General features: G+C 73.3%; 46 protein-coding genes (1 of these 46 running past the window's edge). 29 read left to right on the top strand and 17 right to left on the bottom strand.

Annotated features, from left to right (window positions below; translation table 11 throughout):
- From hisG to ACZ5FU_RS17545, 4 genes are all read left to right on the top strand, one after another.
- Positions 1–160: the 3' end of an ATP phosphoribosyltransferase gene (gene hisG, locus ACZ5FU_RS17560; protein WP_468645595.1), read on the top strand. 689 nt of this gene lie to the left of the window's left edge; the window shows 160 of its 849 coding nt (coding positions 690–849); its start codon lies off the left edge, out of view; its stop codon occupies positions 158–160.
- A 13-nt stretch (positions 161–173) separates the two neighbouring features.
- Entirely contained in the window at positions 174–626 is a 453-nt protein-coding gene (locus tag ACZ5FU_RS17555; RefSeq protein WP_451528947.1) for a PH domain-containing protein, read from the top strand.
- 222 nt (positions 627–848) lie between these two features.
- Entirely contained in the window at positions 849–2,174 is a 1,326-nt protein-coding gene (locus tag ACZ5FU_RS17550; RefSeq protein ID WP_451528948.1) for a hemolysin family protein, read from the top strand.
- The gene (locus tag ACZ5FU_RS17545; protein ID WP_451528949.1) at positions 2,171–3,217 is read left to right on the top strand and encodes a hemolysin family protein; all 1,047 of its coding nucleotides are present in this window, start codon (positions 2,171–2,173) and stop codon (positions 3,215–3,217) included. The genes ACZ5FU_RS17550 and ACZ5FU_RS17545 overlap by 4 nt, the downstream gene beginning before the upstream one ends.
- Positions 3,218–3,272: 55 nt before the next feature.
- Here the strand turns inward: ACZ5FU_RS17545 and ACZ5FU_RS17540 are convergent, their stop codons facing one another.
- Both ACZ5FU_RS17540 and ACZ5FU_RS17535 read right to left on the bottom strand, forming a co-directional pair.
- Complete coding sequence (locus ACZ5FU_RS17540) at positions 3,273–5,132, bottom strand: AAA family ATPase (protein ID WP_451528950.1); 1,860 nt, start codon at positions 5,130–5,132, stop codon at positions 3,273–3,275.
- Between the two features lie 490 nt (positions 5,133–5,622).
- Complete coding sequence (locus ACZ5FU_RS17535; protein ID WP_451528951.1) at positions 5,623–6,267, bottom strand: uridine kinase family protein; 645 nt, start codon at positions 6,265–6,267, stop codon at positions 5,623–5,625.
- Positions 6,268–6,444: 177 nt separating this feature from the next.
- Here ACZ5FU_RS17535 and ACZ5FU_RS17530 point away from each other — a divergent pair, with 177 nt between their 5' ends.
- The 3 genes from ACZ5FU_RS17530 (at position 6,445) to ACZ5FU_RS17520 (ending at position 8,970) form a co-directional block, all read left to right on the top strand.
- Positions 6,445–7,890, top strand: coding sequence for a peptidase C39 family protein (locus ACZ5FU_RS17530; protein WP_451528952.1), 1,446 nt, complete (start codon positions 6,445–6,447; stop codon positions 7,888–7,890).
- A 168-nt stretch (positions 7,891–8,058) separates the two neighbouring features.
- A complete protein-coding gene (locus tag ACZ5FU_RS17525; RefSeq protein ID WP_451528953.1) occupies positions 8,059–8,205 on the top strand; it encodes an SCO1431 family membrane protein in 147 nt (48 codons plus the stop codon).
- Positions 8,206–8,310: 105 nt separating this feature from the next.
- On the top strand, positions 8,311–8,970 hold the full coding sequence (locus ACZ5FU_RS17520; RefSeq protein WP_451528954.1) for a TetR/AcrR family transcriptional regulator: 660 nt from the start codon (positions 8,311–8,313) through the stop codon (positions 8,968–8,970).
- Positions 8,971–9,667: 697 nt separating this feature from the next.
- Here the strand turns inward: ACZ5FU_RS17520 and ACZ5FU_RS17515 are convergent.
- Entirely contained in the window at positions 9,668–10,129 is a 462-nt protein-coding gene (locus tag ACZ5FU_RS17515; RefSeq protein WP_451528955.1) for a hypothetical protein, read from the bottom strand.
- Between the two features lie 240 nt (positions 10,130–10,369).
- On the opposite strand from ACZ5FU_RS17515, the gene ACZ5FU_RS17510 reads away from it, so the two are divergent.
- The 4 genes from ACZ5FU_RS17510 (at position 10,370) to fxsA (ending at position 14,646) form a co-directional block, all read left to right on the top strand.
- Positions 10,370–10,810 (top strand): Lrp/AsnC family transcriptional regulator, encoded by a 441-nt coding sequence (locus ACZ5FU_RS17510; RefSeq protein WP_363091426.1) that lies wholly within the window; start codon positions 10,370–10,372, stop codon positions 10,808–10,810.
- A 105-nt stretch (positions 10,811–10,915) separates the two neighbouring features.
- Positions 10,916–12,529, top strand: a complete 1,614-nt coding sequence (locus ACZ5FU_RS17505) for an amidohydrolase (RefSeq protein ID WP_451781274.1) — start codon at positions 10,916–10,918, stop codon at positions 12,527–12,529.
- A gap of 578 nt (positions 12,530–13,107) precedes the next feature.
- Positions 13,108–13,983, top strand: coding sequence for a polyprenol monophosphomannose synthase (locus ACZ5FU_RS17500; RefSeq protein ID WP_451528957.1), 876 nt, complete (start codon positions 13,108–13,110; stop codon positions 13,981–13,983).
- A 102-nt stretch (positions 13,984–14,085) separates the two neighbouring features.
- Positions 14,086–14,646, top strand: coding sequence for an FxsA family membrane protein (gene fxsA, locus ACZ5FU_RS17495; protein ID WP_451528958.1), 561 nt, complete (start codon positions 14,086–14,088; stop codon positions 14,644–14,646).
- Positions 14,647–14,740: 94 nt separating this feature from the next.
- Here fxsA and ACZ5FU_RS17490 read toward each other — a convergent pair whose 3' ends face one another.
- The 4 genes from ACZ5FU_RS17490 to yczE all read right to left on the bottom strand — a co-directional run bounded on the left by ACZ5FU_RS17490 (position 14,741) and on the right by yczE (position 18,235).
- A complete protein-coding gene (locus ACZ5FU_RS17490; RefSeq protein ID WP_356567412.1) occupies positions 14,741–15,115 on the bottom strand; it encodes an RNA polymerase-binding protein RbpA in 375 nt (124 codons plus the stop codon).
- A gap of 278 nt (positions 15,116–15,393) precedes the next feature.
- Entirely contained in the window at positions 15,394–16,749 is a 1,356-nt protein-coding gene (locus tag ACZ5FU_RS17485) for an MFS transporter (RefSeq protein ID WP_469045522.1), read from the bottom strand.
- A 56-nt stretch (positions 16,750–16,805) separates the two neighbouring features.
- Complete coding sequence (locus ACZ5FU_RS17480; protein ID WP_451528960.1) at positions 16,806–17,573, bottom strand: glycerophosphodiester phosphodiesterase family protein; 768 nt, start codon at positions 17,571–17,573, stop codon at positions 16,806–16,808.
- A complete protein-coding gene (gene yczE / locus ACZ5FU_RS17475) occupies positions 17,570–18,235 on the bottom strand; it encodes a membrane protein YczE (protein WP_451528961.1) in 666 nt (221 codons plus the stop codon). The genes ACZ5FU_RS17480 and yczE overlap by 4 nt, the downstream gene beginning before the upstream one ends.
- A 98-nt stretch (positions 18,236–18,333) precedes the next feature.
- Between yczE and ACZ5FU_RS17470 the strand changes: the two genes are divergently transcribed.
- Complete coding sequence (locus ACZ5FU_RS17470; protein ID WP_451528962.1) at positions 18,334–19,833, top strand: SCO1417 family PLP biosynthesis transcription factor; 1,500 nt, start codon at positions 18,334–18,336, stop codon at positions 19,831–19,833.
- A gap of 60 nt (positions 19,834–19,893) precedes the next feature.
- Here ACZ5FU_RS17470 and ACZ5FU_RS17465 read toward each other — a convergent pair whose 3' ends face one another.
- A complete protein-coding gene (locus tag ACZ5FU_RS17465) occupies positions 19,894–21,462 on the bottom strand; it encodes a P-loop NTPase family protein (RefSeq protein ID WP_451528963.1) in 1,569 nt (522 codons plus the stop codon).
- A gap of 48 nt (positions 21,463–21,510) precedes the next feature.
- Positions 21,511–21,705: a hypothetical protein gene (locus tag ACZ5FU_RS17460; RefSeq protein ID WP_451528964.1), complete on the bottom strand. Its 195-nt coding sequence runs from the start codon at positions 21,703–21,705 to the stop codon at positions 21,511–21,513.
- 263 nt (positions 21,706–21,968) lie between these two features.
- Between ACZ5FU_RS17460 and ACZ5FU_RS17455 the strand changes: the two genes are divergently transcribed.
- From ACZ5FU_RS17455 to ACZ5FU_RS17440, 4 genes are all read left to right on the top strand, one after another.
- Positions 21,969–22,361, top strand: a complete 393-nt coding sequence (locus ACZ5FU_RS17455; RefSeq protein WP_451528965.1) for an ankyrin repeat domain-containing protein — start codon at positions 21,969–21,971, stop codon at positions 22,359–22,361.
- Between the two features lie 324 nt (positions 22,362–22,685).
- Positions 22,686–24,107, top strand: a complete 1,422-nt coding sequence (locus ACZ5FU_RS17450; protein ID WP_469045521.1) for a HEAT repeat domain-containing protein — start codon at positions 22,686–22,688, stop codon at positions 24,105–24,107.
- Positions 24,108–24,275: 168 nt separating this feature from the next.
- Positions 24,276–25,403, top strand: coding sequence for a glycosyltransferase family 4 protein (locus tag ACZ5FU_RS17445; RefSeq protein ID WP_469045520.1), 1,128 nt, complete (start codon positions 24,276–24,278; stop codon positions 25,401–25,403).
- A complete protein-coding gene (locus tag ACZ5FU_RS17440) occupies positions 25,400–26,674 on the top strand; it encodes a glycosyltransferase (protein WP_469045519.1) in 1,275 nt (424 codons plus the stop codon). The genes ACZ5FU_RS17445 and ACZ5FU_RS17440 overlap by 4 nt, the downstream gene beginning before the upstream one ends.
- Before the next feature lie 16 nt (positions 26,675–26,690).
- Here the strand turns inward: ACZ5FU_RS17440 and ACZ5FU_RS17435 are convergent, their stop codons facing one another.
- The 4 genes from ACZ5FU_RS17435 to ACZ5FU_RS17420 all read right to left on the bottom strand — a co-directional run bounded on the left by ACZ5FU_RS17435 (position 26,691) and on the right by ACZ5FU_RS17420 (position 30,062).
- Entirely contained in the window at positions 26,691–27,560 is an 870-nt protein-coding gene (locus ACZ5FU_RS17435) for a 5-oxoprolinase subunit C family protein (protein ID WP_469045518.1), read from the bottom strand.
- 349 nt (positions 27,561–27,909) lie between these two features.
- Positions 27,910–28,536 carry a 5-oxoprolinase subunit B family protein gene (locus ACZ5FU_RS17430; RefSeq protein ID WP_469045517.1) on the bottom strand — a complete coding sequence of 209 codons (627 nt, stop codon included), beginning with the start codon at positions 28,534–28,536 and terminating at the stop codon, positions 27,910–27,912.
- On the bottom strand, positions 28,533–29,285 hold the full coding sequence (locus tag ACZ5FU_RS17425; protein WP_451528971.1) for a LamB/YcsF family protein: 753 nt from the start codon (positions 29,283–29,285) through the stop codon (positions 28,533–28,535). The genes ACZ5FU_RS17430 and ACZ5FU_RS17425 overlap by 4 nt, the downstream gene beginning before the upstream one ends.
- Positions 29,286–29,297: 12 nt before the next feature.
- The gene (locus tag ACZ5FU_RS17420) at positions 29,298–30,062 is read right to left on the bottom strand and encodes a D-glutamate cyclase family protein (RefSeq protein WP_469045516.1); all 765 of its coding nucleotides are present in this window, start codon (positions 30,060–30,062) and stop codon (positions 29,298–29,300) included.
- A gap of 186 nt (positions 30,063–30,248) precedes the next feature.
- Between ACZ5FU_RS17420 and ACZ5FU_RS17415 the strand changes: the two genes are divergently transcribed.
- From ACZ5FU_RS17415 to ACZ5FU_RS17400, 4 genes are all read left to right on the top strand, one after another.
- A complete protein-coding gene (locus ACZ5FU_RS17415; RefSeq protein ID WP_451528973.1) occupies positions 30,249–30,953 on the top strand; it encodes a GntR family transcriptional regulator in 705 nt (234 codons plus the stop codon).
- A 317-nt stretch (positions 30,954–31,270) separates the two neighbouring features.
- Positions 31,271–32,797: a hypothetical protein gene (locus tag ACZ5FU_RS17410; RefSeq protein WP_451528974.1), complete on the top strand. Its 1,527-nt coding sequence runs from the start codon at positions 31,271–31,273 to the stop codon at positions 32,795–32,797.
- Positions 32,798–32,931: 134 nt separating this feature from the next.
- Complete coding sequence (locus ACZ5FU_RS17405; protein ID WP_451528975.1) at positions 32,932–33,807, top strand: hypothetical protein; 876 nt, start codon at positions 32,932–32,934, stop codon at positions 33,805–33,807.
- 133 nt (positions 33,808–33,940) lie between these two features.
- Complete coding sequence (locus tag ACZ5FU_RS17400) at positions 33,941–38,557, top strand: hypothetical protein (RefSeq protein WP_451528976.1); 4,617 nt, start codon at positions 33,941–33,943, stop codon at positions 38,555–38,557.
- Between the two features lie 206 nt (positions 38,558–38,763).
- Here the strand turns inward: ACZ5FU_RS17400 and ACZ5FU_RS17395 are convergent, their stop codons facing one another.
- Positions 38,764–39,402, bottom strand: a complete 639-nt coding sequence (locus ACZ5FU_RS17395) for a hypothetical protein (RefSeq protein WP_451528977.1) — start codon at positions 39,400–39,402, stop codon at positions 38,764–38,766.
- Between the two features lie 420 nt (positions 39,403–39,822).
- Between ACZ5FU_RS17395 and ACZ5FU_RS17390 the strand changes: the two genes are divergently transcribed.
- The 7 genes from ACZ5FU_RS17390 (at position 39,823) to ACZ5FU_RS17360 (ending at position 49,397) form a co-directional block, all read left to right on the top strand.
- On the top strand, positions 39,823–42,717 hold the full coding sequence (locus ACZ5FU_RS17390) for a sensor histidine kinase (protein ID WP_469045592.1): 2,895 nt from the start codon (positions 39,823–39,825) through the stop codon (positions 42,715–42,717).
- The gene (locus ACZ5FU_RS17385) at positions 42,714–43,148 is read left to right on the top strand and encodes a roadblock/LC7 domain-containing protein (RefSeq protein ID WP_451528978.1); all 435 of its coding nucleotides are present in this window, start codon (positions 42,714–42,716) and stop codon (positions 43,146–43,148) included. Before ACZ5FU_RS17390 ends, ACZ5FU_RS17385 begins: the two co-directional genes overlap by 4 nt.
- 9 nt (positions 43,149–43,157) lie before the next feature.
- Positions 43,158–43,553 (top strand): DUF742 domain-containing protein, encoded by a 396-nt coding sequence (locus ACZ5FU_RS17380; protein WP_451528979.1) that lies wholly within the window; start codon positions 43,158–43,160, stop codon positions 43,551–43,553.
- Between the two features lie 24 nt (positions 43,554–43,577).
- The gene (locus ACZ5FU_RS17375; protein ID WP_451528980.1) at positions 43,578–47,234 is read left to right on the top strand and encodes a hydantoinase B/oxoprolinase family protein; all 3,657 of its coding nucleotides are present in this window, start codon (positions 43,578–43,580) and stop codon (positions 47,232–47,234) included.
- Complete coding sequence (locus tag ACZ5FU_RS17370; protein ID WP_451528981.1) at positions 47,215–47,820, top strand: GTP-binding protein; 606 nt, start codon at positions 47,215–47,217, stop codon at positions 47,818–47,820. The genes ACZ5FU_RS17375 and ACZ5FU_RS17370 overlap by 20 nt, the downstream gene beginning before the upstream one ends.
- 170 nt (positions 47,821–47,990) lie before the next feature.
- Positions 47,991–48,815, top strand: a complete 825-nt coding sequence (locus ACZ5FU_RS17365) for a M15 family metallopeptidase (RefSeq protein ID WP_451781281.1) — start codon at positions 47,991–47,993, stop codon at positions 48,813–48,815.
- A 45-nt stretch (positions 48,816–48,860) separates the two neighbouring features.
- Positions 48,861–49,397, top strand: coding sequence for an NUDIX domain-containing protein (locus ACZ5FU_RS17360; RefSeq protein ID WP_451781283.1), 537 nt, complete (start codon positions 48,861–48,863; stop codon positions 49,395–49,397).
- Here ACZ5FU_RS17360 and ACZ5FU_RS17355 read toward each other — a convergent pair.
- Positions 49,388–51,766, bottom strand: a complete 2,379-nt coding sequence (locus ACZ5FU_RS17355; protein WP_468837643.1) for a glycoside hydrolase family 31 protein — start codon at positions 51,764–51,766, stop codon at positions 49,388–49,390. The genes ACZ5FU_RS17360 and ACZ5FU_RS17355 overlap by 10 nt on opposite strands.
- Positions 51,767–51,979: 213 nt before the next feature.
- Between ACZ5FU_RS17355 and ACZ5FU_RS17350 the strand changes: the two genes are divergently transcribed.
- Positions 51,980–53,947 (top strand): acetoacetate--CoA ligase, encoded by a 1,968-nt coding sequence (locus ACZ5FU_RS17350; RefSeq protein WP_469045515.1) that lies wholly within the window; start codon positions 51,980–51,982, stop codon positions 53,945–53,947.
- A 90-nt stretch (positions 53,948–54,037) separates the two neighbouring features.
- Complete coding sequence (locus tag ACZ5FU_RS17345) at positions 54,038–54,943, top strand: hypothetical protein (protein WP_469045514.1); 906 nt, start codon at positions 54,038–54,040, stop codon at positions 54,941–54,943.
- A 69-nt stretch (positions 54,944–55,012) separates the two neighbouring features.
- Here the strand turns inward: ACZ5FU_RS17345 and ptsP are convergent, their stop codons facing one another.
- Positions 55,013–56,683: a phosphoenolpyruvate--protein phosphotransferase gene (gene ptsP, locus ACZ5FU_RS17340; RefSeq protein WP_468645619.1), complete on the bottom strand. Its 1,671-nt coding sequence runs from the start codon at positions 56,681–56,683 to the stop codon at positions 55,013–55,015.
- A gap of 80 nt (positions 56,684–56,763) precedes the next feature.
- A complete protein-coding gene (locus tag ACZ5FU_RS17335; protein ID WP_451528988.1) occupies positions 56,764–57,213 on the bottom strand; it encodes a PTS sugar transporter subunit IIA in 450 nt (149 codons plus the stop codon).
- Positions 57,214–57,671: the final 458 nt, after the last annotated feature.

Below are 57,671 nucleotides of genomic sequence, written 5' to 3'. Positions count from 1 at the left end.
CGGCCTGGAGTCGCCGACCGTCTCCCCGCTGCACAACGAGGGCTGGGTCGCCGTCCGCGCCATGGTCCCCGCCAAGGAGGCCCAGCGGATCATGGACGACCTGTACGACATCGGCGCCCGCGCCATCCTCACCACGGCCATCCACGCCTGCCGCCTCTGAGAACCCCGGGAAGATGTCCGACCAGCCCACGCTCCCCGTCACCTTCCGGCCGAGCCGCACCCGCGCGGTGCTCCTCTCGGCCGGAGCGGTGCTCTTCCTCGTCATCTCCGCCGTCGCCCTGCTCCTGGAGCTGGGACCGGGGGAGAGACTCAGCTTCGTCCTCACCGGCGCCCTCTGCTTCTGGGTGCCGGCCCAGCTGGCCCGGGTCAGGGTCGTCGCCGACGACTCCGGCATCACCGTGGTGAACATCGCGAGCAGGCGGCGCCTGGAGTGGGCCGAGATCCTCCGGGTCAACCTCCGGCAGGGAGACCCCTGGGTGTTCCTCGATCTCAGCGACGGCACCAGCCTGCCCGCCCTCGGCATCCAGCCGGGCATCGACAAGCAGCAGGCCATCGCCGACGCGCGCGCCCTGCGCGACCTCGTGGAGGCCCGGTCCGTGCACCGTCCCGACCGGGATCAGGGCTGACGCGGAGCGGGATCAGGGCTGACTCGGGGGCGTCCACCCTGCCGCTGACGCCCCTGTCGTGATTAATCTGGTGACGGAGGCGTCCCCTTTGCGCCTCCACCCCCGTCGTGCCCTGCCGGGCGCACGGGGGGTCCTGCTACCCGAGGAGTGACCCTCTCCGGCGATGGACGGTTCGTCCTGTAGTACCTGCGCCGCCCCCTCCACCACGGAGGCGGCGGCTTCATGACCATCCCCCTGCTGCTCCTGGCAGCCGCGTTCCTGCTCATCCTCGCCAACGGCTTCTTCGTGGCCGCCGAGTTCGGGCTCGTCACCGTCGAGCGCCAGGAAGCCGAGAAAGCCGCCGCCGACGGCGACCGACGGGCCCGTACGGTCGTCGAGTCGCTCAAGGAGCTGTCCTTCCAGCTCTCCGGCACCCAGCTCGGCATCACCATCACCTCCCTCGTCGTCGGCATGCTGGCCGAACCGGCGCTCGCCGAGCTCCTCGGCGCTCCCCTCAGCGCGATCGGCGTCCCGGAGGGCGCCGTCTCCGGGGTGGCCGTCGTCACCGGCATGCTGCTGGCCTCCGCCGTGCAGATGGTGATCGGTGAACTCGTGCCGAAGAACTGGGCGGTCTCCAGACCCCTGCAGGTCGCGCGCTTCGTCGCCGGCCCGCAGCACGCGTTCGCCCGCCTGTTCCGGCCGGTCATCGCCGGCCTCAACGCGGTCGCCAACCGGCTCGTGCGCGCCCTGGGCGTGGAGCCCACCGAGGAGCTGGCCTCCGCCCGCACCCCCGGCGAGCTGGTCTCCCTGGCCCGGCACTCCGCCCAGGCCGGCACGCTCGAACAGGACACGGCCGACCTCTTCGTGCGGACCCTGTCCCTGGCCGAGCTGACCGCGCAGCACGTGATGACCCCGCGGGTGAAGGTCAGCGCCCTCCAGACGTCGGCCACCGCCGAGGACGTGGTCAACCTGACCCGCGCCACCGGTCTGTCCCGCTTCCCCGTCTACCGCGAGAAGATCGACGAGGTCGTCGGCATGGTCCACCTCAAGGACGCCCTGGCCGTCCCCGTCCACGACCGGCTGCGCACCCCGCTCGGCCGGATCGCCCGCCCGGCCCTGCTGGTCCCCGAGACCCTGCCGGTACGGCCGCTGCTGGCCCGGCTGCGCAGCGAGCAGCCCATCGCCGTCGTCGTGGACGAGTACGGCGGCACGGCCGGCGTGGTGACCCTGGAGGACATCGTCGAGGAGATCGTCGGCGAGGTCCGCGACGAGCACGACGGCCTGGACATCCCCGAACTGGCCGCCGCCCCGCCCGAGGACGGCAGGCCCGCCTGGGACGCCGACGGCAGCTGCCGGGTCGACGCGCTCCGGCGCATCGGCCTCGACGCGCCCGAGGGACCCTACGAGACGGTCGCCGGGCTGGTCGCCGACCTGCTCGGCCGCATCCCGGCCGTCGGCGACCGGGCCGAGCTGCCCGGCTGGCGGCTGTCGGTCCGCCGCGTCGGCCACTACCGGGCCGAGCGGGTCAGGCTCGTCCGCACCGGAGTGGTCGTGGAGGTCGCCCGATGAGCGTGCTCCAACTCGTCTTCGCCGGCTTCCTCGTGCTCGCGAACGGCTTCTTCGTCGGCGCCGAGTTCGCCCTCGTCTCCGTCCGCCGCAGCCAGATCGAGCCGCTGGGCACCGCGCGGGCCCGCCAGGTCCTCCAGGGCCTGGAACACCTGCCGCAGATGATGGCCGCCGCCCAGTTCGGCATCACCATGTGCTCGCTGACCCTGGGCGCCGTCGCCGAGCCGACGGTGGCGCATCTGCTGGAGCCGGTCTTCGAGGGCGTCCACCTGCCGCACGGCATGATCCACCCGCTCGGTTACGTCATCGCCCTGGCGGCCGTGGTCTTCTTCCACCTCGTCGTCGGCGAGATGGTCCCGAAGAACCTCGCCATGGCGGCCCCGGAGAAGGCCGCGCTGTGGCTCGGCCCCGGCCTGGTCGCCTTCGCCCGCCTCTGCCGGCCGGTCACCGCCGGCCTCGGCGCCTGCGCCCAGGGCATCCTGCGCCTCTTCAGCGTCGAGCCCAAGGACGAGGTCGAGGCCGTCTTCACCAGCGAGCAGCTCAACCGGCTGGTGGAGGACTCCGGCCAGGCCGGCCTGCTCGATCCCGAGGAGCAGGAGCGGCTGGAGGACGCGCTGGAACTGGGCTCCCGTCCCGTCACCGACGTCCTGCTCGGGCGCGAGTCGCTGGTGACGGTCCCGCCGTCGGTCACCCCCGGGCAGATCGTCGCCCTCACCGCCCGCACCGGGTACTCCCGCTTCCCCGTCGCCGCGGAGAACGGCGCCTTCATGGGCTACCTCCACGTGAAGGACGTCCTCGACCTCGAGGAGTCCGACCGGGCGGTGCCCCAGCAGGTGTGGCGCCCGATGACGACGCTCCGCTCCGAACTGCCGCTGGACGACGCGCTGACGGTGATGCGGCGGGCGGCGACGCACCTGGCGCAGGTCGCCGACGCCTCGGGCCGGGTGCTCGGGCTGGTCGCCCTGGAGGACGTCCTGGAGCTGCTGGTGGGCGAGGTGACCGACCCCGCCCACCGGGACTACCCCGAGGTGGTGATGGCGACCTAGCCGGTCGCCGGGGGCGGAGGCCGTACGCGCCCCCGGCGGACCCGCGCAGGTGTGCCTAGGCCGGGTCCTGCGGTCCCCGTCCCGACAGCACCTCGCCGTACGCCTGCATCAGGTCCGGCAACCGCAGTGTCGACAGGTCGTCCCGGGTCAGGGTCCCCGGGTACGTGGACAGCCGCAGGTCCCGGTAGGCGCAGCTCTTCTCGTACAGGGTCCGCAGGAACCGTCCGTTGCCCAGCTCGTCGATCCACCCCTGGTCCACCACGTGTCCGGCGATCGACCGCAGCTCGTCCAGGGCCTCCTCGTCCCACACGTCCCCGTCGTCCGCCGCGAGCACCTCACCGATCGAGGTCAGTTCGAGAGGCCGGTACGAGGGGAAGTCGACGCGGGTCGTGAAGCGGGACGACAGTCCGGGGTTCGCCGCCAGCAGCCGGTCCATGCCCTCCGGGTAGCCGGCCAGGATCACCACCAGGTGGTCCCGGTTGTCCTCGGCCCGCTTCAGGAGCACCTGCAGGGCCTCGTCCCCGTAGGCGTCCCCCTTGCCGTAGCCGGAGTTGGACAGGGAGTAGGCCTCGTCCACGAACAGGACGCCGCCCAGCGCGGAGTCGATCAGTTCGTTGGCCTTCACCGCGGTCTGTCCCAGGTACTCGCCGACCAGGTCGGCCCGCTGTGCCTCCACGAGGTGGTCGCCGCCCAGCAGGCCGAGGGCGTAGAAGACGCGGCCGAGGATGCGGGCCACCGTGGTCTTGCCGGTCCCGGAGGGGCCGGAGAAGACGAAGTGCCGTTTCGGCGGCTGGACCGGGAGTCCTTGGCCGGCCCGCAGCCGCGCCATGTTCAGCTGCGCCGACAGGGCCTTGACCTGCCGCTTCACCGGTTCCAGACCCACCATGCGCTCCAGCTCGGTGAGCGCCTCCTCCAGTAACGTCGGGTCGGTGGGACCGGCCGGCAGGACCGGGGGCACGACGGTCTTCTGGCGCACGGCCGGGTCGGGGACGGTCGGGGCGGGACCCACGGGCGGCAGGTCGGAGAGGTCGCCGAGCTTCAGGTCCCGGCCCTCGGTGCCGAACAGCGGGTCCAGGAGGTCCGGCCCGTCCCCGGCGTCCTGGCCGATCCCGGCCAGGGTGACGGACGCCAGGTCGCCGGTGTCGTCGTAGCCGTCGCCCTCGGCGATCGCGGCGAGCCGGGCCGAGGTGTCCATGAAGGCGGGGTCGACCCGGTGCACGGCCCGGTACAGGGGGAGCGCGGCGGCGGAACGGCCGGTGCCCTCGTGCGCGCGGGCCAGCCAGTACCGCAACTCCTTGCGCTGCGGCTGCTCGCTGCGGCAGCGCATGAGCGCCGTCGACAGCAGCGGCTCGGCCTGCCCGTACATCTCCAGCCGGACCCGGGCCATGCCGCCGAACAGACCGGCCTCGATGCCGAGGAGGGGGTCGTCGAGGAGGGAGTCGGTGTGCCGGACCAGCTGCTCCCAGTCCTTGACCAGATAGGCGCGGCAGGCGTGCAGGAAGCGGACGTGATGGTCGGCGTCGACGGGCGGAAGGCCCGCCAGCGCCCGGTCCAGCTCGGGCACGTGCCGGCCGTCCAGCCAGTGCGAGGCGTGCGCGAGGAGCAGGTCACGGGGGCTCTCCAGCACGGGCTGCACCCACCAGCCGAGCCAGTACCAGGAGTTGAGGGTGCGGCGGTGCCGGACGCGCTGCTCGCCGAAGCGCTCCCGGTGCCGGAACATCCTGAGCAGCGCGGTCGTCGTGTCGACGCGCAGCGCGTGCAGCCCGAGCCAGCCGTCGGCCATGCCGGGATCGATCCGCACCGCGGCGCGGAACTCCTCCTCCGCCTGCGGATACGCGCCCATGGTGTAGGCGTCCACGCCTCGTAGCCAGGCGAGGTCGGCCGGGGCCTCGGGGCCCCGCGTGCCGAAGTCCATCACGTCCCCCACGAACCGTGCCCCCGTCGGTATGCCACCGGGCCGGAGCCCATCGGCTGCGATGGTCGAACCGCTGTGCCGCGGACCGGAGTTGCCAGGTGCGCACAGCGGTCGTCCACAGGTCGCACCGAGGGCATCGTACCTGCGGGGGAGGACCTGCCGAAGGGCGCCGCAAGGCCTGTTCGGCGAGGTGGGAGCAGAGGGGGCGCACCGTCGCACGGTGACCCTGGGTGATCGGAAGGCGGCGCGGGGCGCCGGTGAAACGGCCCGAAAGCGGTGTGCGGGCAGAACGAAGCCCCCGATCACGGGGGAACAACCGGGGGCTTCGCGACTGCGGGGCGGCTTCCAGCGCCGCACATCGAGAACGTAAGTCCTGTACGGACCCTCGGTCAAGCCGAGTTGGAGCACTTGGCGAAGTTCGCATGCAGGGACCTTCACACTTTCACCACACAGCAGGCGGCCACTCACCCTGTGTGACGTGGCGGTGCGCTCAACGCGTTCCCGAGGGCCCCGGCAGCACCTCGTACCCCTGCGGCGACTGCCGCACCAGACCGTGCGCGTACGGCCTCGACGGGTCCCCGGCGAAATGTCGCGCCTCCGCCTCGACCCAGCCGTCCCAGAACTCCCGCTGGTCCTCGCCGTCCCGGGACCGCCCGCGAGCCCAGGCCTCCTCGCGCGGCAGCTCCATCCACAGCAGACGGGCCAGGTGCGGCCGCAGGGCGCGGCGGCCGGCGCCCACCCCCTCGACCAGGATCACGGGGGCCGGGGGGAGCGGGCGGGGCGGGCCGAACCCGCGGGCGCGCCAGTCGTAGGGGGCGTAGTGCGCCGTCTCGCCGCGGCCGAGCGGCTCGATCACCTCGGCCAGCAGCCGCCCGGTCCACGCGAACGGTTCGTCGTGGGTCGCGATGTCGTCCAGGTGCAGCACCGGTGCTCCGCCCGACACCTCGGCCAGCCGCCCCGCGAACGTGGACTTGCCCGAACCGGCGTGCCCGTCGACGCCGATCAGGCGGACCGGGCCGCAGGACGGCGGCAGGCTGCGGAGCCGGGAGGCGAGCTGGCGGATGACGGTTCCTGGCGGTGGAGGTGGCGGTGGCGGGGACGAAGCCGAGGCCGGGGCCGGGGCGGGGCCGGTCAAGTCTAGCGGCGCGGGCCGGCCCTCCCGCAGGTCACGTCAGTGGACCGGGCCCACATTGCCGGGCGCGGCACGGGCGGAAGTGCTGGCGGGTCCGCCCGCCTCCCGCCATAGTTGGCGCACACCGCACACCGCACACCGGACCCGCTCCGCCCCGGACACCCTGGGAGTCTTTCGCTCATGAGCAGAGCCGAACAGCCGTCCAGGAGGGCCGAACAGCTCTCCGACCGAACCGACCAGCCGTCCCGCAGGACGCTCCTCGCCGCCGCGGTCGTCGCCGCCGTGGCGGGCGGTGCGGCCCCCGCGGTGGCCGAGGCCGCCGTTCCGGCCGGGCCCGCGGGCCCGGACACGCTGCCGGGCGCGGCACCGGGAACGGGACGGGGCGCGGCCCCGGACCGCCCGGTGGAGTACCACTCCTGGACCACCCGCACCGACTGGCGCTCCGGCACCGCCGCGGGCACCCGGGCCGTCGCCGGCGTCCGGCCCGGGCTGGTCCTCGCGACCCCGGCCGGGACCACCGACTACACGGACCCGCACACCGGCACCACCGCCGCCTGGGAGTACGCGACCTGGACCTCCCCCGCCCACCGGTTCGCCGTCCCCGCCACCGAGGTGATCGCCTCCTGGAACGCCGGGACACCGGCCGGCACCTGGCTCCAGGTCGAGCTGAAGGCCGGGTACTCCGACGGCACGGCCACCCCCTGGTACGTGATGGGCCGGTGGGCCGCCGGGGACCAGGACATCAAGCGGACCTCCGTCGACGGCCAGACCGACGGCAGGAGCACCGTGTGGACGGACACCCTCGCGGTCGACGACGCGGCCACGGGCCTGCGCCTGACGACGTACCGGCTGCGCCTGACCCTCCACCGCAGGCCCGGCACGAAGCTCACCCCGACCGTGTGGCGGGCGGGCGCGGCGGGCTCCGACGTCCCGGACCGCTTCACCGTCCCGGCCTCGGTGCCGGGGATCGCGCGGGAGCTGACCGTCCCGCGCTACTCGCAGGAGATCCACGCGGGGCAGTACCCCGAGTACGACAACGGCGGCGAGGCCTGGTGCAGCCCCACCTCCTCGCAGATGATCGTCGAGTACTGGGGCGGCCGCCTCACACCGGAGCAACTGGCCTGGGTCGACCCCGCGTACGCCGACCCGCAGGTGTGCCACGCGGCCCGCCACACCTTCGACCACCAGTACGAAGGCTGTGGCAACTGGCCGTTCAATGCGGCCTACGCCGCCACGTTCGAGGGCCTCCAGGGTGTGGTGACCCGGCTCACCTCCCTCACCGACCTGGAGACGCTGGTCGCGGCCGGCATCCCGGCCATCACGTCGCAGTCCTTCCTGAAGGAGGAGCTGACGGGCGCCGGGTACGGCACCTCCGGTCACCTGATGACGGTGATCGGCTTCACCGCGGACGGCGACGTGATCGCCAACGACCCGGCCTCGCCGAGCGATCCGGCGGTGCGGCGCGTCTACCGGCGGCGGGAGTTCGAGAACATCTGGCTGCGGACCAAGCGGTACGACGCGAGCGGCAAGGTCGCGTCGGGCACCGGGGGTGTCTGCTACCTCTACTTCCCGGCGCGTCCGAGCGCGCTCCAGCGCGGGGCGCTCGCGGCGGTCGGCGTGCGCTGAGCCCCGCCCCGCACGCCGGCGGTCCCCGTCGTCACGGTCCCCGTCGCGGCGGGGGCCGTCCGCGTGTGAGCAAGCTCTCGGCCGCACATGCCTCGTACGGTGGCAAGGTGGACGGATCGGGGGAAGCCCGCCGTCCACCGCACGTACGACCGTCAGCGAGAGACCATCATGACCGCACACGCCGCCACCGCCGCTGCCGCCCGCACCCGTACCGGCGGTCCCCAGGACGACGGTCCGAACGTCTTCGAGCACGTCATGGGATGGATCCTGGTCGTCGTCGTGGCGATGCTCGTGACCCAGCTGGGCCTCGTCTGACGCCTGCGCGGGAGAGCCGTCCGCGCTCCGGGCCCGCCGCGTCCGGCCCCGGTTCGACCTGACATACTGACGTCGTCCCGCCGAGCGTTGGAGCCAGGGTCGACCTTGAACATCAGCCAGCAGCGTGACGCGTCCCGCCCCCGGGTGCGCGGCACCGAACGCTCACTGGCGCGTCGCGCCGAACTCATCGCCATCGGGCGCAGGTTGTTCGCCGACACGTCCTACGACGCGCTCTCCATGGACGACATAGCCCGGCAGGCGCACGTCGCCAAGGGGCTGATCTACTACTACTTCCACTCCAAGCGCGGCTACTACCTGGCGATCATCCAGGACTCCGTCGCCGACCTGGTCTCGTTCGCGGCGAGAGGCATGGAACTGCCCCAGGCGGACCGGGTCCACCGCACGATCGACGGCTACCTCCGCTTCGCCGAGCACCACCAGGCCGCCTACCGCACGATCGTCAGCGGCGGCGTCGGCTTCGACGCCGAGGTGCACGCCATCCGGGACGAGGTGCGCGAGGCGATCGTGGCCACCATCGCCGAGGGCGCCTACGGCCGCAGCGACATCCCGGCGCTGCCCCGCATGAGCCTGCTGTCCTGGGTGTGCAGCGTGGAGGGCGCCACCCTCGACTGGATCGGCCGTCCCGAACTCTCCCGCGAGACCATGCGCGACCTCCTGGTGAAGACCCTGGGCGGTGCCCTGCGCGCCGTCGAGGAGCTCGACGCCGCCTTCCCGGCCCCCAAGCCGGCCCGACGCGAGCCCTGAACCGCCGCCGGACCGGTCGCGGTGCCCCCGGGCGAACCCGGTCCGGCCGCCGGAGGACCGCGGGCACCCGGAGCGGGAGTGTCTCTTCTCCGGCTCGCGCTGCTCCCCGGGCCCCCCGGGCCGTCAGGGAAGACGACGGCCGGATCGTCGACGGGATCAGGGCCCGAGTGACCCGCGCGAGGCCGAGGTCCCGCGGATCGTCGAGGGCGCGGACCAGGTCCGGCGCACGGTCGTCGCCCGGCGGCCGCCGGGTCCGAGGACCCGCCGGACCGGCCCGGCCGTACCGGGGGCGCCACCAGCCGCACCCGCTCCGGGTCCCGCCGGCCGGGCAGGGCACGGCCCCGGCCGGCCCGGGAACGCATCGTGTCCCGGTGGATCGGGGGTCCTGCGGGGGCGGCGGAGCCGACCGCGCCGCCGCGGGGACGGGGACGGACACGTGGTGGTGACGCCCGGACGCCCGACGGGTGGGGTCACACCGGGGCGACGCGAGCGCGTGACGCCGGGTCACGGCTCGCACCCTCGTACGTGGGTCCGGGAAGTGTCCCCGGCGCCAACCGCAGGGATGCCACCGTTCCCTGATGTGCCGTCACATCCCCCTCGCGGGACCGGAGTCCGGCCGTTCGGGGCATGCCGGTCACGGGCCACGGCCGGGCTGCGGCCGTGACGCGGGACGGTCGGGGAAGCCGGGCGGAAGCGCTCAGGCGGCGTGGCGGCGCGGTGCGGGCACCCGCATCGGGCGCGAGGCCGGTCCGCCCACGTGCGAGAAGGGCTGCATGCGCCAGTCCAACCCCTGAGGAAGCGTCAACAGCAGTGCCGTCTCCTGCTCCTGGAGCTCCACCGACTCGTCCGCGGGACGGGCCTCGGCCGCCGCGCGGCCCGTACCGGCGCAGACCGTGAGACCGAAGGGGTTCCACGGCGACGCGCACAGCGCGTGCTCCGGCAGGACCTCCTCGTCCGCCAGCAGGGCGATGGGCTGCGCGCAGTCCGGGCAGATCACCCGGTACATCTCGAAGGTGTCGTAGGCGTCGAACTCGTAGGAGTCGCCGCCGTCGTCGAGGCCGTCGTAGCCGTCGGGTTCGACGCCCTCCGGCTCGGACTCGACGACGGCGGGCTGGAACCGCTTGGGCGCGGTGCGACCAGGACGCTTAAGGCTCTGCATGGGATTCTCCCCCTCGGGCTGGGCCGTTCAGGCACTGCGGCCTCGACCACAGCAAGCACTTCCCAGCGCTCCGCGGCGGTAATCACGGGACCATCACGAAGACTTCGCGCGACCTGTGGTGTTGGTCACATGCCATGCGCAGATGCCGGTCGGACCGTACCGTTCACCACATCACGAACCGGTATGGCCTGGGCTGTATACGTATACGAAGAGATCGCGCGCCCTGTAAGTTCTTGCGCCATGGAGGAGCTGGACCGACAGATCGTGCAGCTGCTCGTCAAGGACGGGCGGATGAGTTACACCGACCTGGGCAAGGCCACGGGCCTGTCCACGTCGGCCGTGCACCAGCGGGTACGCCGGCTGGAACAGCGCGGCGTGATCCGGGGGTACGCGGCAGTCGTCGACGCCGAGGCCGTCGGGCTGCCCCTGACCGCCTTCATCTCGGTGAAACCCTTCGACCCCAGCGCGCCCGACGACATCGCCGACCGGCTCGCCGGGGTGCCCGAGATCGAGGCCTGTCACAGCGTGGCCGGCGACGAGAACTACATCCTCAAGGTGCGGGTGGCCACCCCGCACGAACTGGAGGAACTGCTGGGCCGGTTGCGGGCCCTCGCCGGAGTCTCCACGCGCACCACGGTCGTGCTGTCCACCCCGTACGAGGCCCGCCCGCCCCGGATCTGAGGACCGGCGCCCCGGACGCGCCCCGAGCGCCCCGAGCGCTCCGTGCGCTCCGTGCGAAGGGGTCCCCCGTGCTGGCCGGCCGGGGCGAGGTACGAGACTGGTGTCATGAGCGAGCGCACCCCCGACCCGAAGACCGTCCTGCTCCGCCGAGGAGAGGTCCACAGCCCCGCCGACCCGTTCGCGACCGCGATGGTCGTCGAGCGCGGCCAGGTGGCCTGGGTCGGTTCCGAGGGCGCGGCCGACGCCTTCGCGGACGGCGTCGACGAGGTGGTCGACCTGGACGGAGCCCTGGTCACCCCCGCCTTCACCGACGCCCACGTCCACACCACCTCCACGGGTCTCGCCCTGACCGGCCTCGACCTGTCGGCCGTGCCCTCCCTGGAGGCGGCCCTCGCCCGGGTGCGGGACTTCGCCGCGGCCCGGCCCCGGGACACGGTCCTCCTCGGCCACGGCTGGGACGCCGCGCGCTGGCCCGGCGGCCGCCCCCCGACACGCGCCGAACTGGACGAGGCCACCGGCGGCCGCCCCCTCTACCTGTCCCGCATCGACGTCCATTCCGCGGTCGTCACCACGGCCCTGCTGGAGATGACCCCGGGCGTCGGTGCGACGGACGGTCCGGGAGAGGCCCCGCTCACCGCCGCCGCCCACCACGCCGTCCGCGCCGCGGCGTTCGCAGCCGTGACGCCGGCGCAGCGCACCGAGGCCCAGCGGGCCGCCCTCGCGCACGCCGCCTCGCTCGGCATCGGCTCGGTCCACGAGTGCGCCGGCCCCGAGATCTCCTCCGAGGAGGACTTCACCGCCCTGCTGCGGCTGGCCGCCGAGGAACCGGGGCCGCGGGTCGTCGGCTACTGGGCGGAGCGCGACGCCGACAAGGCGCGCGCGCTGGGCGCCCTCGGCGCGGCCGGGGACCTCTTCGTCGACGGCGCCCTCGGCTCCCACACCGCCTGCCTGCACGACCCGTACCGCGACGCCGCCCACACCGGCACCGCCTACCTGGACGCCGCCGCGGTCGCCGCGCACGTCACGGACTGCACCGAGGCGGGCCTCCAGGCGGGCTTCCACGCCATCGGCGACGCCGCCGTCACCGCCGTCGTCGAGGGCGTGCGCGCGGCGGCGGACAAGGTGGGCCTGGCCCGCGTGCGTGCCGCCCGCCACCGCGTCGAGCACGCCGAGATGCTCACCCCCGAGACGATCGCCGCCTTCGCCGAACTCGGCCTGACCGCCTCCGTCCAGCCCGCCTTCGACGCCCTGTGGGGAGGCGAGGACGGCATGTACGCGCAGCGCCTGGGCGCCGAGCGGGCCCGTTCCCTCAACCCGTTCGCCGCTCTGCTGCGGGCCGGTGTCCCCCTCGCCTTCGGCTCCGACAGCCCCGTGACCCCCCTCGACCCGTGGGGCACGGTCCGGGCCGCCGCCTTCCACCGCACGCCCCGGCACCGGATCTCCGTGCGCGCCGCCTTCACCGCCCACACCCGGGGCGGCTGGCGGGCCGTCGGACGTGACGACGCCGGTGTCCTGGTGCCGGGCGCGCCCGCCGACTACGCCGTCTGGCGTACCGGAGCCCTGGTCGTGCAGGCCCCGGACGACCGCGTCGCCCGCTGGTCCACCGACCCCCGCTCGGGCACTCCCGGTCTGCCCGACCTCACGCCCGGCGCCGACCTGCCCGAGTGCCTGCGCACGGTGGTCGGCGGACGGACGGTGTTCGCGCGACCGGGTGAGTGATCCACCGGGGCGGCGCGGAGGATCAGCGGAAGATCACCCGTCCGCACCGCGTCCCCCGGGGGTCGCCTTCCGACCGTTGACCAGCGTGTTGTCCGAAGAGTCGCAGGTCGAACGACTGTTGACAGCCGCCCGCGGGGGGCCGGTAGGTTCGGCCGGGTCCACCACCGGACGCCCCGCCGGGGAACGTCCGCGCACTCGCCGGTGCGCCGCTGGGTCAGGGACGGCGCGCCGCACCGTGCGCGCCGCCGCTGGGAGCCAGGCGCAGCGCCGCACCAGGGCGAGGGAGCGTTCCGGCCGGTCGGGGCGGTGCGACCCGGGTGGGGCCCGGACGCTCAGTAGACAACGGCTTCAGGTCGACCCGCAGCCGGCGGGTCCCAGGTCGGCCCGAAGGGCGCCGGGCCCCCCTCCGCGGGACCGCACGGGCACACCTCCCGGCGATACGCTTGGTCATACAAGCCCAAAAGCGCATGCATACCCCGCTTTTGCGGAAACGACACCACCATACGAACGTCCTGTCGCGTCACCCCAGGCTGCGGCCACTATGGTGGACCCCTGCGTACGGACACGAAGGGGCAGCAGTGAACGACGGCGACGCGACTCGCGCGGCACAGGACCGGGAGAGGAAGTTCGGTCCGCTGGGTACGGCGTTGGTGATCATTCCGACCTTCAACGAGGCGGAGAACATCAAGAGCATCGTCGGCCGGGTGCGCGAGGCCGTCCCCGAGGCGCACGTCCTCGTGGCCGACGACAACAGCCCCGACGGCACCGGTGAACTCGCCGACGAGCTGGCCGCCGAGGACGACCACGTCCAGGTGCTGCACCGCAAGGGCAAGGAGGGCCTCGGCGCTGCCTACCTGGCGGGCTTCCGCTGGGGCCTGGAGAACGGCTACGGCGTCCTGGTCGAGATGGACGCCGACGGCTCCCACCAGCCCGAGGAACTGCCCCGTCTGCTCACCGCGCTCAAAGGCGCCGACCTCGTGCTCGGCTCCCGCTGGGTGCCGGGCGGCCGGGTCGTGAACTGGCCCCGGTCCCGCGAGATCATCTCCCGCGGCGGCAGCCTCTACTCGCGCCTGGCCCTCGACCTGCCGCTGCGCGACATCACCGGCGGGTACCGCGCCTTCCGGCGCGAGACCCTCGAAGGCCTCGGTCTCGACGAGGTCGCCTCGCAGGGCTACTGCTTCCAGGTCGACCTCGCCCGCCGGGCGGTCAAGGCGGGCTACCACGTCGTCGAGGTGCCCATCACCTTCGTCGAGCGCGAGCTGGGCGACTCCAAGATGAGCCGCGACATCCTCGTGGAGGCCCTGTGGCGGGTCACGGCCTGGGGCGTGGGAGAACGCGTCGGCAAGATCGCCGGCCGCACGGGCGGGCAGGAGCAGGCACAGCCCCCGGCGCAGCCGTCCCCGGCACCGCCCGCCCCGTCCACTCCGTCGCCGCAGCAGCCCTCGCAGTCCTGACCCCGGACACGGCGCCCGGCCCGGCATCGCCCGGCGGATCGCGCGGGAACGGCTGATCGACCCCTTATGCCGCTCTGAGCCGGGGCCAGGCACACTGGGGGCATGACGACTGGCGCTCAGACTCCTCCGCCCCTCGACACCCGGCCCCGGCGCTCCCGTCTGCGGACGTTCCTGCCGCTGGGGCTCGCCGCGTGGCTGGTGCTGGAGATCTGGCTGCTGACCGCGGTCGCGGGCGCGGCCGGCGGGTTCACGGTCCTCCTGCTGCTGCTCGCCGGGTTCCTGCTCGGCTCCGTGGTCATCAAGCGGGCGGGCCGACGCGCCTTCCAGAACCTCAATGAGGCGCTCCAGCGCGGCACACCCCCCTCCTCCGGCGGGGGCAGCGGCCTGATGATGCTGGGAGGTCTCCTCCTCATGATCCCCGGCCTGGTCTCCGACGCGCTGGGGCTGCTCCTGCTCCTCCCGCCGGTCCAGAAGGCCGTCCGCCGCTCCATGGAACGCACGTTCGACCGTAAGCTGCGCACGGCCGGCTCCGGGAGCCTCGGCGACGCCTTCCAGCAGGTCCGCATGCACCGCCCGGACGGAAAGGTGGTCCAGGGCGAGGTGATCAGGAGGGGCGAGCGCGAAGAAGACCCCCAGGACCGGCGCCCCCCGCTGACGCGGTAGGACACGCAAGAAGACCGAGGGCGTCATACGCGATATCGCGTATGACGCCCTCGGTCATTTCTCGTTCGCCGTGGACCGGCCCAGCTCCGTGGAGCTACGCGGACTTGCGGCTGTCCCGAGGATGCACCGCGAGGTTCATCGCCCCGGAACGCAGGACGGCCAGCCGTTCCGCGAGGACCTCTTCGAGTTCCTCCCGGGTCCGCCGCTCCATCAGCATGTCCCAGTGCGTACGCGCGGGCTTGGCCTTCTTCTCCTCAGGGCCGTCGCCGTCCACCAGGAGCGCAGGCGCTCCGCAGACCTTGCACTCCCACTCCGGCGGGATCTCCGCCTCCACCGAGAAGGGCATCTCGAAGCGGTGCCCCTTCTCGCATGCGTACTCCACGGCCTGGCGCGGGGCCAAGTCGATGCCGCGGTCCGTCTCGTAGCTGGTCACCACGAGGCGCGTGCCGCGAAGAGCTCGCTCACTCATGAATCGTGCCTCCCGGGCTTGTCGCCCACAGGACAGGTGTCGCTGTCGTCGTCATCCGGTCAACGTCCGGTCGGCGGTAAAGATTCCCGTTCGGAGTCCCGTTCCGGGTCGTGCGTCGCCGTCGTAGCCGCAGTCTTGTCAACCAGTGCAGTACCCACCGGCGCCCGGTTTGTCACATCTGAAAGGAAATGTCACCCAGCGTTTCGGTGTCTTTGACGCGCAGTAACGGTACGCCTGGCAGGCCAAACGCGTACACTACCGCCCTTTGGGCTTCAGCGCTAAATCCTTTCGGGTGGGGGATTGCCCGCCTCGGCGATGGCCCGCCGTACCGGAACCCGCGCCAGCAGCAGGAAGCCGATGACGAAGAAGATCACCAACGAGATGATCGCGTCCCGGTAGCTTCCGGTCACCTGGTAGGTGATCCCGAACAGCAGCGGACCGAGCCAGCTCGTCCCGCGGTCGCTCACCTCGTACGCGGAGAAGTACTCGGCCTCCTTGCCGGGCGGGACGAGGTGGGAGTAGAGGGAGCGCGACAGGGCCTGGCTGCCGCCGAGGACCAGGCCGATCGCGGCCGCCAGCAGGAAGAAGCCCACCGGCGCGCCGGACGGCAGGAGGTAGCCGGCGGCCAGGGTGAGCGTCCAGGCCACCAGCGAGCCCATGATCGTGCGCTTCGCGCCGTAGATCCGGGACAGCCGCCCCATGGCCAGGGCGCCGGCGACGGCCAGGACCTGCACCAGGAGGACGGCGCCGATGAGGGTCGACTGGTCGAGGCCGAGTTCCTCGGAGCCGTAGACCGAGGCCTGGGAGATCACCGTCTGGATGCCGTCGTTGTAGACGAGGTAGGCCAGCAGGAAGGCGAGGGTCAGCGGACGGCGGCGCATGTCCCGGAAGGTCGCCACCAGCCCCCGCAGGCCCGGGGTGCTCGCCGTGCCCGCGGCGGCGGCCGTCGGCGGGCGGTCGCGCAGCCGCAGCAGCGGGATCAGCGTGAAGCCGCCCCACCACAGGCCCGCCGAGGCCAGACAGATCCGTACGGCGGTGGACTCCGAGACGCCGAACGAACCGTGGGCGAGGTAGAGGACCAGGTTGACGACCAGGACCAGGGAGCCCGCCGCGTATCCGAAGGCCCAGCCGCGCGAGGACACCGCGTCGCGCTCCTCGGGCGGGGCGATCTGGGGCAGGTAGGAGTTGTAGAGCATCATCGCGACGGACTGGGCGGCGTTGGCCACCACCAGCAGCACGCCGCCCAGCAGGTAGCGGTCGCCGGAGAGGAAGAACATGCCCGTCGTGGCCGCGGCCCCGGTGTAGGCCGCTGCCGCCAGGAACGGCTTCTTGCGGCCGGTGCGGTCGGCGGCCGCACCCACCAGCGGCATCACCACGACCGCCGCGATCACCGACAGGGACACCGAGTACGCGAAGAAGGAGCCCGCGCGGACCGGGATGCCCAGCGGGTGCACATAGCCCTCCGGGTCGGCGGCCTCCTCGGCGACCGACGTCAGATACGGGCCCAGGAACACGGTGAGCACGCTCGTCGAGTAGACGGAGCACGCCCAGTCGTAGAAGTACCAGCCCCGCTGCTCGCGCCGCCGCCCGGCCGCGTCGTCGGACGTCTCCGCCCGCACGGTGTCGGTGCCCACCCGCGCCTCCCCGCCGAAGATGCCGCGCGCGGCTGCGGAACGGGAGGGGACCGGGGTCAGACCCAGACGCCCCGGTCCTCCATGACCTGGCGCAACGTGTCGATGTGATCGGTCATGATGCCATCCACCCCCAGGTCCAGGAGCTGGTGCATCCGATCCGCCTCGTTGATGGTCCACACGTGCACCTGGAGCCCGCGCGCGTGGGCGGAGCGCACGAAACGCCGGTCCACGACCTGGATGCCCGACTGGGCCTCCGGGACCTGGGCGGCCACCGCCGACCGGCGTACCGTCGCGGGCACGCCCCAGGACCGCAACCGCAGGTTCAGCACCCCTCGGGTGCCGTACGACGTGGCCAGGCGCGGTCCGGCCAGCCGCTGGGCGCGCACGACGCGGGCCTCGGAGAAGGAGCCGACGCAGACGCGGTCCCAGGCGTCGGCGCGCCCGATGAGGTCGAGCAGGGGATGCAGGGCCGGTTCGGCCTTCATGTCGACGTTCCAGCGGACCTCGGGGAAGGTCTCCAGCAGCTCCTCGAACAGCGGGACCGCCTCCCCGCCCCCCACGCGCGCGTGGCGGACCTCCGACCACGGCAGGTCGGCGATGCGGCCCGTGCCGTCGGTCAGCCGGTCCAGCGTCGGGTCGTGGAAGGCGACGAGCCTGCCGTCCCGGGTGGTGTGGACGTCGGTCTCGATATAGCGGTAACCCGCCTCGACCGCGCGGCGGAACTGCGCCACGGTGTTCTCCAGGCCGTCGGCGGCCCCGCCGCGGTGCGCGAACGGGATGGGACCCGGATGGTCGAGGTACGGGTGGCGTACGAGGGTGCTCACGGACGCAGTATCGCTCCCCGGGGTGACCCGCCGGCAACGACCGTACTGCCGCCGGATGCCGGGGACAGGGCGAACACCCGCAGGAACAGCTGGGCGAGCGGCCCGATCGACACCGCGTACAGCAGGGTGCCGACGCCGATCGTGCCCCCGAGGGCGAAGCCCGTCGCCACCACCGCGATCTCGACGGCCGTCCGCATCAGGCGGATCGACCGGCCGGTGCGCCGGTGCAGCCCCGTCATCAGCCCGTCGCGCGGTCCCGGCCCGAAGGACGCCGCGATGTAGAGACCGGTGGCCGCGCCGTTCAGGACGATGCCCGCCACCAGCAGCGGCACCCGCACGGCCAGTCCGTGCGCCTCGGGGACCAGGGCGAGCGTGCCGTCCATCGCGAGGCCGACCACGAAGACGTTGGAGACGGTGCCGAGTCCCGGACGCTGGCGCAGCGGGATCCACAACAGCAGCACGGCGGCGCCCACGACGATCGACACGATGCCGATGGACAGGCCGCTCCGCTCGGCGAGCCCCTGGTGGAGCACGTTCCAGGGCTCCAGACCGAGGCCCGCCCGCACGAGGAGGGCGGAGCTGGCGCCGTAGAGCACGAGACCTGCGTAGAGCTGGGCGAGCCGGCGGGGGAGCGGGCCGGCGGGCGGGAGCGGCTCGGACAAGTGGACCCCTGGTGGTGGTAGTGGACTGACGCGTGACACTCTGTGGCGTGGAAGGAAAGGTCATCCATGGCCAATCCGGGGAAGGTGGACTGATATCCATGGCGCAGTGGACCTCGGCGGTGGGGGCCGCGCAGCTCGCACGGCTCCTCACGTCCCAGCAGGACCGGCCCGCCGGCCCCGGGACGCGCCGCCCGCCCGCCTACCGCGCCCTCGCCGACGGCGTCCGGCTGCTCGTCCTGGAAGGGCGCGTCCCCGTCGCCGCGCGCCTGCCCGCCGAACGCGAACTGGCCCTCGCCCTGTCCGTCAGCCGTACGACCGTCGCCGCCGCCTACGAGGCCCTGCGCGCGGAGGGCTTCCTGGAGTCCCGGCGCGGCGCCGGGAGCTGGACGTCCGTCCCCGCGGGCAATCCGGTGCCCGCGCGCGGGCTGGAACCCCTGCCGCCCGAGGCCCTCGGCTCGATGATCGACCTGGGCTGCGCCGCCCTCCCCGCCCCCGAACCGTGGCTCACCCGGGCCGTTCAGGGCGCGCTGGAGGAACTGCCCCCGTACGCCCACACGCACGGCGACTACCCCGCGGGGCTGCCCGCCCTGCGCGCGATGATCGCCGAGCGGTACACCCGGCGCGGGATCCCGACGATGCCCGAGCAGATCATGGTGACCACGGGCGCGATGGGCGCCATCGACGCCATCTGCCACCTCTTCGGCGGCCGCGGCGAGCGCATCGCCGTCGAGTCGCCCTCGTACGCCAACATCCTCCAGTTGATGCGGGAGGCGGGCGCCCGGCTGGTGCCCGTGGCGATGGCCGAGGGGCTCGCCGGGTGGGACATGGACCGCTGGCGGCAGGTCCTGCGCGAGGCCGCGCCGCGCATCGCCTACGTGGTCGCCGACTTCCACAACCCGACGGGGGCGCTCGCCGACGAGGACCAGCGGCGCCGGCTCGTCGAGGCGGCCCGGTCGGCCGGGACCGTGCTGGTCGCCGACGAGACGATGACCGAACTGTGGCTCGACGACGACGTCGAGATGCCCCGTCAGGTGTGCGGCTTCGACCCGGCCGGATCGACGGTGATCACCGTGGGCTCGGCGAGCAAGGCCTTCTGGGCGGGCATGCGCATCGGCTGGGTCCGGGCCGCTCCCGACGTCATCCGCAGCCTGGTCGCGGCCCGCGCCTATGCCGACCTCGGGACGCCGGTCCTGGAGCAGCTCGCCGTGAACTGGCTGTTCAGCACCGGTGGGTGGGAGCAGGCCGTGGAGCTGCGCCGCGCACAGGCCGCGAGCAACCGGGACGCGCTGGTCGCGGCGGTGCGCCGGGAGCTGCCCGGGTGGGAGTTCGCCGTGCCGAGGGGCGGGCTGACCCTGTGGGTGCGGGCCGGGGGGCTCTCCGGTTCCCGGCTGGCCGAGGCGGGGGAGCGGGTCGGGGTGCGGGTGCCGTCCGGGCCCCGGTTCGGGGTCGACGGCGCCTTCGAGGGCTTCGTGCGGCTGCCGTTCACCGTGGGCGGCGCGGTGGCGGAGGAGGCGGCGGCACGGCTGGCCGCGGCCGCCCGGATCGTGGAGAGCGGGGGGACCGCGGGCGGCGAGGGACCCCGCACGTTCGTGGCGTGACGGGTCGCGGCCGGGTCGGGGACCACCCGGCCGCGCCCCGTCGGTGGGCGCGCGGTCCCGTCAGGAACTCTCCGCCGCCACGGCCTCGACGGCCACCGGCAGCTTCTCGCCGTCCGCGGGCGTCGTCCGCGGCGGCAGCAGCTCCAGCACCGCCTGCCGGTGCGCGTCGCTGGTGGCCTCGTCGTACGGGTCGGGGGTCGCGGGCACCTGGAGGCGGTGCGCCGGGCCGCTGCCGAGCCTGGCGTAACCGCGCCCCGGCGGGACGTGCTCGGTGGGGGTGGTGTGCGGCCGGACGCCCAGGACCGCCTCCAGCAGTTCGACCGGGGCGGGCCCGAGGACGACCCGCGCGCGCGTGTGCTGCCGTACGGGGTCGCCCAGTGTGTCCAGGCTGTCGAACTGCTCGGCCACCACCACCGTGACCTGGGCCGCGCGGCCGTGCCGGAGGGGAACCTGCAGGAGGGACTGCGGGTCCTTGCGGCCGTCGGCGTCGGCGAGGTGGGTGAACGCCGTCGGCCGGTCGAGCAGGATCCACAGGGGGCGCCTGGTGTCGTCCGGCGGGGGGTGACCCTCCTGGCGCGCACGGTTGGCGGCGATCAGACGGCGCTCGGTCTCGTGCGCCGCCCACTCCAGACTGGCCAGTGCCCCGGCGAGCCCGACCTCGACCCCCAGGACGCCGTCCCGGCCGGTCAGACAGGCGTACTCGCCGGTGCCGCCGCCGTCGATGATCAGGACGTCGCCGTACGGGAGGGCCTGCAGGGCGATGGAGCGCAGCAGGGTCGAGGTGCCGCTGCCGGGCTGGCCGACCGCCAGCAGGTGGGGCTCGGTGGAGCGGATGCCGGTGCGCCAGACCACCGGAGGCACGTCGCGCTGCTCCTCGCCGTGGGTGAGCGGGAGCGTGCGCCGGACCTGGGAGGGGTCGGTGAAGCCCAGGACGGTCTCGCCGGGTGCGGTCACGAAGCGCTGGGCGGCGAGGTCGGTGGGGAGCGGGGCGAGCACCGACACGGTGAGCGTGTTGCCCTCCTCGTCCCAGTCGAAGTGGTACTCCCGCCCCCGGCCGGACTTGGCCGTGAGCAGGTGCTCGACACGCGCGCGCGCCTCGGTCTCGCCGTCCCGGAAGTAGGCGGGGTAGTGGATCTCCAGCCGGGTGATCCGCCCCGAGCCGTCGAAGTCGTACGACGGGAAGGCCTTCTCCCACTCGCCGCCGTGCGCGTAGAGGGGAGAAGGGTCCTCCGCCGTGGAGAAGTACGGCACCAGGGCCTCGTACAGCGTCCGGAGCCGCTGGATCTGCGACTCGTCGGGGCCCTCGGGAACCGGTGGGGTGCGGTCCCGGCCCTGCCAGGCGGCTGCCGCCATCACGGTGATGACGGCGAGCAGCGGCCCGTACGGTACGAGCGCCACGACCAGGATCACCGAGGCCACCAGGAACAGCAGCGGCCCGCGCCGGTCCCTGGGGGTCTCGGCCCACCTGCGCCCGCCGGCCGCGGCCAGCCGGCGCAGACCACGGGTCATCGTGATCAGCGGGTGGAGGATGTCGGTGGCGCTGTCCGCCGCCGTCCGGGCCAGCTCCCGGCTCCGGGCGATCTGCGCGCTGCCTGTGCTCAGGATGCGAGGGAGGGGGCGCCGGGCCACTGCTGTCTCCTGGAGGTGCGTGGGGGAGGGACGGGCGACGGGGCGGCGTCAGAACTTGATGCCGCCGAGGATGCTGGCCAGGCTCTCGCCGCCGGCCTTGATGCTCGGGGCGATGGCCGTACTGGCCAGGTAGAAGCCGAACAGGGCGCAGACGAGGCAGTGCGACGCCTTGAGCCCGTCCTTGCGGCAGAAGAGGAAGACGATGACACCGAGCAGCACCACGCCTGAGATGGACAGGATCATTTCAGTTCTCCTGGTTCACGGGGGACAGTCACCATGAGTACTTCCAGGATCACAGCATGTATCCATACGATAAAAGGTGCAACTGGGTGAAATTCGTCAGATTTCGCCCAGGTGGCCGAGCGGCTGACGGGCCGCGTGAGCAGGAGAGTTGCGGCGAACGGGTTCCGCGGTGAGGGTTGCCTCCGGCAGGTCACGGCGTGTGTCCGGGAAGCCAGTACCCTGACGATTCACCTGAACGGTTGCAACGAGAGGCGGTCCGGCCGATGACCGAAGTCCCCGACCCCGAGGTCGTGGAACTGGCGACCAAGATCTTCGATCTTGCCCGCCGGGGACGGACCGAGGCGCTCGTGGCCTACGTCGACGCGGGCGTTCCGGCCGACCTCACCAACGACCGGGGCGACTCGCTCGTGATGCTCGCCGCCTACCACGGCCACGCCGGGACGGTCCGGGCACTGCTGGCCCGGGGAGGCGAGGCGGACCGGATCAACGACCGGGGCCAGACCCCCCTCGCCGGTGCCGCCTTCAAGGGGGAGACGGACGTCGTCCGGGTCCTGCTCGAAGCCGGCGCCGACCCTGCCGCGGGCACCCCCTCGGCGGTCGACACGGCCCGCGTGTTCGGCAGGACGGAGTTGCTGGAGCTGTTCGGCGCGGGGTGAGCCGAGCGTTCCTGAGCGGGTGAGAAGCAGTTCCTGACCAGGCAAATCGACGACCACGGGGGAGGCGGTACGGGGCCGCCGGAAATTTCGGTCGCGGCAGGCTGAGCTGCCGAGTCATCATGACGACGTGATTCACGGACGCGATGGCTGGGCAGGTGTTGCCGCACCGCGCGGGCCGTGATGCGGTCCGCATGGGCCACCGACGAGAGGCAGAGGAAGATGGCTTACAGCAAGCAGGAAACGGCGGGCGCCCCGACGTGTTGTCACGCGGCCAGGTAATGCACGTCCCCGGTTGCGTCGACGCTTGATGTGAGGCTGTTTCCCATGTTCGATCCGTTCATAGCGCCCAGCGGTACGCTGCTCGGCCTGCTCCAGCGGGGCCGCGGCGACGGCACACTGCACGCGCTCACCGCCCCCCGCACGGAGGCGCTCGCGGCACTCGACCACTGCGTGCTGCGCGATCCGCGCCACGACTGGCAGGTGGAGAACCGCTCCCTCTACTACGCCCGTCTCTACCTCGACCTGGGCGGCGGCCTCGACGCGATCGAGGCACACCTCTTCGACGCCGAGGACGTCTTCGACACCGAGGAATCCCGTACCGGCCTGAGCCTGGCCGTCCTGGGCCACCTCGCCTCCTACGGCAGGCGGGACGCCCTCGACCTGCTCCGCAGGTACGCCGCCTCGGGCTCCAACTGGGCCTGGGCGCTGGACGAACTCGCCCTGCGTGACGACGACGCCGGCCTGCGCGCCCTCGCCGCGCCCGTGCTCGCGCGGTTCGCCACCGATCCCGAGGGGGAGGCCCGGCTGGCCGCCGTCGTACGGGACGCGTTCGAGCCCCGGCCCTGGCGGCTGTGGGCCGAGGACCCCCGCGAGCACGTCTCCGCACGCGTGCGTGCCGCCCAGGAGGCCGGCTGCTTCGACCGCTGGCAGCGGCAGATGAGCCCCACCGGCCCCCGCCCCGGCTGGAGCGTGCGGGCCGTGTTCGAATGGGCCCAGCAAGGCGTCGAACGGGGCGCCGCGCTCCATGTCCCCGCCGCCCGCTGCCTCACCGCCGTGGCCGGGCCCGAGGACCGCGCGGAGATCGTGCGGGCGGCCGAGGACGGCACCGAGGGAGCCCGGTGCACCGCCCTGCGCTACCTCGCCGATCACGACGACCCCGACGCACCCGACCTGATCGAACGGGCCGTGGCGACGGGCGGCAGGTTCGTCGTGGAGGCCGCCGTCGACGCCTTCGAACGCATGCGCAGCGATGCCGCGGTCGACCGGGCCCGCGGCTGGGCCCACCGACCCGACGCCCTCGGCGCCGCGGCCGGGCGGGTGCTCGCCTGCCGGGGCTCCGTCCGTGACAGCGACCTGGTCCTGGGCGCCCTGCGCGAGGCTGTGCGCGGCGAGGGCTGCGACGCGCCGACCCTGTGGACCCTGGTCGACGGTGCCGGACGGCTCGGCATCGCCTGCGCCGCCCCGGTGCTGCGCCACATCTACCGCGAGACCGCCTCGTCCCATCTGCGCGGGCGCTGCGCCCGCGCACTCGCCGCCACCGACCCCTCCTTCGCCACCGGCTTCGCCGTCGAGTGCCTGTGGGACTGCGAGGAGACCACCCGTGAGATCGCCGCCCGGCACGCCGAGACCGGCGACGCCCGGGTCGTGGAACGGCTCCGCCGCCTCGCCGCCGACCCCGCCGAGGAGGCGGAGGTCCAGACGGCCGTACGCAGCCGGATCGGACCGGACGCCGCCTCCGCCATGTGAGCGGCGGCAGAGGCGCGTCCGCCGGGTGAGCGGCGGACGACCCGCGGGTCGGACGGGTGTGGACGCCGTCCGACCTGCCCGGGCGTGCGGCGCAACGCTCATGGGACGTTCGTCGTCCGGAAAGATCCACTTTGACACGTACACGTCCTGCGTGGCGACAACATCCGTATGCGTGTCGTCATCGTGACCGAGTCCTTTCCCCCCGACGTCAACGGCGTGGCCCACTGCGCGCTCCAGACCGCCCGGCACCTCGTGGACCGCGGTCACCTCCCGCTCGTCGTCGCGCCGGCCACCACAGCCGGTCCCGGGCCGGACGCCGAAGCGCCCTGCCCCGTCGTCCGCGTCCCCTCCCTCCCGCTCCCGGGCTACCCCCAGGTCCGCGTCGCCCTTCCCAGCCGACGCGTCGCCGCGGCCCTCGCCGACCACCGGGCCGACATGGTCCACCTGGCCGGCCCCTTCGTCCTCGGCGTACGCGGCATGGCCGCCGCCGCCCGGCTCGGCATCCCCGCCGTGGCCGTCTACCAGACCGACCTCGCCGGATACGCCCGCACCTACGTGCACGCCGGTGAGGCGGCCGCCTGGCGCCGCATCCGCTCCGTGCACGCCGCCGCCGACCTCACCCTGGCCCCCTCCAGCGCGGCCCTGCGCGACCTGGCCGCCCACGGTGTGCCCCGGGTCGGACTGTGGCCGCGTGGCGTCGACGCCGTCCGCTTCCGCCCCGGCCTCCGCGACGACGCGCTGCGCCGGGCACTCGCCCCGGACGGCGAGGTGATCGTCGGCTACGTCGGGCGGCTCGCCCCCGAGAAGCACGTCGAACTCCTCTCCGGCGTCTGCGGCCTGGACGGCGTGCGGGTCGTGGTGGTGGGCGACGGCCCCGCCCGGCCGGGGCTCGCCGAGGCACTGCCCGGCGCGGTCTTCCTCGGCCGCCGCACCGGCGACGAACTCGCCCGCGTCTTCGCCTCGCTGGACGTCTTCGCGCACACCGGGCCCTTCGAGACGTTCTGCCAGACCGTGCAGGAGGCCATGGCGAGCGGCGTCCCGGTCGTCGCGCCCGCCGTCGGCGGACCGCTGGACCTGGTCGCCCACGGACGCACCGGCCTGCTCGTCCCGCCGCGCGACGCCGGCGCGGTGCGTGACGCGGTCGCCGCCCTGGCCGCCGACCCGGCGCGCCGCAGGGCCTACGGGGACGCCGGACGGGCCCTGGTCGAGGGCCGTACCTGGGCCGCCGTGGGCGACCGGCTGATCGGCCACTACGGCGACGTCCTCGCCGCGCGCCGGCCGGTGGTGGCCGCATGAGCGCCGGACCGCTGCGGATCGTCCGCCTCGCCAACTTCGTCGCGCCCGCCTCGGGCGGACTGCGCACGGCGCTGCGCGAACTGGGCAAGGGCTACCGTGCCGCCGGACACGAACCGGTCCTGGTCGTGCCGGGCGACCGTGTGAGCGACCGCGACACCGAACAGGGCCGGGTGATCACCCTGCCCGGACCGCTGCTGCCCGGCACCGGCGGCTACCGCGTCCTCACCGACAAGCGGCGTGTCGCCCGCCTGCTCGCCCACCTGGAGCCGGACCGCCTCGAGGTCTGCGACCGCACGACGCTGCGCTGGACCGGCACGTGGGCGCGACGGGCCAGGGTGCCCGCCATCATGGTCTCCCACGAGACCGCCGACGGGGTGCTGCGCACGTGGGGGCTGCCGGAGGGGGCCGCCCGGTGGGTCGCCGACTCGCTCAACGTCCGTACGGCCCACAGCTACGCGCGCGTGGTCTGCACGACCGGGTTCGCCGAGCGGGAGTTCGTACGGATCGGCGCCCGCAACGTGACGCGGGCGCCGCTCGGCGTCGACCTGGTCGAACGGCACCCCGCGCTGGCCGACACGCGACTGCGGGCCCGGTACGCGCGCGACGACCAGGCGCTGCTGGTGACGTGCACCCGGCTGTCCGTGGAGAAGCGTCCCGGCACGGCCCTGGACGCGCTGGAGTCCCTGGTGCGCCGTGGCACGCGCGCGGTGCTGGTGGTGGCCGGCGACGGGCCGCTGCGGGGCCGCCTCGAACGGCGGGCCCGGGAACGCGGACTGCCGGTCGTCTTCCTGGGACACGTCGTCGACCGCGGCCTGCTGGGCGCTCTGCAGGCCTGCGCCGACGTGTGTCTCGCACCGGGGCCGGCGGAGACGTTCGGGCTCGCCGCGCTGGAGGCCATGGCCTGTGGCACCCCCGTGGTCGTCAGCGCCTCCTCGGCGCTGCCCGAGGTGGTCGGCACCGCGGGGGCGGCCGCGGCCGACCGCGGGGACGCGTTCGCCGACGCCGTGGAGGAACTGCTGGCGCGGTCGCCCGTGGAGCGGCGTGAGGCGGCACGCGCGCGTGCGGAGCGTTTCGAGTGGACGACGGCGGTGGAGGCCTTCCTGGCGGCGCACGATGCGACGGTGCTCACCCGGTCGGGAGCGGGGCCAGGACCGGTGACGGGGCCGGAACCGGGGCTGACACCGGGAGCGGGAGCGCAGGACGGAGCCGCGGGAGCGCCGCGCTCCGGCGGAGGCGACGGTTCCGCCCGGACGGCCCCGTCCCGGTGCTGACGCCGGCCGGCGGGCGTCAGCGGCCGCGTACGGCCACGAAGCGGACCGGGGTGCCCGGCACCGCCTGGGCGGCGTACGGGAGGTCGCGGGGACGGACGACCCCGATCACCGGGTAGCCCCCGGTGGTCGGGTGGTCCGCCAGGAAGACCACCGGCCTGCCGTCGGGCGGCACCTGCACGGAGCCCAGGACCATCCCCTCGCTCGGGAGTTCGCCCGTCGCCGCCCGGTCCAGCGCGGGTCCCTCGGTGCGCAGCCCGATGCGGTTGCTCGCCGCGGACACACGGTACGGGCGCGAGGTGAACACCCGGACCGTCTCCGGCGTGAACCAGTCGTCGCGCGGGCCCAGGGTGATCCGCAGGACCAGCTCGGCCGGAGGCGCGGGCTGCGGGGCGACGTCCACGTGCGCGTACGACGTGCCCGACGGTCCCAGGGGCAGGACCGTGCCGTCGGTCAGGGGTGCCGGGCCGAGGCCCGAGAGGAGGTCCGTCGAGCGGCTGCCGAGGACGGGATCGACGGCCACGCCACCGCCCACGGCGACGTAGCTCCGTACACCGGAGACGGCCCGGCCGACGTCCAGGACGGCTCCCGCGGGCACCCGCACGGGCCTTGCCCAGGCGGCGGGCCGGCCGTCCACGACGACCCGGCACGGAGCGCCGGTGACGGCCACGGTGACCGCGCACCGAGGGCGCAGCGCACAGCCGTCGAGGGTCGTCTCCAGGACGGCCGCCCCGGACGGGTTCCCGACGAGCCGGTTGCCGAGCGCCGCCGCGGGCGCGTCCAGGGCTCCGGAGCACGGCACGCCGAGATGGGCGTGGCCGGGGCGGCCCCGGTCCTGCACGGTGGTGAGCGCCCCGGCACGGACGACGACGAACGCACGGTCCGTCATACGGCACCCTCCCGTGCGGGGGTGGCGCCGGCCGCCTCGGCGGCACGGGCGGACGCGCGGCGCGCGCCGTACCGGAGGAACCCGGCCGTGGGCCACGCCCCCGGCCGGGCCCTGCCGGGGGCCGTGCGACCCGGGCGGCGCGCGGCGGCCGGGTCGCCCCCGGCGCGGCCGCGCCGCACCGGCTCGGGGACGCTTCCCTCGCGGCCGCCCGGCATCGGCGCCGGCACCGGGCCGCTCGTGCAGCGGCCACCGGGCGTCGACGGCCGGCCGTCGACACCGCGGCGGCGCGGCATCCACGTCGGCACGGACATCGGCATCGGCACGGACATCGGCATCGGCGTCGAACCCTTCACGCCTCCTCCTCCCGGTCCACCGGGACGAAGCGCACGCGCGTGCCCGGTGCCAGCAGCGCTGCCGGCACGCGCGCGTGGTCCCACAGCACGGCCCGCGTGGTTCCGATCAGCTGCCAGCCGCCCGGTGAGGAGCGCGGATAGACCCCCGTGTACGGGCCCGCCAGCGCCACCGACCCGGCCGGCACGGCGGTGCGCGGGGTCGCCCGGCGCGGGACGTCGTAGCGCGACGGCAGGCCCGTGAGGTAGCCGAAGCCCGGTGCGAAGCCGCAGAACGCGACGCGGAACTCGGTGGCCGCGTGGATGCGGGCCACCTCCTGCGCGCGGACGCCCCAGCGGGCGGCGACACCGGCCAGGTCGGGGCCGTCGTAACGCACCGGCAGCTCGACCACCTCACCCGTGCGCGGGGGAGCGGGCGGCACGGCGGCCGCGGTCAGTTCGGCGGCCCAGCGGGCCGGGGCGGCCAGACCGTCGAGGAGGACCGTACGGGCCGCCGGGACGATCTCACGCACGGCCAGCGAGCCCTCGGCACGGCGCCGCAGCAACTCGGCGTGGAGGGCTTGGGCCTCCGCGCCGGAGGCCACCTCGACGAGCAGGGCGTCCCGGCCGACGGGCAGTGCCCTCACGCGAACGCCGCCACGCGCACACCGGACTCCTCCAGCCGCCGCCGGACCCGGCGGGCCAGCTCCACCGCGCCGGGCGTGTCGCCGTGCAGGCAGAGGGAACGCGCGCGTACCGCGATGCGCGCCCCCGCGCGGGAGGTGACCTCTCCGAGCCCGGCCAGGCTCACCGACCGCTCGACGACGGCGTCCGGATCGGTGATCACGGCCCCGTCCCGGCCGCGGGGCACCAAGGTGCCCTCCTCGGTGTAGGCGCGGTCCGCGAACGCCTCCGTGACCGCGGACAGCCCCGCCTTCTCCGCCCGTTCCAGCAGGCGCGAGCCCGGCAGCCCGAGCACGGGCAGTGTCGCGTCGGCCAGGAGTACGCCGTCGACCACCGCCGCAGCCTGCTCCTCGTCGTGCACGACCCGGTTGTAGAGCGCGCCGTGCGGCTTGACGTACGCCACGCGGGCGCCCGCCGCGCGCGCGAAGACCTCCAGGGCACCGATCTGGTAGGCCACCTCGGCGGCCAGTTCGGCGGGCGGCACGTCCATCGCGCGCCGCCCGAACCCGGCGAGGTCGCGGTAGGAGACCTGCGCGCCGATCGTCACGCCCCGCTCGGCCGCCAGCCCGCACACCCGCCGCATGGTGGACGCGTCCCCGGCGTGGAAACCGCAGGCCACGTTGGCGCTGGTCACGACGGACAGCAGTTGCTCGTCGTCGGTCAGCCGCCACCGTCCGAAGCCCTCACCGAGGTCCGCGTTGAGGTCGATCATGCCGTCTCCTGGTCAGGCCACGCGACACTGCTCGTCGCGGGCGTCGGTGAGGAACATCTGTCCCGGTGCGTGGGCGAGGGCGAACGGCGGGCGCGACACCGCCACCGCGGCCTGCGGGGTCACGCCGCAGGCCCAGAACACCGGGATGTCGTCCGGTCCGGCGTCCACCGGTTCCCCGAAATCAGGGCTGCCGAGGTCGCCGATGCCCAGTCCCGACGGATCGCCGCAGTGTACGGGGCCGCCGTGCACCGCCGGGAGCGGACTGCTCTCGCGGATCGCCGTCGCCAGGTACTCCGGCGGCACCGGCCGCGTGGACACCACCAGCGGACCGCGCAGCCGTCCCGCCGGACGGCACCGACGGTTCGTCACGTACATCGGGACGTCGCGCCCCTGCCCGACGTGACGGATCGGCACGCCCGCCCCGGTCAGCGCCCACCCGAAGGTGAAACTGCACCCGATGAGGAACGACACCAGGTCGTCCCGCCCGTACCCGCGCACCTCCGCGTACTCGACGACCAGGATCGCGCCGACGGCCCACTCACCGCCGAAGCCGAGGCCCTGGAGGGAACGGAGGAGCAGCGGCGTCTCGTAGGTGGGCGCGAAGCAGTCGTGGGAGTCCAGGGCACAGCCGCCGAAGGCGCCCGCGAAGGCGCGGCGGCCCGCGGGCCCAGGGCGCGCCACCAGGCCGACGCGCCGTCGTCGGCGGCTCGTCCGGCCGCCGGGGGACGGCTGCCGGCGGGTGGAGCCTGCGGTGCAGGGGTCGTGCTCATGGGGCACCTCGCAGAAGGGTGATGGAGGGCGCTGAGGGCTGAGCCGTGCCGTGTGTGGGGCGGGGCCGGGCGGAGGTGGTGACGGGCGGGGCGTTGCCGTGCGGAACAAGGTGTCCAACAAGGTAGAGGATCGTTGAACGATCCCTCAATACCCCTGTTGTTTCGTCCTGGTGCCTGCGGTTGAATTCCGGGCATGGCAGAGCAGCTGGCGGGACTGGCCGACGACCGCGCCCTCCTGGGCCGCACCAGCACGGCCGAACGCGTCTCGGACATCCTCAGGAGCCGCATCGCCGAGGGCTATTTCCCGCCGGGGACGCGCCTGTCGGAGGACAGCATCGGTGGTGCCCTCGGCGTCTCCCGCAACACCCTGCGCGAGGCGTTCCGGCTGCTCACCCACGAACGTCTGCTGGTCCACGAGTTGAACCGGGGTGTGTTCGTCAGGGTCCTGACCGTCGAGGACGTCGAGGACATCTACCGCACGCGCGCCCTCGTCGAGTGCGCCGTCGTACGAGGGCTGGGGGAGCCGCCGTACGCCCTCGGCCACCTCGCCGAGGCCGTCGGGGAAGGAAGGCGGGCGGCGCGCGAAGGTGACTGGAAAGCGTTGGGTACGGCCAACATCCACTTCCACCGGGAACTGGTCGCCCTCGCGGGCAGCGAACGCACCGACGAGCTGATGCGCGGCGTCTTCGCCGAACTGCGCCTGGCCTTCCACGTCGTCGACGACCCCCGCCGGCTGCACGAGCCCTACCTCACCCGCAACCGGCAGATCCTCCAGGCGCTCGAGGCCGGCGACGGGGGCGAGGCGGAGAGGCTGCTCGCCGTGTACCTCGCCGACTCGCTGGAACGGATCGTCGAGGTGTACCGGCGACGGGTGGGCGACGACCCCGCCGGCGGCTGAGGCACTCCGCCGCGGCTCCGGGGAGCGCGGCCCGGACCGGGCGCGGGTGCTGTTGCCGTTGCGGTGGGCCGTGGCTCCTGCGGTCTGTGGCTCCGGTGGGCCGTGGCTCCGGCGGAGCACGGACCTCGAGGGGCGCGGCTCCCGCGGCCTCCGGTGGGCCGCGGCTCCCGGGGGCTGCGGCTCCGGCGGACCGCAGCCGTCGCGGGCCGAGGCCGGGGCGGCCCGGCGCTCGTGACGGGCGGTCTCGCGCCGCCGTGACGGGCGTCGCTTCTGCCTCGTTTGGGCCGATGTCGGACCGAGGACCTAGTCTGTGCACCGTGACTTCGCCTGCATCGACGGACCGCGTTCCGCCCCAGCCCGGCGCGGGGCCGCGCCCGGCGCCGGGCCCGGCCGCCGACGAGGGGCTGGCGCGGCGGCTGCGCGCGCTCGCCTGCACCGCGCCGATCCACGACCTCGACGCACGCAAGGCCAACCTCGCCGGTGAGTACTCGGTCTACGGCATGGCGGAGATCGCCCTCTCCGCGATCGACCTGGTCACCCTGAACATGGACTTCGACACCGGCGCCGACCACGACCAGATAGTCGCCCGCCTGATCCCGCGCATCGCCGCGCAGGCCCCCGGGCGACCGGCCGAGGAACACGAGCGCGTGGCCCGCTGGGTCCTGGAGAACCTGATCAACGTCGGCAGCGTCGACCGCGGCTTCCGCGCCGTGTACGGCACCTTCACCCCGGACGGCGCCTACGTCCGCCGTGACTACGACTTCAAGCTCGTCGAGGAGGTCCCCGGCTACGGCGGCACGGTCTACCTCCGTACCACGGACGAGGCGGTCAACGTCCTGGTGGGCGCGCTCGACACCGATGTCACCAGCGCGCAGATCGCCGCCGAGGTCAAGCTCGAGGTCCTCGTCCGCCGCGGCCGCCTGGCCGACGCCCAGCTCGCCGCCGAACAGGCTCGCTACCGGACCGTGCAGTACTCGGAGACGCTGCGCCGGGCCCTGGAGGCGACCCGGCGCAACGTCCGCGCCGTGGACTGGCTCAACGCCGTGCCCGACATGATCGCCGAGGCCCTCGACCACGTGGCCGACCGCTACCGCCACGAGAACGCGATCCTCACCAACATCCGCAAGGCCCGCGACGAGATCGAGGACGCGGAGAACAAGCGGCGGGCCGCCGAACTCGTCGACATCGTCAAGGACTGCATCCGCCGCCACACCCAACTGCAGTCCCGGCTGCTGGAGGCCGGACCGCTGTTCCGCGCAGAGCAGGACCGGCAGGCCTTCGCCACCCCCATGACGTCGTCCGGGATGGACCTCTACGGACACCTCGTCGCGCCCGTACTGCCGTTGCCGCTGGAAAAGGCGGTCCGGGTCACCGACGCGTTCTTCGCGCGCGGGACGGGACTGCGGACACCGGTCTCCGTCCGGGTGGGCGACCTCGTCGACCTGCTGCTGACGCCGCCGGTGGAGAGGGAGCACCTCGGCGCCGAGATGCCGGAGCCCGACCTCATCGCGACACCCGACGACAGCCGGTTCAGCGAGGAGCAGCTGGCCGTCGCGAAGGAACTGCTGGACCTGCCCGCCGACGCGCCGCGACGGCTGTCGGGCCTCCTCGCCGAAGCACGCGGACGGGATCCCGAGCTGCCCTACCTCGTGGCGCTGCTGGCGGTGCACGCGGCCAGCCCGGCGGTCGGCACGGCCTATCGGCAGGGCGAGCAGAAGCTGTTGTTCGCCGTCGACGACGGGACCGAACTGGACGATCCGGAGTTCGGCGGGGCCGACCTGATCGTGGGCACGGCGCTGCTGGACGCGGCGGGGATGGCCGCGGACCGGACGGAAGCGGCATGAGCCGGTCCCCGAAGCGGAGCGGCGCCGGCCGGATCCGGAGCGAAGCGACGTGAACCGGCCGCCGAAGCACCACAGCGAGCACCCCCGCAGCACCCCCGCAGCAACGAGCACCCCCGCAGCAAGGAGCCGAGACCGTGACCGAGCACGTCGACCGGAGTGAGCCCGAGGCCGCCGCGCCGGCCTCCGCCGTCGTCACTCCCGCCGACGCCGCCGACGCGGCGCGGCTCGTCGCCTTCGGGCTCCAGCCCAAGCTCCAGCCCGCGCGCGACCAGGAGTACGCCGACCTGCTGCGGCGCTACCGCGAGGACCCGCCGTTCGCGCGGCTCGCGGACGCCGTGGCCACCGGGCTGGGGCTGATCGTGCTGGAGGTGTCCCCGCGCGCGGGGATGGCCGTCACCGCGGCCGAGGACTCGGTGTTCGCCGTCCGCATGGGCGACTACGCGCGGCGTACGTCCGCCGACTCCGGGGACCGGTTCCTGCACGGCCTGGCCCACCTCGCCGTCGCCGCGATGGCGTTCCCCCGCCCCGAGGACCTGGCCGACGACGGCTACATCGGCCGGGTCAGCGTCAACGGCGTCGACGCCTTCGTGCGCCAGGTCTGCCGTCGTCTGGAGGAGCGGGCGGAACAGCAGGGCGAGAACACCGACCCCGCGACCGACGCCCCGGGACTGGAGGCCGCCTGGCGGATCTGGGCCAGACGCAGCGCCGCCGGTGCCACCAAGGACGCCCGCCGGCTCGCCGGGTCGACGACCGGCATCGTCGGCAAGGCCGTCGTGTTCCTCACCGACTCCGGGTTCCTCCAGCGCACCGGCGACGACAACGGCGGTACGTACCGGACCACCGCCCGTTACCAGCTCCAGGTCCGCGACATGGCGGGGAGCGCGGCCCTGGCCGAGCTACTGGAGCTGGGCGTCGTCCCGGTCACCGACGGCACACCGACGCTGCTGCCCCCCGAGGAGTCCGACGACCTGGAGCTCGTCGCCGACGCGGGGCTGCCGTTCCACTCCTGAAGCAGCCCGGGCAGCCCGAGGCCCAGCCGGGACCTCCCGCGGCCTGCGGGGGCTCCGTGAACTCCACGGAGCCCGGGCAGCACCTTGAAGCACCGATCCACCGCACCTTTCCGAAGACTTACGAGAGTCCGCCATGTACGAGCTGTCCCGGATCCGCCTCTACTCGATCGGGCCCGCCGGTGCGCGCTACGCCGACACCGTGCTTGACCTGCGAGGCGTGGGCGACGTCGTGCCCGATCCCGCCCCCATGCAGGCGGAGTTCTTCGAGGACGAGCCCGTCGGCCCGCCGCGCCGGCCCGCGCCCGCGGGCGTGCTCTTCCTGGAGAACGGCGGCGGCAAGTCCGTCCTGCTCAAGCTGATCTTCTCGGTGATGCTGCCGGGCCACCGCAACACCCTCGGCGGCGCCAGCTCCGGCGTCCTGCGCAAGTTCCTGCTCGCCGACGACTGCGGTCATGTCGCGCTGGAGTGGCAGCACGTGCTGACCGGCGAGTGCGTGGTCGTCGGCAAGGTCAGCGAGTGGCGCGGCCGCCAGGTCTCCAACGACCCGCGGAAGTTCGCCGAGGCCTGGTACTCCTTCCGCCCCGGCCCCGGCCTCACCCTCGACAACCTCCCGGTCGCCGAGTCCACCGCCGTACGGCCGTCCGTCGAGGGCCAGTCCGGAGCGCAGGGCCGCCGTCGCACCATGAAGGGCTTCCGGGACGCGCTCACCGACGCGGGCAAGGCCTACCCGCACCTGGAAGCGCACTGGGAGGAGATCCACGACCGGTGGATCGAGCACCTCGGCGAGCTGGGCCTCGACCCCGAGCTCTTCCGCTACCAGCGGGAGATGAACGCCGACGAGGGCGAGGCAGCCGGTCTCTTCGCGGTCAAGAAGGACTCCGACTTCACCGACCTGCTGCTGCGCGCGGTGACGGACACACGGGACACCGACGGTCTCGCCGACCTCGTCGGCGGCTTCGGCAGCAAACTGGGCCGACGCGCCGAGCTGATCGCCGAACGCGACTTCACCGCAGGCTCGGTGGACCTGCTCGGGCGCATCGTGGAGGGCGCGGACACACGGGCACGCGCGCGTGACGTCCACGCCGGTGCCGAGCGCCGCACCCGCACCCTCGCGCGCCGGCTCACCGCCCGTGGCCTGCGGGAGCGCACCCGTGCCGCAGACCTGGCCCAGCGGGTCACGGCCGCCGCCTACGCCGTCACGCACGCGGAAGGCGCCCGCGAGCGCAGCGCGCTGATCGCCGCCGAACTCGCCTTCCGGCACGCCTCCCTGGCGCTCGCCGCCGCGGAGAAGTCCGCCGCCGCGCAGAAGCGGGAACTCGCCGAGGCGCGCACCCTGCACGCCGCCTGGCAGGCCGCCGAGGTCTCCCTGCGCCAGCGTGCCGCCGCCGACCGCGTCGCGCGCGTGTCCGCCGCCATCCAGGAGGCCGAGCGGGACGCGGCCCCGGCGCTGGCCGCCCGTGCCAGGGCCGCCGCCGACCTCGTCCGCGCCCTGCACGCCGCCGCCGCGAGCGCCGAGACCCTCGCCAACGAGGAGGAGGAACGCTCCGCGGCGCTCCAGGACGTCGGCGAGGCCGCCCACCGGGACGCCACCTCCGCCGCCACCGAGGCGCAGCGCGCCCGCAGCGAGGCCGGCCACCTGCGCCAGCGCCTCACCGAGGTGGAGCAGGAGACCGCCGAAGCGGTCCGCGCCGGCTGGCTGGACGACAGCGCCCCCGACGCCGACCCCGCCCGCGCGGCCCTCGCCGCCAGCGACGCCGAGAAGAGCGCCGTGGCCGCCTGGGACACCGCCCGCGAGGCCTCGCGGGCCGCCGCCGAGCACGCCCGTGAGGCCGCCGCGGCCGAGTCCCGCGCCGAGCTGACCGCGGCCCGGGCCGCGGACGCGGCAACCGCCGCGCAACGGTCGTACGAGGCCGAGCGCCGGCTCGCCGAGGGGCTCGCCGGGGAGGAACGGCCGGCCGAACTGCTCGGCCTGACGGGCGGCGCGACCGCGCGGATCATCCCCCCACCACGCCAGGAGAGCGAGGCCGCGAACACCGGGCTCACGCCCGAGGACCTCGACCGCTACGCCGAGGAACTGCGCGAACTCCTCGACGACACCGTCTCCTCCGCCGAGCGGCAGCTGTTCGAGCTGCGGACCGCCGCCGCCGACGACTCCCGCATCCTCGGCGCACTCGGTGACGGCGGACTGCTGCCGCCCGGCCCCGACGTGCTCGCGACGGTCGAGTTCCTCGGCGAGCACGGCATCCCCGCCCTGCCCGGCTGGCGCTACCTCGCCCAGTCCGTCGACCCCGTCGACCACGCGCGCGTCCTCGCCGCCCGGCCGGAACTGGTCGACGGAGTGATCATCACCGACCCGGACTCGCACGCACGCGCGCGCGAGGCGCTCAGCGAGGCCGCGCTGCTGCCCCGGTCCGCCGTGGCCGTCGGCACCGCCGCCGCCCTCCTCGCCCCCACCCCGGCGCCCGACGCCGACACCCGGGACGTCTTCCTCGTACCGCCGAACCCGGCCATGCACGACGAACACGCCGCCGACGAGGAACGGCAGACGCTGCGCGCGCGGGCCACGGAGCGGGACGAGGAGATCCGCCGGCTCGCGGCGCGGCTCGGCAAGGACCGCGAACTGGCGGCCCGGCTGGCCTCCTGGCGCACCGGCTGCCCCGCCGGGCGGCTCACCGAACTGGCGCGGGCCGCGGAGGAGGCACGCGCCTTCGCCGAGGAGACCGAGGCCGAGCTGACCGAGGCGCGGACCGTGCGCGCGGAGGCGGACGAGGCGGCCGCCGAAGCCGCGCAACTGCGCGACGAGCGGCAGGAGACCGCGCAGAAGGCCCGGCGCGCCGCCGACGCACTCGCCGGTCTCGCCTTCCGGCTGCGCGAACGCGCCGGCTGGCAGGTCAGGCTGCGTGAACTCGCCGACGAGGCCACGGAGTCCGAGGCCCGAGCCCAGGTCTGTCTGGAGCGCGCCCGCGCTGCCGACGAGGACCGTCGTGCCGCCCAGCGCGCAGCCGACGACTCCCGCCGCACCGCACGTGCGCTGCGCGCCGAGCGCGCCGAGATCGCCGGCGCCCCCGACGACGTCCCGGAGGACGCGCCGGACGCGCCCACGGCGTCCCTGCCCGCCCTGCGCGAGGCCTATCGAGCGGCCTCCCAGGTGTACGAGAAGGTGGGCGTCGGCGCAGACCTGCGAGCCGAACAGGCCCGCGCGGAGAGCGACGAGAGCGCCGCCCTGGCCGAGCTGGACCGGCTGAGCAACAAGGTCCGCACCCGCGCGGAGCAGTTGCTCCAGTCGCCCGACGGCTCCGACGGGCCGTCCCGGCAGGCGGCCGCCGCACGGGCGGAGGAACTGGTCCAGCTCCTGGAGACCCGCGTGTCCAGTGCGAGCGAGCAGCTCGGCCGGCTCCGCGGCGAGGCCGAACGGTACGCGCCCGAGGACGGCGACGCCCACACTCGGCTGCCCGAGGAGCTCGAACCGCGCGACGCCGAGCACGCACAGGCCCTGCTGCGCACCGCCAACGCCGAACTGGCCTCCCGGAACGAGGCGTTGGGCCAGGACCGGGAGGCGCACGCCGAGTTGCTGGACGCCCACCGGGCCGCCGAGGACGCGGCCGGCGGCTTCGACGAGATCGCCGCCATGCTCCGCGACCTGCTGCGCGAGCACACCCTCGAGGAGGAGCAGGAGGTACCGGAGCCCTATCCGGGCTCCCTGGAGGAGGCCCGCCAGTCCGCGGCCGAGGCCCGCCGGTCCCTGCGCGGCTGCGCCGCCGACCTGTCGGCCGCGGAGGCGGCCGTCCGCGAGGCGAGCGACATCCTCGTCCGGCACGCCAACTCCACCCGCTACGAACAGGTGCGTACCCCCGCCCGGCAGCAGATCCGCGAACTGCCCGCCGCCGCGCTGCCCGAGCACGCCCGGAAGTGGGCGGAGGCCTTCGCGCCCCGGCTCCGCGTCCTCACGGACGAGCTGGAGCAGCTGGAGCGCAACCGCGACTCGATCGTGGACCGGCTGCGCGGCCTCGTGGAGTCGGCGCTCGCCACACTGCGGTCCGCCCAGCGGCTGTCCCGGCTGCCCGAAGGACTCGGTGAGTGGTCCGGGCAGGAGTTCCTGCGCATCCGCTTCGAGGAACCCGACCAGGCCACCCTCACGGAGCGGCTCGGTGAAGTCGTCGACGAGGCCACCCGAGCCGCCGTCAAGAAGAACTCCGACCTGCGGCGCGACGGCATGTCCCTGCTGCTGCGAGGTGTCGGTGCGGCGCTCCAGCCCAAGGGCATCGCCGTCGAGATCCTCAAGCCGGACGCCGTGCTGCGCGCCGAGCGGGTGCCCGTCGGCCAGATGGGCGACGTCTTCTCCGGTGGCCAGCTGCTCACCGCCGCCATCGCCCTGTACTGCACGATGGCGGCCCTCAGGAGCAACGACCGGGGCCGCGACAAGCACCGGCACGCCGGCACGCTCTTCCTCGACAACCCCATCGGCCGCGCCAACGCGACCTACCTGCTGGAGCTCCAGCGTGCGGTCTCGGACGCCCTCGGCGTGCAGCTCCTCTACACCACCGGCCTGTTCGACACGACGGCGCTGGCGGAGTTCCCCCTGGTCATCCGCCTGCGCAACGACGCCGACCTCCGGGCCGGTCTGAAGTACATCAGCGTGGAGGAACATCTCCGTCCGGGACTGCCGCAGACGTCCTCCGGCGAGGCGGGCCACAGCGAGATCACGGCGACGAGGATGTTCAAGCGCCCGGCCCCGACGGCCGCCCCGTAGCGCAGTGACGGCGGACGACCGCCGCCACGACGGGCGCTCGCCCGGGAGGAAGGACGGAGGCAGGGCGGGAGCGCCGGGACCTGCCTGATGAGACGGTGGTCGCGGCCGCCCCGGCTGCGGACCGGAGCGGTCGGCCGGTCGAGCCGTGCACCCCGGTGAGACGGGTTTCGGCTGTCAGGCGTGCCCAGTGGGGCCGCTCATGGGCGTCAGGGATGGGACAGCTGTCCGGCGCCGCCGCTGCGGCGACCTATCCGCTTCTGCGCACGATCGGCGACGCGCTCCTGCCGGCGTGCCCGACGACGCTCACGGCGCAGTGCTCGCGCGGTGCTGCTCGGCGTCGACACGACACCGTTGCGCTGGTTCCACACCTGGCGGGTCACCCAGACGTCCAGCGCGCCCCAGGTGGACACCACGGTGCTGACCACGCTGCTGATGACCATGGGGAACGCCAGCCAGGACTCGGCCAGCGTGCACAGGAGGGCGACCATGGCCTGGAGCAGGGTCACGGCGATGAACAGCACCGCCCGCACCGCCGACCTGCGGACGGGGTCGGGAAGCCGACGCCGACGGGCGGGCTCCTCCACCCACAAGGGCCGGTACTGCCGCCGCTCCCGCTCCTGTTCCCGCTCCGTGCGGGACGTGCCGCCGCTCCGGACCACCCTTGAGCGACGGACATCTTCGGCCGTGTCGCCGGCGGCCGCAGCGGTCGTGGGAGACCCACTTCGCTCCGTCGCTCCGCGCCTCTGCACCGGAATGTCGCGATCCCGTGCCTCGGGGTCCCGCAGCGCCGTACCGCGCGCCGCCGTGCCGCTCTCGGGCGCCTCGCGCCGCTCCGCCGTGCCCATCAACGTGTCACTCCCCACCGCCGGCAGACCGCTTGCCCCCGGCTCCAAGAACCGGCTCCCCATTGGCTGCCCGGCTTGCGCTCTTTTACGCCGCCCGGGTGCGGCATGCGGCTCCTGTGGCCGATTCCGTCCCCAATTCCCGATGAGTAGGACGCGTGAACTGCTCCGAAGATTCCCGAACTGCGAAAAATTCTGGCCAACTCCGCCATCGCGCCGGTCGGATCCCGTCCTGTTCGGGGGTGCTGGTTCCGGGAGGCAATCTCCCGCAATGAAAGGACAACTCACCCCGCTGAGGCGCCTATACGGACGTTCAGATTCCGGACGTGTCTTCGATTTAACGGTGTGTCGGTAGTAGGCTCGCGCCGTTTGTTGACGCACATGCGTACCCCCTGCCGGTGGGGGTTCGAGCTGGGGGAGTCCATGCGCTTTCGCGGGAAGTCGATCCGCCGGAAGATCGTGGCGCTGCTGCTCGTGCCGCTGGTGTCCCTGACCGCCCTCTGGGGCTTCGCCACGGTGCTCACGGGCCGCGAGGCGAGCCGCCTGTTCACGGTGTCGAACCTCGTGGAGAAGGTCGGCTACCCCGTCGAGGACACCGTCCGGATCGTCCAGCAGGAACGCCGCCAGACCCTGGTCTACCTCGCCGACCCCCGCGCCTCCGACGCGCTGTCCGCCCTGCGCCGCACCCGCACCGCCACCGACGAGGCGCTCGCGGAGATCCACGCGAACGCCGGGGACTCCGACGTGCGTGAGGTACTGGACGAGGACGACGCCGAAGGGCTGATGGCGGTCCTCGACGCCTTCGACGGGGTCGACGTCCTGCGTCGCAGTGTCGAAGAGGGGACCGTGACCCGCGCCCAGGCGCTGGACCTCTACAACCGCCTGGTCGACCCCTGTTACACGCTGCTGGCCAAGCTCGACGTCGTCGACAGCGTGGAGATGGACAAGCAGTACCGGGCCCTCGTCAGCGTCGCCCGAGCCCGGGAACTGCTCTCCCAGGAGGATGCCCTGCTCGGCTCCGCCCTGGTCGTGGGCCGCGTCACCCGGGACGAGATCCGCCAGGTCTCCGACCTCGAGGCCCAGCGTAAGGTCGTCTACGACATCAGCCTCGCCCAACTGCCCGTCGCCGAGCGCGAACGCTACGAGCGCTTCTGGAAGAACGCCACCACCGCCCCCGTGCGCACGACGGAACAGGCGGTCGCGTCCACCGAGCCCGGCGAGATGCCCCGCGGGGTCACCGCCAAGACCTGGGACACCGCGGTCGCGAACGTCCTCGACGAACTCGGCACCCTCGACGAGCAGGCGAACGACCGCTACCAGGACCGCGTCCGCCCCGTGGCCGTCGAGGTGATCGTCAAGGCCGTCGTCGCCGGGGTCTTCGGCCTGATCGCCCTGCTGGTCTCCCTCGTCCTGTCCGTGCGCATCGGCCGCGCGCTCATCCGTGACCTGCGCCAACTGCGCCTGGAGGCGCACGAGGCGTCCGGCGTGCGGCTGCCCAGCGTCATGCGCCGCCTCTCCGCCGGCGAACAGATCGACGTCGAGACCGAGGCCCCGCGTCTGGAGTACGACAAGAACGAGATCGGCGAGGTCGGTCAGGCACTCAACACCCTCCAGCGCGCCGCGGTCGAGGCCGCCGTCAAACAGGCCGAGCTGCGCTCCGGCGTCTCCGAGGTCTTCGTCAACCTCGCCCGCCGGAGCCAGGTCCTGCTGCACAAGCAGCTCACCCTGCTCGACACCATGGAGCGCCGCACCGAGGACACCGAGGAACTCGCCGACCTCTTCCGCCTCGACCACCTCACCACCCGCATGCGGCGGCACGCCGAGGGCCTGGTCATCCTCTCCGGTGCCGCCCCCTCGCGACAGTGGCGCAAACCCATCCAGCTGATGGACATCGTGCGCGCCGCCGTCGCCGAGGTCGAGGACTACGAACGCATCGAGGTCCGCCGTCTCCCGCGTGTCGCCGTCACCGGCCCCGCCGTCGCCGACCTCACGCATCTCGTGGCCGAGCTCCTGGAGAACGCCACCGTGTTCTCCCCGCCGCACACCGCCGTGCAGGTCCTCGGCGACCGGGTCGCCAACGGCTTCACGCTGGAGATCCACGACCGCGGTCTCGGCATGGCGCCCGAGGCGCTCCTGGACGCCAACCTCCGGCTTGCCGAGACGCCCGAGTTCGAACTGTCCGACACCGACCGGCTGGGCCTCTTCGTGGTCAGCAGGCTCGCCCAGCGCCAGAACGTCCGCGTCTCCCTGCAGCCCTCCCCGTACGGCGGCACGACCGCGGTCGTCTTCATCCCCGACGCCCTGCTCACCGACGACGTCCCCGACACCAACGGCATCGGCTTCCGGCTCGACCGCCCCCGGCCCCCCAAGGACGCGGAGGCCGCCAGGGGCCACAGGTCCGCGCCGGCCCGGACACCGGTGCAACTGCCCGGCACACCCGCGCTGCTGGACGGCCCGGTCGAACTGGAGGCGCCGGTCGACCTGGACGCCTTCGGCGGCTTCCCGGCCCCCCTGGACGACGACAGCGGCGAGCGAGGCGGCCTGTTCCGTCCCGGCCTCACCCGCACGTCGGACGGCCCGCTGTCCGACGCGGTCGAGCAGCGCCGGCGGCTGACCGACGTCCGGAACGCCCCGGACCGTCCCGCGACGGGCGCACCGTCCGCCCCCGTACCCCTGCCGAGCCGGAGAACCCCGAAGCTGGTCAGTTCGCACGGCCGTCCGGTCGCCGATCAGCGGTCCCGACGCACGGGTGCGGAGACGGACGCGGGCGAAGAACCCCCGTCGCGGCCGGCCGGGGGACGGCCGGAGCAGGACGGTCCGGCCCCACTGCCCTCCCGCCGTCGCGGCGCGACGCCACAGATACCGCGGAGCACCGACGCCACCGAGCGCTCCGGCGACGGCGCGGGCATCGGCCGGCGGCCGCAACCGCCCGCCCTGCCGAGCCGCAGCCGAAGGCCCGCAGACCCGGACGAGACGGCCACCCCCGCGCACGACCCGCCCCACCGGCCCGAGGACGCGCAAGGCAGCCCCGAGGGCCCCACCCGGCCTCCTGGCGAAGCGGCTCATGACACCGGCCCCGACACGGGTGCCCTGCCCCGGCGCGTACGGCAGGCGAACCTGGCCCCACAACTGCGCCAGGACCCCGAACGCCCCGCCCAGGACCGCTCGGACCCCGCCGACCGCGACGCGGACGAGGTCCGCAGCCGCATGGCCTCGCTCCAGCGCGGCTGGCAGCGCGGCCGCGCGGAGAACGCCGCGGACGACGATGTCCACAGCGGCACAGCACCACGACGAACGACAAAGGGGGACGGTCGATGACCGCACCGAAGACGACCGGCCGCACCACGACCGACAACGGCGAACTGAACTGGCTCCTCGACGACCTCGTCGACCGCGTCGGCAGCATCCGCAAGGCCGTCGTGCTCTCCGGCGACGGGCTGGCGACGGGCGCCTCCCAGGACCTGAGCCGCGAGGACAGCGAGCACCTGGCCGCTGTGGCCTCCGGATTCCACAGCCTCGCCAAGGGCGTCGGCCGCCACTTCGAAGCCGGCGACGTCCGCCAGACCGTCGTCGAACTCGACGAGGCCTTCCTGTTCGTCACCGCCGCGGGCGACGGCAGCTGCCTCGCCGTCCTCGCGGACGCCGACTCGGACGTCGGTCTGGTGGCGTACGAGATGACGCTGCTGGTGAAGCGGGTCGGCGCACATCTGGCCACCGCTCCGCGCACCGATCTGTCCGCCGGCGGGTAGTGGGACGGTATGAGGACAGACGGACAGGGAAGCAGCCACTGGTTCGACGACGAGGCCGGACCGGTCGTCCGTCCGTACGCCATGACGCGCGGCCGCACCACCAGTGCGGTCCAGCACCGTCTCGACCTGATCGCGGTCGTCGTGGTCGAACCGCACGCCGACGACCCGGACGCCGACCTCGCGCTGTCCCCGGAACACGTCGACATCGTGGACCTGTGCCGGGACACCCCCCAGTCGGTCGCCGAACTCGCCGCCGGGCTCGACCTGCCCATCGGGGTGGTGCGTGTCCTCGTCGGAGACCTCGTGAACGCGGAATTCGTCCATGTGAACCGGCCCGTACCCCCGGCCGAACTGCCGGACGAGAGTATTCTGCGCGACGTGATCAACGGCCTCCGAGCGCTGTGAGCAGCGCGGAAGCGAGGTGAGGACGTGACGGGCTGGCAGTTCTGGGTGGACCGGGGCGGCACCTTCACTGACGTCGTCGCGCGCCGTCCGGACGGGCGGCTGCTCACCCACAAGCTGCTGTCCGACAACCCGTCGCGGTACGCCGACGCGGCCGTCGCCGGCGTCCGTGCCCTCCTCGGCGACGCGCGTGAGCCCGTCGAGGCGGTGCGCATGGGGACCACCGTCGCCACCAACGCCCTCCTGGAGCGCACGGGCGAGCGCACCCTCCTCGTCGTCACCCGCGGCTTCCGCGACGCCCTGCGCATCGCCTACCAGAACCGCCCCCGCATCTTCGCCCGCCGCATCGACCTGCCGGAACTCCTCCACGAACGGGTCGTCGAGGTCGACGAGCGCATCGCGGCCGACGGCACCGTCCTGCGCACCCCCGACCTGGAGGCCCTCGCCGGACCGCTGCGGCAGGCCTACGAGGACGGCATGCGTGCCGTCGCCGTGGTCTGCATGCACAGCCACCGCCACCCCGCCCACGAGCAGGCCGTGGGACGACTCGCCGCCCGCATCGGATTCCCGCAGATCTCGCTGTCCAGCGAGGTCAGCCCCCTCATGAAGCTCGTCCCGCGCGGGGACACGGCCGTGGTGGACGCCTACCTCTCGCCGGTGCTGCGCCGCTACGTCCGGCACGTCGCCGACGAACTGCGCGACGTCCGTCTGATGTTCATGCAGTCCAACGGAGGTCTGGCCGAGGCGAGCCGGTTCCGCGGCAAGGACGCCGTCCTGTCCGGGCCCGCGGGGGGCATCGTGGGCATGGCCCGCATGTCCCAGCTCGCCGGCTTCGACCGTGTCATCGGCTTCGACATGGGCGGCACCTCCACCGACGTCTCCCATTTCACGGGCGCCTACGAACGGGTCTTCACCACACAGCTCGCGGGCGTCCGCCTGCGCGCGCCCATGCTGGACATCCACACCGTCGCCGCCGGCGGCGGCTCCGTCCTGCGCTTCGACGGCTCCCGCTACCGCGTGGGGCCGGACTCGGCCGGCGCGGACCCGGGCCCCGCCTCCTACCGCGGCGGCGGCCCCCTCGCCGTCACCGACGCCAACGTGATGCTCGGCCGCATCCAGCCCGCCCACTTCCCGCAGGTGTTCGGCCCCGAAGGCGACCAGCCCCTCGACGACGCACTCGTCCGTGACCGCTTCACCGCACTCGCGCGCGAGATCCGCGAGACGGCCGGCGACCACCGCACACCCGAGCAGGTCGCCGAAGGGTTCCTCCAGATCGCCGTCGCCGACATCGCCAACGCGGTGAAGCGGATCTCCGTACAGAAGGGCCACGACGTCACTCGCTACGCCCTCACCACCTTCGGCGGTGCGGGCGGTCAGCACGCCTGCATGGTCGCCGACTCCCTCGGTGTCCGCACCGTCCTGGTACCGCCCATGGCCGGTGTCCTGTCCGCGCTCGGCATCGGCCTCGCCGACACCACGGCCATGCGCGAACAGTCCGTGGAGGCGCCGCTGGAGGCCGCCTCCCTGCCCGGGATCCTCAGGACGGCCGACGACCTGGAGGCGGCGGCCCGCGCCGAACTCCGGGCCGAACAGGTCCCCGACGACCGCGTCCGGGTCACCCGCCGCGCCCAGCTGCGCTACGACGGCACCGACACCACCCTCATCGTCGAACTGACCGACCCCGCCACCATGCGGACCACCTTCGAAGAACGTCATCGCGCCACGTACTCCTTCGTGCTCGACCGCCCGGTCGTCGTGGAAGCCCTCTCCGTGGAATGCACCGGCATCACCGAACCCCCCGATCTCTCCGCCCTCGCCCCGTACGAAGGCCGTACCGCACCACCCCGCACCGTCCGCCTCCACACCGGCGGCACCTGGCGCGACGTACCCCTCCACCGCCGCGAGGAACTGCCTCCCGGCCGGACCGTCACCGGACCGGCGATCATCACCGAGACCAGCGCGACCACCGTCGTGGACGACGGCTGGCGGGCCGTGACCACACACGACGGGCATCTGCTCCTGGAACGGACGGCGGTCACGCAGAGTTCCCGTCCGGACACGGGAGTGGACCCCGTGCTCCTCGAAGTGTTCAACAACCTCTTCATGTCCATCGCCGAACAGATGGGCGCCCGTCTGGAGTCGACGGCCCAGTCGGTCAACATCAAGGAACGCCTCGACTTCTCCTGCGCGCTCTTCGATCCCGACGGAAACCTGGTGGCCAACGCCCCCCACATCCCGGTCCACCTGGGATCGATGGGAACCAGCGTCAAGGAGGTCATCAGCCGCCGCGGTCCCGCCATGCGCCCCGGCGACACCTACGCCGTCAACGACCCCTACCACGGCGGCACCCACCTGCCCGACGTCACCGTGATCACGCCGGTCTTCGACACGGGGGACGACCACGGCACGGAGAGTGACCGCGACACCGGGAGCGACCCACGGGTCCTCTTCTACGTCGCCTCCCGCGGCCACCACGCCGAGATCGGCGGCATCGCCCCGGGCTCCATGCCGGCCGACAGCCGCACCATCGACGAGGAAGGCGTGCTCTTCGACAACTGGCTGCTCGCGGAGAACGGCCGTCTCCGGGAGAGGGAGACCCTCCGCCTGCTCACCGCGGCCCGGTACCCCTCCCGCAGCCCCGCGACCAACCTCGCCGACCTGCGCGCGCAGATCGCCGCCAACCGCAAGGGCGTCGACGAAGTCGCCCGCATGATCGAGGACTTCGGGCTCGACGTCGTACAGGCGTACATGCGGCACGTCCAGGACAACGCCGAGGAGGCCGTGCGCCGCGTCATCGACGCCCTCGACGACGGCGAGTACGCCTACGAGACCGACGCCGGCGCCTTCATCCGGGTACGCGTGCGCGTGGACCGCGAGAACCGCTCGGCGACCGTCGACTTCACGGGCACGTCGGCGCAGTCCGCGACCAACTTCAACGCCCCGTACGCCGTCGTCAACGCGGCCGTCCTGTACGTCTTCCGCACCCTGGTCGCGGACGACATCCCCCTCAACGACGGCTGCCTGCGCCCTCTCAGGATCATCGTGCCGAAAGGTTCCCTGCTGGCGCCCGAGCCCCCCGCCGCGGTGGTCGCCGGCAACGTCGAGACCTCCCAGGCGATCACCGGCGCCCTCTACGCCGCCCTCGGCGTCCAGGCCGAAGGCTCCGGCACGATGAACAACGTCACCTTCGGCAACGACCGCCACCAGTACTACGAGACCGTCGCCTCCGGATCCGGCGCGGGCGACGGATTTCCCGGCGCGAGCGTCGTCCAGACCCACATGACCAACTCCCGCCTGACCGATCCCGAGATCCTGGAGTGGCGGCTTCCCGTACGGCTCGACGAGTTCGCCGTCCGGCGGGGGAGCGGCGGCGAGGGAGAATGGCACGGCGGGGACGGCGCCGTACGCCGCATCCGGTTCCTGGAACCGATGACCGTCTCCACCCTCTCCCAGCACCGCAGGGTCCCTCCCTACGGCATGGCGGGCGGCGCCCCCGGAGCACTGGGCGTCAACCGCGTGGAACGCGCGGACGGCACCGTCGCCGAACTCGGCGGCAGCGACTGCGTGGACGTCGGCCCCGGCGACGTGCTCGTCATCGAGACCCCCGGCGGCGGAGGCTACGGTCCGCCGCCCACGACCCCCCATCGAGCAGGAGAAGCAACCGATGATCTTCGGGCGTTCTGAGCGCGTCAAGCCCCCGGTGGAGCCTGTCACGCTCAAGATCCTGGTGGCAGGCGGCTTCGGCGTGGGCAAGACCACCCTCGTCGGCGCCGTCAGCGAGATCAGGCCGCTGCGCACCGAGGAGTTCCTCACCGAGGCGGGCCGGCCGGTCGACGACACCACGGGCGTCGAGCGCAAGCACACCACCACGGTCGCCATGGACTTCGGGCGCATCACCCTGCGCGAGGACCTGGTGCTGTACCTGTTCGGCACGCCCGGCCAGGAACGGTTCTGGTTCATGTGGGACGAGCTCTCCGAGGGCGCGCTCGGCGCCGTCGTACTGGCCGACACCCGCCGTCTGGAGGACTGCTTCGCCGCCATCGACTACTTCGAGCGCCGCTCCATCCCCTTCCTCGTCGGCGTCAACTGCTTCGAGGACGCGGTCCGGTACCCCGTGGAGGACGTACGCCGCGCTCTCGACCTCGACGACGCGGTACCGGTGCTGTTGTGCGACGCCCGCGACCGTGACTCGGTGAAGGACGTGCTGGTCGGTGTCGTCCAGCACGCCATGGAGCACGATGCCGGCCCTCGCCGGACCGTCACCGTCTGAGGCGTACGGGCGGCCCGTACCCCCGTCGAACGGGGTACGGGCCGCCCGCCGCGGCGCGGGACGGCTCACACGCGTGTGGCGGCACGGGGCAGGTTCTCGCCGGTGCCCACCGGACGGACGGCGCGCGATCGTCTTCCCGCGCGGGACGGGTCCTGATAGAGGCAGGGAACATGACACGACTTTCCAGCGCCGTACGCGCCGGCGCCGCACGGGGTGCCGTCACCGCGCTCGCCGCCCTGCTGGCCCTGACCACCGCGTCCGCCACGGTCCGCGCGGACGCCGGCCCCGGAGCCCCGGCGGACTTCGTCGCTCTGCGGGCCGTGGACCGGACGATCCTCCAGGACATGCGCTACGTCACCCCGCACAACTTCGTCGGCGAACGCGTCGACGGCTACCGCCGGCCACTGTGCATCCTCACCCGGCCGGCCGCCCGAGCCCTGCACAGGGCCCAGACGAAGCTCCTGCGCCAGGGCTTCACGCTCAAGGTCTACGACTGCTACCGCCCCCAGCGCGCCGTGAACCACTTCGTCCGCTGGGCCCAGGACCTCGACGACCAAGCCATGAAGGGGGAGTTCTACCCGAACGTCGACAAGACCCGCCTCTTCGAGGACGGCTACATCGCCGAGAAGTCCGGTCACAGCCGCGGCTCCACCCTGGACGTCACCCTCGTCAGGCTCCCGGCCCGACCGACCAGGCCCTACGTGCCCGGTGAGCCCCTCGTGCCCTGCTTCGCACCACGGCGCGACCGCTTCCCGGACAACTCCGTCGACATGGGCACCGGTTTCGACTGCTTCGACACCCTCAGCCACACCCTCGACCCGCGCGTCCGGGGAGAACAGCGGGCCAACCGCCTGCTCCTGAAGAGCACCCTGGAGGAGCAGGGCTTCGTCAACCTCGCCGAGGAGTGGTGGCACTACACCTTCAAGCCCGAACCCCACCCGGAGACCTACTTCGACTTCCCCGTCTCCGCCAAGTACCTCACCACAACGCCCTGAACCGTCCGCGCACGACGCCCGCAGCCGATCGGATACAGTCCGCGCGTGTCCGAAACTCAGCACTCGACTTCCGACTCCGTTCCCGATTCCCACTGTTCGGGCTGCGGAGCGCCTTACGGAGAGGGCGTCACCGGCTGGCCCCGCACCTGCCCGGCCTGCGCCGCCGTCGCCTACCGCAACCCCCTGCCGGTCGCGATCGCGCTCCAGCCCGTGTACGACACGAAGGGCACCGCCCTCGTCGTCATCACCCGGACCATCGCTCCCGCGCGCGGAGGCACCGCCCTGCCCGGCGGCTACGTCGACCACCAAGAGGACTGGAAGCAGGCCGTCGTCCGGGAACTCGAGGAGGAGACCGGCATCGTCGCCGCGAGCCGCGACGTACGCCTCGCCGACGCGATGAGCTCGCCCGACGGCCACCTCCTGCTCTTCGGACTCCTGCCGGAACGCCCCGCGGACCGGCTGCCGACGTCCGCCGCCACCGGCGAGACGGGAGGCTGGCACCTCCTGCACAGGCCGGAGGAGCTGGCCTTCCCGCTGCACACGATCGCCGCGCGGGCGTTCTTCGAGGGCCGCTACATCTGAGCCGGCCGGCCGAGCCCGTGCACGCGCACGGGGTGGGACGGCTCACGCCCGCCGTCCTCCCCCTCCCGTTCCACGACGACCTCCCGGCCGACGTCCCGGCGGACGACGTACCGCTCGATCTCGGGCTCGCTCCAGCCGTCGCCGGCGTCCCGCACCACCAGCCCGCCCCCCGCCCCTCCCGGGACAGGCGCCCACACCTCCAACTCCAGCCCGCCGTCCTCCCCGCGCACGGGCACCACCGCACCCGCGCGGGCGAACACCGGTATCCGCCCCAGAGGCGCGTCGACGAGAACCTGGCCCGGTCCCGCGTACCGCTTTCCCGTCGCCGTGTCGTACCAGAGGCCCCGCGGCAACCGCACGGCCCGCCGGTCCGCGCCCGGTTCCAGCACCGGAGCCACGAGCAGGCAATCACCCAGCAGGAAGGCGTCCTCGCAGTCGCGCAACGCCCGGTCCTCGGGGGTGCTCCACCACAGCGGCCGGGCACAGGGAGCCCCCGTCCGCCGGGCCAGATGCGCCAGGGTCACGAAGTACGGCAGCAGCCGCCGACGCTCGACGAGCGCCACACGCGCGTGCTCCAGCACCTCGGGGCCGAACTCCCACGGCTCTCCGAACCCCGCCCGGGGAGCCGCACGGGTACGGAACAGCGGCAGGTGGGAGCCGAGCTGCAGCCACCGCAGGTACAGCTCCGGCGACGGGCCGCCGTCGACTCCGCCGACGTCCGGCCCCGACCAGGGCACCCCGCACAGCCCGAGCCCCAGCACCAGCGACAGCGACGCCCGCAGCCCCGCCCAGTTCGCGGTGACCTCACCGGACCAGGCGCCGCCGTAGCGCTGGAGCCCCGCCCAGCCGGAGCGCGAGAACACGAACGGGCGCTCCTCGGGAAGCAGCTCCCGCAATCCCTCGTAGCCCGCCCGCGCCATGGACAACCCGTACACGTTGTGCGCCTCGCGGTGGTCGCCGCCCCGGCCCTCCAGAGCGTGCCGCGCCGACCTGGGGAGCGTCGGCTTCCCGAAGACGGTGGACGACGTGGGCTCGTCCATGCCGTGCCAGAAACCCGAGAAGCCCTGCTCGATCCCCTCCGCGTACAGCCCGCCCCACCACCGCCGCACACGCGCGTGCGTGAAATCCGGGTACACCGAACCGCCGGCCCGCACCACACCCTCCACGATCCGCCCGGAGGCGTCCCGCACGAACACGTCCTCGGCGACCCCGCTGTCGTGAACGGCGTCGCCCGGCAAGACCCGTACGGCAGGCTCGACGACCGACACCAGGCGGACCCCGTCCTGCCGCAACTCCTCGGCGAGCACCGCCGGCTTCGGAAAACGCTCCCGGTCGACGGCGAACACCTGGCCGTCCTCCGAAGGGCCGGCACCGCCGAGGTGGACCACGTCGAGCGGCAGGCCGCGCTCCTGGTGGCCGGCCACGACACGACGCACCTCCTGCTCGTCGCCGAAGTCCCGCACGTGATGGTGCCCGAACGCCCAGGCGGGCGGCACCGCCGGGGCACCGGTGAGCGAGGCCCAGCCGAGCAGCACGCGCGCAGGGGTCCCCACCACCACCCAGCAGCGCAGGGGACCGCCGTCCATCCGCAGCTCGGACGTCCCGGGCCGGTCGTGCCCGGAGCCGGCCCCCTCCTCGCCCTCCCGCAACCTCACCGAGCCGTCCCAGGACGTGTCGTGGAACGCCAGATGTGTGGCCGCGTCGGCCACCACCAGCTGCACCGGCATCGTCAGGTGCAGCGGATCGTCGCCCCGGTCGAGCGCACGCCCCGGATCGGTGTTCCACAGCCGGTAGGTCCCCGCCCGCAGACGAGGCCCGCACGCACGCCCGCCCAGTCCGAAGAAACGGGCGTCCGCCGTCACCTCCGACCGCTGCATCCAGCGTCCGGGGCTCCCGTCCGCCGGTTCCCACCACCGCGGCGGCAGGTCCCGTCGCAGCGCCACACCACCCGGCGTCCGCACCTCGATCGCCCCGTGCCGCGAGACCACGACGGTCACCCGCTCCGCCACCACCCGCCAGCCGCCGTCCTTGTCCGGCTCCAGCACCGCCCGCGGATCGGCCTCGGGGGCGCGCCCGGCCAGGGCGTACGACGGTTCCGGCCCGGCCCCGTCCCAGCCCCAGAAGACGGCACCGTTCACCGTCACCCGGATCTCCAGCTCGGATCGGCCGAACCGGATCGTCCCCCCGCCGGGTCCCGGCTCCACGTCCCGCACCACCCCCGGCACCCGCGCGCGCTCGACGCCCCGCGCGGGCAGCGCCAGGGCGTCGGCACGCCGCCGACGCCACGCCGCCCGCACGGTGCGCAACCCCCGTGCGGACCCCGCGGAACCGACCATTCTCATCGAACGCACCAGGTCACGACCGTCCATGTCGCTCACCCTGCCACTGACGGCACCACGCGCGTGTCGCGTTCAACTGCCGTTCACCTGTGCCGGACCCACATCTTCACGACACGGACTGTGTGGGACACACCCTGGTGTGGAAGTCGATCACATGGCATCGTCCGTGTCAGCCGCGTCACGCGCACACCCCAGCACGTGCGCGAGCGACGCACACGACGCGCACAGTCCGGGAGCCGCCCCATGTCGACCGTGAACCCCGAGCCGCTCTGGCGGCCCGATCCGCAGCGCACCGCGGGCGCGCAGGTCACCAGATTCCAGACCTGGGCGGCCGAACACCACGGAGCCCCGTCCGACGGCGGCTACCCGGCCCTGCACCGCTGGTCCGTCGACGAACTGGAAACGTTCTGGAAAGCCGTCACGGAGTGGTTCGACGTCCGTTTCTCGACCCCCTTCACGCGCGTCCTGGGCGACCGCGCCATGCCCGGCGCCGAGTGGTTCCCCGGCGCCACCCTGAACTACGCCGAGCACGCACTGCGCGCCGCCTCCAGCCGCCCGGACGAGCCGGCCCTCCTGCACGTCGACGAGACCCACGAACCCCGGCCGGTGACCTGGGCGGAACTGAACCGCCAGGTCGGCTCCCTCGCCGCCGAACTGCGCCGCCTCGGCGTCCGCCCCGGAGACCGGGTCAGCGCCTACCTCCCGAACGTCCCCCAGGCCGTCGTCGCCCTCCTCGCCACGGCCGCCGTCGGCGGCGTCTGGACCTCCTGCGCCCCCGACTTCGGCGCCCGCAGCGTCCTCGACCGCTTCCAGCAGGTCGAGCCGGTCGTCCTCTTCACCGTCGACGGTTACCGCTACGGCGGCAAGGAACACGACCGCCGCGACGTCGTCGCCGAGCTCCGCCGCGAACTGCCCGGCCTGCGTGCCGTCGTCCACATCCCCCTGCTCGGCACCGAGACCCCCGAGGGGGCCCTGGAATGGTCGGCCCTGACTTCCGCCGACCAGGAACCCGCCTTCGAACAGGTCCCGTTCGACCACCCCCTGTGGGTGCTCTACTCCTCCGGCACGACCGGCCTGCCCAAGGCCATCGTCCAGTCCCAGGGCGGCATCCTGGTCGAACACCTCAAACAGCTCGGCCTGCACTGCGACCTGGGCCCCGAGGACCGCTTCTTCTGGTACACCTCGACCGGCTGGATGATGTGGAACTTCCTCGTGTCCGGCCTCCTCACCGGAACGACGGTCGTCCTCTACGACGGCAGCCCCGGTCACCCCGACACCGGAGCCCAGTGGCGCATCGCCGAGCGCACCGGCGCCACCCTCTACGGCACGTCGGCGGCCTACGTGATGGCCTGCCGCAAGGCCGACGTGCACCCGGCCCGCGACTTCGACCTCTCCAAGGTCCGCTGCGTCGCCACCACCGGTTCGCCGCTGCCGCCCGACGGCTTCCGCTGGCTGCACGAGGAGGTCCGCGACGACCTGTGGATCGCCTCCGTCAGCGGCGGCACGGACGTCTGTTCCTGCTTCGCGGGAGCCGTCCCCACCCTTCCGGTGTACACCGGCGAACTCCAGGCCCCCTGCCTCGGCACCGACCTCCAGGCCTGGGACCCGAGCGGCCGGCCCGTCGTCGACGAGGTCGGCGAGCTCGTCGTCACCAACCCCATGCCGTCGATGCCGGTGTACTTCTGGAACGACCCCGACGGCAGCCGGTACCACGACAGCTACTTCGACACCTACCCCGGTGCCTGGCGCCACGGCGACTGGATCACCCTCACCTCGCGGGGCACCGTCGTCATCCACGGTCGGTCCGACTCCACACTCAACCGCCAGGGCGTCCGCATGGGCTCGGCCGACATCTACGAAGCCGTGGAGCGGCTGCCCGAGATCAGGGAGTCCCTCGTCATCGGCATCGAACGGCCCGACGGCGGCTACTGGATGCCCCTTTTCGTCCATCTGGCACCGGGAGCCGTCCTCGACCAGGCACTCCTCGACCGCATCAAACGGACCATCCGCGAGGAACTCTCGCCACGTCACGTGCCCGACGAGGTCATCGAGGTCCCCGGAGTGCCACACACCCTCACCGGCAAGCGCATCGAGGTCCCCGTCAAACGCCTCCTCCAGGGCACCCCCCTGGAGAAAGCGGTCAACCCGGGCTCCATCGACAACCTCGACCTCCTCCACTTCTACGAGGACCTCGCCCGCAAGCGAGCCTGACCGAAAGGAAACCGCAGCTCAGGACGCGTTGTCAGTGCCGACGGTTACTGTGAGTGAGCATTGATCGACTGTGCACACACAGGGGGAGTCATGGCGGCACATACCGACCACTGGACCATGCGACGCGTCCTGCGCCGCGAGATCGCCGGCACCATCGGCCTGCTCACCGACGAACACGACTTCCGGGCCATGCTGCGCTACCGCACCTTCACCTTCGACGACCACACCACCTACCTCCGGCAGGTCGAGGACCTCCTCAAAACGCGTGCCCTCCAGGGCACCCACACCACCGTCGCCCTCTTCGATCCCCAGGAGTACGCCGACTTCTGCGAGGCGAGGGGCCTCGACCCCGACAACCCCGCCCACCGCACGCGCTTCACGGCCGAACTCGCCACCACCGGCCCCACCCTCCCCTACGAGGGCCAGCCGCTCGCCGACCTGGTACCCGCGCTGGTCGACGAAGCCGTCCGGCAAGCGACCTGGGAGTACGCGGCCACCCTCCTGGCCCGCCTCGGAACCTGCGCGACGTGCGGTGAGGACATCGGCCGTGCGGCCTTCGGTCAGGCCTCCGACCTGCTCGCACGCATCCTGGACACGGCACCGTCCGGCGACCGTCACCTCGTGTGCAGCGTCACCGGCACGCCCGAGACCCTGATCGCCGTCCTCCACGCGGACGAGGCAGCCGACGGCACCACCCCGCTCGACGAGGCCGAGGTCCTCGAGTTCACCACCGTCCTCGCCCTCGGCGTCGCCACCCGGAGCCCCGGCGGGCTGGTCATGCGCACCAGCTCCGCCGGCAACCCCGACCGCGTCTACGGCTGGCGGCTGCGCGGCGAAGGGCTGGAACCACTGACCGCCGGTGAGGTTTTCGACGCCTACTGCACCGATGTCGAATCCGGCGACCTCATCGCACCCGAGTCCGACGTCGACTACTGCGTACCGCCGGACCTCACCGACGACGGACAACGAGGGCCGGCCCCGGGCCACCACCACTGACACGCAGGAGGGGCGCTCCGCCGCACGAACGGAGCGCCCCTCCTCACCGGCCGGACACGGCACCGACGACTACTCGCCGGACAGCACCGCCCGCGCGGCCTCCCGCGCGTCCTCGGCACTGTCGGTCGCACGGGCCGCCGCCGCCGCCCGCTCGCACTGCGCGAGCGTGTGCTTCGCGAGCGTCGCCCGCACATACGGAATCGACGCCGATCCCATCGACAGGGAGGTGACACCCAGCCCCGTCAGCACGCAGGCGAGCAGCGGGTCGGCCGCGGCCTCACCGCAGACTCCGCAACTCCTGCCCTCCGCCTTCGCCGCCTCGGCGGACAGCGCGACCAGGTCGAGCAGCGCGGGCTGCCACGGGTCCTGCAGCCGCGACACCGCACCCACCTGACGGTCCGCGGCAAAGGTGTACTGCGCGAGGTCGTTCGTTCCCAGGGACAGGAACTCGACCTCCCGCAGAATCGAGCGCGCCCGCAGAGCGGCCGACGGGATCTCCACCATCGCACCGAACTTCGCCCGGAGTCCGGCCGCACGGCACGCGTCGGCGAACGCCTTCGCATCGGCACGGTCCGCGACCATCGGTGCCATCACCTCGAGGTGGACCGGCAGGCTTTCGGCGGCCTTCGCCAGTGCCGACAGCTGCGTGCGCAGCACCTCGGGGTGGTCGAGGAGCGTCCGCAGCCCGCGCACGCCCAGCGCCGGATTCGGCTCGTCCGCCGGGGTCAGGAAGTCCAGCGGCTTGTCGGCGCCGGCATCCAGCACCCGCACCACGACGCGCCCCTCGGGAAACGCCTCCAGCACCTGCCGGTACGCCGCGACCTGCTTCTCCTCCGACGGAGCCTTCCGGCTGTCGTCGAGGAAGAGGAACTCGGTACGGAACAGGCCGACACCTTCAGCGCCTGCTTCGAGGGCGGCCGGTACGTCGGCCGGGCCACCGATGTTCGCCAGCAGCGGCACCTTGTGTCCGTCTGCGGTGGCGCCCGGTCCCGTCGAGGCGGACAGGGCCGCCTTCCGCTCCGCCGCCGCCGCTTCGAGCTGCGCCTTCTTATCCTCGGTCGGATCCACGAAGATCTCGCCGGTGCTGCCGTCGACGGCGATGACCGTCCCTTCGGCAATTTCACCGGCACCCGGCAGTGCCACGACGGCCGGCACGCCCAGCGCCCGCGCCAGAATCGCGCTGTGGCTGGTCGGTCCGCCTTCCTCGGTCACGAACCCGAGTACCAGCGTCGGATCCAGCAGTGCGGTGTCGGCCGGCGCGAGATCCCGCGCCACCAGCACGTACGGCTCGTCGCTGTCCGGGACGCCCGGCATCGGGACCCCCAGCAGACGGGCGACGATACGGTTCCGCACGTCGTCGAGGTCGGCCACGCGACCGGCGAGGTACTCCCCGGCGTTCGCCAGCAGCTCGCGGTAGGCGGCGAACGCGTCGTACACAGCACGCTCGGCCGTGCTTCCGACGGCGATGCGTCGCTCCACGTCCGCCATCAGTTCCGGGTCCTGGGCCATCATGGCCTGAGCTTCGAGCACCGCTTGGGCCTCGCCTCCCGCCAGATTGCCGCGCGCCATCAGATCGGCGGCCACAGCGTCCACGGCCTGGCGGGCGCGTCCCTGCTCACGCTCCGCCTCCTCGGCCCGGATCTGCTTGGCGGGCGGTTCGAGGACCGCCGTTCCCATGTGCCGAACCTCGCCGATCGCCACACCGTGGCTCACGCCGACGCCTCGCAGCGTTGTCTCCATCTCACCCGTCTCCGGTAGTGCGGCGGGTCCCGCCGCCGCGGTGGTTGTCCCGTCTGCCGTCATTCGCACGACGGCCCGGCTCAGCGCCAGGAAAAGAGAACGTCGCCAGTCTTCACGTCGCCGTCCTCGCGGAGATCACCGAGGGCGTCGACCGTGGCTTCCAGAGCCACGACCGGGCACACCGGGGACTTGCCGGCTTCTTCGACCGCGACGGGATCCCACCGCACGATGCCCTGTCCGCGGGTCACCGTGTCGCCCTTGTTCACGAGCAGCTCGAACCCCTCGCCGTTCAGTTGCACGGTGTCGATGCCGAGATGAGTGAGTACGCCGTGTCCCTCCGCGTCGACCACCACGAAGGCGTGCGGGTGGAGGGAGACGATGACTCCGTCCACGGGTGACACGGCCTCGGAGGGCTCACGCACCGGGTCGATGGCCGTACCGGGGCCGACCATGGCCCCGGAGAAGACCGGATCGGGCACTGCTGCCAGTCCGATGGCGCGTCCTGCCAACGGGGACGTCACGGTGGTCATGGGAAGCCTCCCAGGGGTGGAGATGTATATGGGCCGTCACTACCAGTCCCGGACGGCGCACTGTGCAGCAGGGTATGTCATATGAAGTACCAGTTCTGTACGAGTGATCCCGATCCGTGGTCTAGACCACTAGCCTAATCGATTTGCACGCGCTCCGTGGCCCCGTGTACAGTCGTACTCCTGCTTGAGGGTGAGTGACGCCGATGAGCGCGCTTAACCGGGCAGCATCCAACTTGTCAGACCCTAACTTTTGATCATCTTTCGCATGCCTGCGAGACGGTGGTCAGGAGGAAGGAAATTCACTGATAGAGTCGGAACCGCCGGAAAGGAAACCGCGAAGGAAAAGCGGGGGCCTGGAAAGCGCCGAGGAAATCGGATCGGGAAACGGTCTGATAGAGTCGGAAACGCAAGACCGAAGGGAAGCGCCCGGAGGAAAGCCTGAGAGAGTCTCTCGGGTG

The sequence above is a fragment of the Streptomyces sp. NPDC031554 genome (assembly GCF_055580685.1).
The sequence above is the reverse complement of the archived record's forward strand: the minus strand, read 5'-3'. Positions and strand labels throughout refer to the sequence as shown.

Coding starts and splice junctions, on each gene's coding strand:
- ACZ5FU_RS17445 (WP_469045520.1), top strand. CDS start 24,276: ATGCGTGTCGTCATCGTGACCGAGTCCTTTCCCCCCGACGTCAACGGC.
- ACZ5FU_RS17530 (WP_451528952.1), top strand. CDS start 6,445: ATGAGCAGAGCCGAACAGCCGTCCAGGAGGGCCGAACAGCTCTCCGAC.
- ACZ5FU_RS17505 (WP_451781274.1), top strand. CDS start 10,916: ATGAGCGAGCGCACCCCCGACCCGAAGACCGTCCTGCTCCGCCGAGGA.
- ACZ5FU_RS17400 (WP_451528976.1), top strand. CDS start 33,941: ATGTACGAGCTGTCCCGGATCCGCCTCTACTCGATCGGGCCCGCCGGT.
- ACZ5FU_RS17550 (WP_451528948.1), top strand. CDS start 849: ATGACCATCCCCCTGCTGCTCCTGGCAGCCGCGTTCCTGCTCATCCTC.
- ACZ5FU_RS17510 (WP_363091426.1), top strand. CDS start 10,370: ATGGAGGAGCTGGACCGACAGATCGTGCAGCTGCTCGTCAAGGACGGG.
- ACZ5FU_RS17440 (WP_469045519.1), top strand. CDS start 25,400: ATGAGCGCCGGACCGCTGCGGATCGTCCGCCTCGCCAACTTCGTCGCG.
- ACZ5FU_RS17350 (WP_469045515.1), top strand. CDS start 51,980: ATGTCGACCGTGAACCCCGAGCCGCTCTGGCGGCCCGATCCGCAGCGC.
- ACZ5FU_RS17365 (WP_451781281.1), top strand. CDS start 47,991: ATGACACGACTTTCCAGCGCCGTACGCGCCGGCGCCGCACGGGGTGCC.
- ACZ5FU_RS17415 (WP_451528973.1), top strand. CDS start 30,249: ATGGCAGAGCAGCTGGCGGGACTGGCCGACGACCGCGCCCTCCTGGGC.
- ACZ5FU_RS17470 (WP_451528962.1), top strand. CDS start 18,334: ATGGCGCAGTGGACCTCGGCGGTGGGGGCCGCGCAGCTCGCACGGCTC.
- ACZ5FU_RS17455 (WP_451528965.1), top strand. CDS start 21,969: ATGACCGAAGTCCCCGACCCCGAGGTCGTGGAACTGGCGACCAAGATC.
- ACZ5FU_RS17355 (WP_468837643.1), bottom strand. CDS start 51,766: ATGGACGGTCGTGACCTGGTGCGTTCGATGAGAATGGTCGGTTCCGCG.
- ACZ5FU_RS17545 (WP_451528949.1), top strand. CDS start 2,171: ATGAGCGTGCTCCAACTCGTCTTCGCCGGCTTCCTCGTGCTCGCGAAC.
- ACZ5FU_RS17435 (WP_469045518.1), bottom strand. CDS start 27,560: ATGACGGACCGTGCGTTCGTCGTCGTCCGTGCCGGGGCGCTCACCACC.
- ACZ5FU_RS17425 (WP_451528971.1), bottom strand. CDS start 29,285: ATGATCGACCTCAACGCGGACCTCGGTGAGGGCTTCGGACGGTGGCGG.
- ACZ5FU_RS17450 (WP_469045521.1), top strand. CDS start 22,686: ATGTTCGATCCGTTCATAGCGCCCAGCGGTACGCTGCTCGGCCTGCTC.
- ptsP (WP_468645619.1), bottom strand. CDS start 56,683: ATGGAGACAACGCTGCGAGGCGTCGGCGTGAGCCACGGTGTGGCGATC.
- ACZ5FU_RS17525 (WP_451528953.1), top strand. CDS start 8,059: ATGACCGCACACGCCGCCACCGCCGCTGCCGCCCGCACCCGTACCGGC.
- ACZ5FU_RS17515 (WP_451528955.1), bottom strand. CDS start 10,129: ATGCAGAGCCTTAAGCGTCCTGGTCGCACCGCGCCCAAGCGGTTCCAG.
- ACZ5FU_RS17540 (WP_451528950.1), bottom strand. CDS start 5,132: ATGGACTTCGGCACGCGGGGCCCCGAGGCCCCGGCCGACCTCGCCTGG.
- ACZ5FU_RS17390 (WP_469045592.1), top strand. CDS start 39,823: ATGCGCTTTCGCGGGAAGTCGATCCGCCGGAAGATCGTGGCGCTGCTG.
- ACZ5FU_RS17380 (WP_451528979.1), top strand. CDS start 43,158: ATGAGGACAGACGGACAGGGAAGCAGCCACTGGTTCGACGACGAGGCC.
- ACZ5FU_RS17395 (WP_451528977.1), bottom strand. CDS start 39,402: ATGGGCACGGCGGAGCGGCGCGAGGCGCCCGAGAGCGGCACGGCGGCG.
- ACZ5FU_RS17370 (WP_451528981.1), top strand. CDS start 47,215: ATGATCTTCGGGCGTTCTGAGCGCGTCAAGCCCCCGGTGGAGCCTGTC.
- ACZ5FU_RS17490 (WP_356567412.1), bottom strand. CDS start 15,115: ATGAGTGAGCGAGCTCTTCGCGGCACGCGCCTCGTGGTGACCAGCTAC.
- fxsA (WP_451528958.1), top strand. CDS start 14,086: ATGACGACTGGCGCTCAGACTCCTCCGCCCCTCGACACCCGGCCCCGG.
- ACZ5FU_RS17555 (WP_451528947.1), top strand. CDS start 174: ATGTCCGACCAGCCCACGCTCCCCGTCACCTTCCGGCCGAGCCGCACC.
- ACZ5FU_RS17385 (WP_451528978.1), top strand. CDS start 42,714: ATGACCGCACCGAAGACGACCGGCCGCACCACGACCGACAACGGCGAA.
- ACZ5FU_RS17345 (WP_469045514.1), top strand. CDS start 54,038: ATGGCGGCACATACCGACCACTGGACCATGCGACGCGTCCTGCGCCGC.
- ACZ5FU_RS17335 (WP_451528988.1), bottom strand. CDS start 57,213: ATGACCACCGTGACGTCCCCGTTGGCAGGACGCGCCATCGGACTGGCA.
- ACZ5FU_RS17460 (WP_451528964.1), bottom strand. CDS start 21,705: ATGATCCTGTCCATCTCAGGCGTGGTGCTGCTCGGTGTCATCGTCTTC.